Genomic DNA, 44,581 nt, shown 5'->3' with positions numbered 1-44,581 from the left:
GCCATAAAATACTCCATATATTGATGTTTATAACATCATTTGGGGAGCAAAATATCACTTATAAGTGTTGTTCAAATTTCCTGATCCACCTCTTTTTCATCATCAAATGCGGCTTGATCACATTGATCATCTTTAAAATTTTGAAAAGATCGCCACTCTACTTGAGCATCGGTCAATCTACTTTGTTCATATGCTGAGAGCTTAGATGTCAGGTTTTTTACTACCAAGTTTAATCTTTCATTCTGACGTAAATGCTCTGCACTAATGCATAATTGCTTGTTTGCTGTGGTTTTTGCTGTATTTATACAGCTTTGGTAGGTTTTTAAGTATTGTAATGTCGGTGCAGCTGCTAACAAAGTCGTAAAGCCACATACACTACCAATGCTCAAAACATAGATGTATTTTGAGTATATTTTATTCATATTATTAACTACTTTCTAAAAAGGTTTATAGCAGAAGTGTCTATAATTTATTCACACACTAAATATACTTTATAATTTAATTCATGTGAAATTAAAACCATAAAAAGGCAAATACTACACAAAATTTAAGACATTTTATTCAGGGTATATTTAGGTTTATTCTTACAATTCAGTCTAATAATTTTTATCGCATTGCATACTAAGTAAAAACAAAGCACTACTTTGCTTGTAGTATCAGGTGTCGCGTAAGATCAATGTATTGATACTCTTTAACTAACTGCTCAAATCTATATACAAAATAAAGCAGTAAAAAATCTACAGTAAGATAAATTAAGGTTTATGTAATGTTATTTGTAGATAATACTAAGATTCTGGTAAGGCATTTATAATTCAATAGATTCTATAAATTCGCTGTTTAAATAGTCTGTCAAAATGCGCTTTAAACAGATAAAATAAAAATGACCTTAGCAGAGATCTGCTAAGGTCACGCTTACAACAAAAAAATTAGCCTGGGAAAATACCGCGTTCCATACGAGCTTTTAAGATACGCTCACAACCTAAAATAAAGGCAGCCGTTCTTAAACTACATACTTTGTCATTTGAAGTCTGCCATACATCATTAATCGCTTGAACCATCAATTTATCGAGTCTTTGGTTAATTTCTTCTTCCGACCAGAAGTAGCTTGACATATCTTGAACCCATTCAAAATAACTTACAGTTACACCGCCTGCATTACAAATCACATCAGGTACAACGGTAATACCACGTTGGATTAAGATATCATCTGCTTCTGGGTAAGTTGGACCGTTTGCCCCTTCGAGTACCAATTTCGCTGTTAATTTCTGCGCACGTTCAACCGTGATTTGACCTTCCAATGCAGCCGGAATCAAAATATCCATTTCGACATCCCAGAAATCTTCATCACTAATCGCTTGAGCGCCAGCAAATCCCCCCACGCCCTGATTGCTCTCTAAATAAGTCTTTAAAGCAGCTAAATCAATACCTTGAGGATTATAAATCGTCCCTGTATGGTCTTGAATTGTTACAATAATAGATTTCGAATCTGCAAATAGATATGCAGCTTCACTACCAACATTACCAAAACCTTGAACAGCAACTCTTGCGCCATCTAAAGAAAGTTTAATTTTTGCTGCAACTTGTTGGCCTGTAATAAATACTCCACGCCCAGTTGCTTTAATTCGACCTAAAGAGCCGCCCAAATGAATCGGCTTACCCGTTACAACACCTGTTACTGTATGGCCTTGACCCGATGAATATGTATCCATAATCCAACCCATAACATTGGGATTGGTACCAACATCAGGTGCTGGAATATCTTTTTGAGGGCCAATAATATGGCTAATTTCACTGGTATAACGACGTGTTAAACGTTCTAATTCACGTGGGGAAAGTTGACGAGGATCGACACGAACACCACCTTTTGCACCACCAAAAGGTAGATTTAAAACCGCAGTTTTAATAGTCATCCAAGCAGAGAGAGCCATCACTTCATTGAGATCTACATCTGGATGGTAGCGAATACCGCCCTTACCAGGACCACGGGATAAGTTATGTTGAACACGATAGCCTTCAAAATGACGGATCGTACCATCATCCATAACAATCGGTACATCGACAATCAAAGCACGTTTTGGTCGCTTTAAGGTGTCGATATAATCTTTGAGATGTTCTAAATGCGGTGTAACACGCTCGATTTGTTCAAGGTAGGTAGACCATGGACCGTTATTTTGAGAGATATAAGATAAATTAGACATACTTTGCTTATCCTTTTGATGAAGTCACTTGAATCATCAATCAAATATGTAGTTAAAAATGATATAAGCGGCTAATTTGGCAGTTCTGTTGTCCAAATCAAACCGTGGATTACATTCAGCCACATCAAAAACTTTGATCTTGCCAGTTTTTTTAATGGCTTCTAATAATGGGTCAAAAGTAGATAAATCGATTCCTTTCACCGCAGGTGCGCTGACACCCGGCGCAATGCTAGCGTTAAATACATCAAGGTCAACCGTAATATACAAATAGTCTACTTTTTTAATAAAATTATTTATTCTTAAGATTAAATTTTCAACATTTTGCAGTTTTAATTCATAATCGTAAATATAATTACAGTTTAAACGTGCTGCTGTGTCAAACAAAATTTTAGTATTTGAATGCTTAGCAACACCAATACACATGTAATTAAATTCTTGATCAAACTGCTCTGATAGTTTAGCAGCATTTAAAAAAGGTGTGCCTGAAGTGACATATTCAGCTTCGCGCAAATCAAAATGTGCATCGAAGTTAATAATCCCTATTTTCTTATTTAGATGATTATTTTGAATGTATTGAAATAAGCCTGAAAAACTCCCAAAGGCAACTTCATGTCCACCACCTAACACAATGGGCTTCATGTTGGAATTTAAACTACGTTCAACTTGATGCGCTAATTCCGCCTGCGCTATTTCAAGTTCAGCATGATCACAAATCACCGTACCTAAATCGATAATAGTCACAGGTTGATGCACTGGTAAATTTGCCAATTGAGCACGAATCATATCTGGTGCATCTGCTGCACCTAAGCGTCCATGATTGCGTTTAACTCCTTCATCTGAACTAAAGCCAATGAAAGCAAAAGATGCCTGAGGACTGGTATTGATCACTTGATGGAGTCGAAGATATGCATCACCCTCCCCATCTTGTCGTCCTTGCCACATAAATGAATGATTCATTATTAATATCACTCTATCAAAATTAATCTCATGCTGAGATCAAGATTTCATTTCCATGTTGGATGATTCGTTTTGACAAATCACCGCCAAGCCAATACACAATTTCAGAAGGATGTTCTATATCCCAAGCAATAAAGTCCGCCACTTTACCTTGTTCTAATGTGCCATGAGTGTCTTGTAAACCCAGTGCATAAGCAGCATGCGTTGTGACACCTGCGAGTGCTTGCTCTGGTGTTAAACGAAATAATGTACTGCCCATATTCAGCATTAAACGTAATGATAAAGTTGGCGATGTTCCTGGATTTAAATCACTGGATAATGCAATACGGACACCATGTTGATGCAAACTATCTAAAGGTGGATATTTGGTTTCTCTTAAAAAATAGAATGCTCCCGGCAATAACACAGCAACTGTGCCTGAAGCAGCCATGGCTTTGGCATCAGCTTCAGTCATGTATTCCAAATGATCTGCGGATAAAGCATGGTAACGTGCAGCAAGCGTTGAACCACCGAGGGACGAAAGTTGTTCTGCATGTAATTTAACAGGTAGGTTTAATGCCTGAGCTGCTTTAAAAACACGTTCAACTTGTGCAGGTGAAAATGCCAAATGCTCACAGAAAGCATCGACTGCATCGACTAAACCTTCTTGATGCAGTTTGGGTAACATCTCGGTACAGATATGTTCAATATAAGCATCACTTTGATCTTGATACTCAGGTGGCAAAGCATGCGCTGCCAAACACGTACTTTTTACAGTCATCGGTAAAGTTTGAGCGACTTGACGAATCACACGGAGCATTTTACGTTCATTGCTATAGTCCAGACCATATCCCGACTTAATTTCAATGGTGGTTACACCATCTTTAAGCATACAACGAATACGTTTGAGTGCCGAAGCAAGGAGCTGCTCTTCGCTTGCTTCTCGTGTTGCTCTTACAGTGCTTGCAATACCACCGCCACTCGCTGCGATTTCCGCATAACTGGCACCTTGTAAGCGTTTTTCAAACTCAACACTGCGATTTCCGCCAAATACACTATGCGTATGACAATCAATTAAACCGGGAGTCACCCATGCGCCATTGAGGTCAATGATCTCAGTATAGTCATCTACAGGAACATCTTTTTCTGCGCCAATCCAGTGAATATGTTGTGCTAAAGTGACGATTGCAGCAGATTCAATACTGGAATATTGCCCATCTTGCATGGTTGCAATATGACAATTTGTCCAAAGTTTTTTCATTGACATTTCCTCTTGCTGCTCATGCTTTAAGCACGCTTGAGCAGCTTCAGTATCAGCTTTCCATTTCGATGTTTTGTTGGAGATCTGGTTTTTCTTTTACTGAATTTTGCTTGGGCTTCACCCATATCGTGTAAGCAATCCAGAGTAAAACCAACCATGTTATACCGACATAAAGTGCAGGTCTTGAGTCTGGGAAATATCCCATCATGGCTAAAATAAACAGCATAAATACAATGGCAAATGCAGGTGCATAAGGCCAGCCAATCACAGGAAAATCTAATGCTTTAATTTCTGATTTAGACAGTTTACGGCGCATGCCCACTTGAGAAAGTAAAATCATTAACCATACCCAAACCGTTGCAAATGTTGCAATTGAAGCGATGATAATAAATACATTTTCGGGGATCAGATAATTAAGCACGACACCGACAAGTAACACACCAGCCATCACCACTACAGTCATCCAAGGAACACCATTACGTGAGAGTTTCTGGAACACTTGAGGTGCTTGTTTATGCTTAGACATACCATACAGCATACGTCCTGCACCAAATACATCACTATTGATCGCGGAAATTGCAGCTGTAATCACCACAATATTTAAAACAGTTGCTGCAGATTTGATGCCTAAATTTTCAAAAATTTGTACAAATGGACTGCCTTGGCTACCAATTTGATTCCATGGGAAAATAGACATCAATACAAAAATTGTCAGAATATAAAAAAGTAAGATACGTACAGGAACCGCATTAATTGCACGCGGAATCGACGTTTTCGGATCTTGTGACTCACCCGCTGTAATCCCAATGATTTCGATGCCACCGAATGCAAATACCACAACTGATAAGCAGGCAACTAAACCCATAATCCCATTGGGCATAAAACCTTCATGAATCCATAGGTTTTGGATACCGGGTACAAAGCCTGTGTGATCTGCATTAAATCCGTAGAACATCAGACCAAAACCACCCAAAATCATGGCAACAATAGCGCTAACCTTGACGATGGATAGCCAGAACTCGACTTCACCAAAGACTTTAACGTGAATCAGGTTAATTGCCCCTAAGAACATAATAAGCGATAAAATCCAGATCCATCGTGGCACATCGGGGTACCAAAACCCCATATAGATACCGAAAGCAGTCACGTCAGCCAAGGCGACAATGATCATTTCAAAGACGTAGGTCCAACCTGTGGTAAAACCAGCTAAAGGACCAATATAATTTGAGGCATATTCACTAAAAGAACCTGATACGGGGTTATGAACAGCCATTTCCCCTAATGCTCGCATCACAATATAAATTGCAATCCCTGCAACCATATAAGCAATTAAAACAGACGGACCAGCCATTTTAATTGCCGTTGCTGATCCATAGAAAAGCCCCGTGCCAATCGCTGAACCCAATGCCAAAAAGCGGATATGACGGGTGTTTAACCCCCGCTGTAATGTGGAGTGTTGTGACATTATAATCTCCAATCCTTGAGGAAATTTAGTTAGATTCGGTCACTCCATGTGACCGTTTTATTGATCACACTTCGGACAAGCTCGGTAGTAGCTTTGCAATGAGCAATTCGTTCAGACAACCACTTGCGAGCAATTCACTTGCTTGTTCGATATCTGGCGCGAAGAAACGATCTTCACTGTAATACGCCACTTGATCACGCAGAATTTTTCGGGCACGCTCAAGTTTAGGAGAGCTTTTCAATCCTTCACGGAAATCAAGTCCTTGACATGCACCTAACCACTCAACTGCAAGAATGCCGCGAACGTTATCAGCCATATACCACAAGCGTTTTCCTGCATTAGGCGCCATGGAAACATGGTCTTCCTGATTTGCAGAGGTCGGTAAACTATCAACACTGGCAGGATGTGCAAGTGCTTTATTGTCACTCGCTAACGCAGCGGCTGTTACTTGAGCAATCATAAAGCCCGAATTCACCCCACCATTTGCAACCAAAAATGGAGGAAGCTGTGACATATGGCGATCCATCATCATCGAAACACGACGTTCAGACAGTGAACCAATCTCTGCAATCGCTAAGGCTAAATTATCAGCAGCCATTGCCACAGGTTCAGCATGGAAGTTACCCGCTGAGATTACGTCACCTTCTGCCGCAAACACCAATGGGTTATCTGAAACTGCATTCGACTCAATCGCTAATACTTCTGCTGCTTGGCGAATTTGCGTTAAACAAGCCCCCATCACTTGAGGTTGACAACGCAGTGAATACGGGTCTTGAACCTTGCTACAATCTTCATGTGAATGTGCAATTTCACTTGATTCAGTCAATAAGTCACGATATGCAGCGGCAACATCAATTTGACCACGCTGACCACGAACTTCATGGACACGTGCATCAAACGGCGCACGTGAACCGAGCATAGCTTCAACGCTTAACCCACCACAAACGGTCGCAGCAGCAAATAAATCTTCAGCTTCAAATAGACCACGTAATGCGTATGCTGTTGAAACCTGTGTACCATTTAAAAGTGCCAAACCTTCTTTGGCTGCTAAAGTAATGGGTTCTAAACCTGCGATTTTAAGTGCTTCAACTGCTGGGAACCATTCCCCTTTATAGCGTGCTTTACTTTCACCGAGTAAAACCAGAGACATATGTGCAAGGGGTGCCAAGTCACCTGAAGCGCCGACTGAACCTTTTAATGGAATATGTGGATAAACTTCTGCATTGATCAAGGCAAGGATTGCATCAATCACTTTAGGACGGATACCAGAAAAACCACGTGCCAAACTATTGGCCTTTAACAACATAATTAAGCGAACCATCGCATCATCTAAAGGGACTCCCACACCAGCAGCATGAGAAAGTACCAATGAACGTTGTAACTGTTCTAAGTCTTCAGGAGCAATTTTACTTGAAGCGAGTAAGCCAAAACCAGTATTGATACCGTAAGCTGTGCGTCCTTCATTCACAATCTTTTCGACACATGCAACACTGGCATTGATGCCAGCATAAGCACTGTCATCCAGTTTAACTTTGATTGGATTTAAATACGCTTGGCGAAGATCTGCGAGAGTGAGCTTGCCTGGTTGAATTAAGAGTTCCATTTTGACGTCCTGTTTTACGCTATATTGTTCTCTTACGATGCTACTTACACAATTGCAAAAAGCATCGTAATGTCCATGTCTTTTATTTGGTGATCATCGGCAAGTTCAAACCTTGCGCTTTGGCACATTCGACGGCAATATCATAACCAGCATCTGCATGACGCATCACGCCTGTTGCTGGGTCATTGGTCAATACCCGAGCAATACGTGCTGCTGCTTCATCGGTACCATCACAAACAATCACGACACCTGAGTGTTGAGAGAAGCCCATCCCGACACCACCGCCGTGATGTAATGAAACCCAAGTCGCGCCACCTGCTGTATTAAGTAAAGCATTCAATAATGGCCAATCAGATACAGCATCGGAACCATCTTGCATTGCTTCAGTTTCACGATTTGGACTGGAAACCGAACCTGAGTCTAAATGATCGCGACCTATGACGATTGGTGCTGAAAGCTCACCACTACGTACCATTTCATTAAATGCCAGACCTAATTTTGCACGCAAGCCTAAACCAACCCAGCAAATACGTGCTGGTAAGCCTTGGAAGCTAATCCGTTCTCTTGCCATGTCTAACCAACGATGTAAATGTTCATCATCTGGAATCAATTCTTTAACTTTTGCATCTGTTTTATAGATATCTTCAGGGTCACCTGAAAGTGCAACCCAACGGAATGGTCCAATACCACAACAGAATAATGGACGGATATAAGCAGGTACAAAACCAGGGAAATCAAATGCGTTTTCTACGCCTTCTTCCTGCGCCATTTGACGGATATTATTGCCATAGTCAAAGGTTGGAACACCCATTTTTTGGAAATCCAACATCGCTTGTACATGCTTCGCCATAGATTGTTTTGCAGCTTTTACCACTGCTTCTGGCTCAGTTTTGGCACGTTGACGATATTCTTCCCATGTCCAACCAATGGGTAAATAGCCATTGAGTGGATCATGTGCACTGGTTTGATCCGTCACCATGTCCGGATGAACGCCACGGCGAACTAATTCAGGTAAAATTTCAGCTGCATTGCCATGTAGCGCAATCGAAATCACCTTGCCTTCTTTGGTATAACGGTCGATACGCGCCAAAGCATCATCTAAATCTGTTGCTTGTTCATCGACATAACGTGTACGTAAACGGAAATCAATACTGGCTTGCTGGCATTCGATATTAAGCGAGCATGCGCCTGCCAATGTTGCAGCTAAAGGCTGAGCCCCTCCCATTCCACCTAAACCTGCAGTCAACACCCAACGACCTTTTAAGTCCCCGTTGTAGTGCTGGCGACCAGCTTCAACAAAAGTTTCATAGGTGCCTTGTACAATGCCTTGGCTGCCGATATAGATCCAAGAACCTGCAGTCATTTGACCATACATTGCCAAGCCTTTGGCATCTAGCTCGTTGAAATGTTGCCAATTTGCCCAATGTGGAACTAAGTTTGAATTGGCAATAAGAACACGTGGTGCATCTTTATGTGTTTTGAATACGCCGACGGGTTTACCTGATTGAACCAATAAAGTTTCGTCATTTTCTAAAGTTTTAAGTGTTTCAACAATCTTGTCATAACATTCCCAATTACGTGCAGCACGACCAATACCACCGTAAACAACAAGCTCTTTTGGATTCTCTGCGACATCAGGATCAAGATTATTCATCAACATACGCAGTGGAGCTTCAGTCAACCAACTTTTTGCATTGAGCTTAGTACCACGAGGTGCGCGAATTTCTACATCACGAAATTTTGTTGTCATTGTTGTCACAATAGGACTCCTTCCTTTGAGTTTAAACCAGCAAATTAAACTGCATTCACTGTATAGCAATGTACTAACTTGTATATACATCTATATACTACACAAATCTTTAATATTGAAAAGATGCTTTTTAAATTATTTTTAAAAAAATTTATAAACATATAAAATAAATAGATTTATTTTTCATAAAAACAAAAAACGCAGACAACTTAAGGTTGTATGCGTTTAAGTAGAATCAATAAAATTTAGATTTTTGTGAGTTGTATTAGACAAGTTTGCTTTAAAAATTGCTGATTTAAAATGATTGTCTTTAATGATTTTTCATCTTCGAGTTTAAGACTGTCCTGATGTTCCAGATGAAAAATCTGTTGACCAATTTCGATAACTAACACCTCAACACTCTGATTAAAAACAAACATCACGTCAGATAATATGGGTATTTCTAAGGCTTCTGGAGAGAAAATCCACTGATACTGTGCATCAAACTTTTTTGGATTAAAAATCAAATTAAAATCGCGAATGTACCCTGCCAGCAATTCACAACTGACCACGCTGTCTCCACGAAACTCGACGGACTGCAATGTTTTTAAATACTTAAAATCATCATCTATACGCAGTGAAAGACCTTGACCTTCCAATACCGTCAAAAAGCGATTCATCCCATTAAACTTGGAAAAATCACTCGATGTTTTCACATCGGCCATCGAAATCCGCCAATCAAACTCAACTAAGCTTTCACCGACACTACGGGCGATTTCAAGCGTATAGCCTTTCCCATTTTTCCATCGCATTTTTTTGTAATGGCTGGCTTTTAAAAGCTCAATCATTGGGTAAATTTACCTTCCAAATAATAGCGACTGCCAGGATAAATCAGTCTTGCACTGGAGATCAGTTGTTTATTGGACCATGTTCTACGGCGGATCAATAAACAAGGCTCTGTTTTATTGATTTTTAGCCATTTACATTCTTGTGCTGAAGCAAGAATAGCAGTAACCACATGCTCACCTTCAGTAACAGGTGCTTTTGACATTAAATAGGCATTAGGCGTGATAGTTTTAAAATCTTGTGCCAAATAATCTGGAATCAGTACGGGATCAACTAAACGATCTTCGATCTGCACAGGCACATCATTTTCATAATGCACAATGATCGAGTGAAATAGTCGTTGTCCTTCTCGAATTTGCATTAATCGACTTTGTTCTTCATTGGCTTGAATTTGTTCAAGTACCAATACTTCAGCATGATGTTTATGATTTCTCGCAATAATTTCTTCTGCAATATTATTCACATGAAATAATGCTGTACGACCTTGCCCTTCAGCGACAAAAGAGCCAACACCTTGTATACGCACCAATAAACCTTCACTGGTCAGTTCGCGCAATGCCCGATTGACCGTCATACGACTACAACCCAGTAAATTCACCAACTCACTTTCTGAAGGAATTTTTTTATTTACAGTCCATGTTCCTTCATAAATTTTTTGTGAAATCATTTGCTTCACGCGCAAATACAAAGGAACAGGACTATCTTCTTCTAGAGATAAGTCTAGATCATTGTGCTTTGACGCTCTTGACATTGGCTAAAACTCATACAAAATATTCTAACTCATTGTATCTTGAGTCGATGTTATTTGTATATACAAGCCTATACAAATAATCATGATAAAAATATCCATTACTCATCAATGGCATTCCAACTTATATCCATTTAATCATTTTGCTTTTACATCATTTAATTATAGATGGTGTAGCGGTCACCCAACGAATATTAATCGGCTTTGTTTGCAGCGCAAGGTTTGACTTCGTCTACGCAAAAGAATTTAAACTTTAAATGTAAAGTGTGGCTGTGTAAGTTTTATTCTCATCAGCTAGATTTTTAAATCCCTTTTGCTAAGTTTTTACTCAGATTGTTTGAATCTTCCCCCTTGCGAAGTGAATACTTCTCACCTTTTTTGAAGGAGGGAGTTTTTCGTTACTCAAATAAATTGAGTTTAACCATACAGCGTGTTGCTATCGCGTGGCGACATAAATAAGGAGACAAAAGCCTCCTTATTTACTCAATCAAATTAGAAAGTCTTTCTTAAACTCAACCAGTACTGGTGATTATCACGGTCTTGCAACTGCTCTGGCGTATTTCCAATTGGAAAGGCAACTTCTGCATTGGCTTGAATATTCCACGCACTCGTCCAGTTCAAACCTAAACCTGCACTACTGATTTGAACTTGATTATCGCCTGTCACACCTGCCCAACGCTTAGCATTTAACGTGACTTCTGCTGTATCGATAAATACTTTCGCTGTTAGCTGATGCTTTGCATCGGCAAATAAACTTTGTCTCAGTTCTGCCGTGGCCAAATAACCTGTAGAGCCTGCAAATTGACTCGATTCATAACCACGAACATTAAATGGACCACCACCTAGATATTGCTCTGCACTGTCTAGATTATAAGGACTGTATTGTCCATAAATTCCCAAATAGCCTTGCGTGCCCTTATTGCTTAGGTTTTGTAAGCGTGACAGATTCAATGTAGCTGTATAGTAGTCTCCAGCTGTCTTCGCTGTTTGCGCATCTAAAGCAGCGGCATCATCGTTTTTAAATTTAACACGACCATAACTGGTTGAGGCACCATATTGGGTTAAGCCTCCACCCAAGAATTGATCGAACTGCGAGCCATCCAGTCGGGCAGTCACCACGTCAATATTTCGATGTTTGTAATATTGATTGAGCTGAATATCATCTTTCAGTTGTTTATGATCGTATTGTAAGCTGAGAAGGACTTCTGCATTATTGGTCAGTAAGGCAGGTTGGCTAATGAATACGCTACTTTGTGCAGCACTCCCTTCTGCGCCAATGTTTTTTAGCTCTTTTCCAAGTTCATAATCTAGATAAGAATAACTTGCGCCTGCCCGAGTACCCATTCCTGTAAAGGTAAATGCATAACCCACGCGCCCGTAGTTCATGCGTTTGCCTGCAGTCATTACATCTAAACTCAGTTCATCGCCTAAGCCTGCAAGGTTGTTGGCAGAAATTCCAGCGGTTCCACGCACTTGACTGGTATAACGATTACCAAAGTTATCTGCGCCAATATAACCATTCAACATGCCTGCATTTTGTACTTCAACATTGAGTTGGCTACTTCCGACTGTTGCACCAGGGGTCAAAACATTTCGGGTATTGACCCCATTTAAACGATTGAGCAGTTTGAGTTGTTGTTGCATTTGGTCACTGTTGATCCGCTCACCTTGTTTAAGTGGTGCAACGGTTTGTTCAATTAGCCAGTTTTGCGTTCGACTTTGATTATCAATCTGGGTTTGATCATAATACGCTTCGAGTACATTGATACGTACTACACCCTGACTTAGATTCTGCTGAGGCAGATAAGCCCGACTATAGGCATAGCCCTGTTGCTGGTAGTAAGTGGTAATCTTTTGGGCTACTTGCCAAAGTTGCTGAAGACTCAATTGTTTACCTTCGGCATCCGCCACTAAGTGATGCAATTGCGCTGTGCTAAAACGACTATTTCCAGTGATTTCAATTTTGCGTACAGGAATTTGGATATCAGGTGAGTTAGGTACGTTATTGCTTGCTGAACTTTCTATCTGAACAGCAGCCTGTGGTTCAAGGCTTTGTCCTTGTTGCTGTTGTTGTAGCAGTTGACCCGCATTAGGTGCTGGCGCTGCATGGTTACTGCTGGTCAAAAGCATCAGACAAGCAGCCACAGATGTTGCCAAAATATTGTGTTGTTGTTTCATCAATTAGTGCTCCCCTGCCAAAATTTGAATACCTGCAGTGTTAACTCCACCTTGGCGTACATCTAAATCAACTGTATTTAAGACGTTATTGGTTTCAGGCAAATAACGCGGTCGTTTGAATTGTATGGCTTGTAAATACGCTGCAGGGGTTAACAGATAAATATCAGCTGTGGTCACAGCGGTGGTATCCACAAGTTTGTAGTTTTGAGCATCTAAGCCACCTAGACTTAAAGCTGTAATCGATACATTTTTTGCTTGCCCTGTGGTTGCACTGTCAAATTGTCCTATTGCTGTTGCAACGTTTAAATTATCCCCAGCGTAGATCCCGTTGAATTGTGCGTTGCTGAGATTAAGTTCAGCGGCAGTTAATCCATTATAAGTACGATTGTTGGCCGTAATTCCAGCAATGTTTTGAATATTGGCTTGGCGAATATCTGCCGTAGTTTGTGCAGTGTTATTCACCAACTCGTAGTTGTGTGCATCTGCACCACTTAAACTGACACCCTGAATCGAGACTTGTTTTGCTATACCCACATTTTTATCACCGAATTGTCCAGTTGCTGTTGCAACTTTCAATTCATCGCCTGCAACCATACCAGTGAATTGTGCTGATCCAGTATTTAATGTTGCGTTGGTGGTTGCATCATAAATACGATTATTGGCGCTAATGTCTGTCACTTGGTTAATTTTAGCTTTCGCAATATCCAATGCACCATTAACAAAAGTTAGCTCATAGTTTTTGTCTGCACCCGTTGCAGTATTGGCGTATTTGCCAGCATCTTTGCCGGTAACCGTTGCGCTTACACCAGATAATACAGATTCTGTCTCTCCATTGACTAAACCAGAAGCACTAAAACCAGCAGCAGTTTGATCTTTACCGTTATAGGTGGTTGATACACTATTGGCGGTCACAGTGGCTTTAGCTTTAGCAATATCTAATGAGCCATCAATAAAACTAAGATCATAGTTCTTGTCGAGACCTGTTGCAGTATTGGTGTATTTGCCAGCATCTTTAGCAGTCACCGTTGCTGAAACACCTGATAAGACCGATTCAGTTTCACCATTGACCAAACCTGTTGCACTAAAACCAATAGCCGTTTGGTCTTTACCGTTATAGACTGTATTTAAGCTATTGGCGATCACAGTAGCTTTGGCTTTGGCGATATCTAAGGAACCATCAACAAAACTTAACTCGTAGTTCTTGTCTAGACCCGTTGCACTATTGGTGTATTGGCCAGCATCTTTGCCGGTAACCGTTGCAGTTACACCTGACAATACCGATTCTGTTTCACCATTGACCAAACCTGTCGCACTAAAACCAGCAGCTGTTTGATCTTTACCGCTATAAACCGTATTTAAACTATTGGCGGTGACAGTGGCTTTAGCTTTGGTGATATCCAAAGAGCCATCAACAAAGCTTAGTTCATAGTTTTTGTCTAGACCCGTTACACTATTGGTGTATTGGCCAGCATCTTTGCCGGTAACCGTTGCAGTTACACCTGACAATACCGATTCTGTTTCACCATTGACCAAACCTGTCGCACTAAAACCAGCAGCTGTTTGATCTTTACCGCTATAAACCGTATTTAAACTATTGGCGGTGACAGTGGCTTTAGCTTTGGTGATATCCAAAGAGCCATCAACAAAGCTTAGTTCATAGTTTTTGTCTAGACCCGTTGCACTATTGGTATATTGACCTGCATCTTTAGCAGTCACAGTAGCTGAAACACCTGAGAGTACTGATTCAGTTTCACCATTGACCAAGCCTGTTGCAGTAAAGCCAGTAGCTGTTTGATCTTTACCATTATAAGTAGTTGATACACTATTGGCGGTCACAGTGGCTTTAGCCTTAGCAATATCTAATGAGCCATCAATAAAACTAAGATCATAGTTCTTATCTAGACCTGTGGCTGTATTGGCATAACTACCTGCATCTTTACCTGTGACAGTTGCTGAAACACCTGATAATACCGATTCAGTTTCACCGTTGACCAAACCTGTTGCACTAAAGCCAGCAGCTGTTTGATCTTTGCCGTTATAAACCGTATTTAAACTATTGGCGGTGACAGTAGCTTTGGCTTTGGTGATATCCAATGAACCATCAACAAAACTTAACTCGTAGTTCTTGTCTAGACCCGTTGCGCTATTGGTGTATTGACCTGCATCTTTAGCAGTCACCGTTGCTGAAACACCTGAGAGTACCGATGTATCTTCCCCATTGACCAAGCCTGTTGCACTAAAGCCAGCAGCTGTTTGATCTTTGCCGTTATAAACCGTATTTAAACTATTGGCGGTGACAGTGGCTTTAGCTTTGGCAATGTCTAATGAGCCATCAACAAAACTTAACTCGTAGTTTTTATCTAGACCCGTTGCGCTATTGGTGTATTGACCTGCATCTTTGGCAGTCACTGTTGCTGAAACACCTGATAAGACTGATTCAGTTTCACCATTGACCAAACCTGTCGCACTAAAGCCAACAGCTGTTTGATCTTTACCATTATAGGTAGTCGATACGCTATTGGCAGTTACTGTAGCTTTCGCTTTGGCAATATCTAATGAGCCATCAACAAAGCTTAGCTCGTAGTTCTTGTCTAGACCTGTTGCGCTATTAGTGTATTTGCCAGCATCTTTAGCAGTCACCGTGGCTGAAACACCTGATAAAATTGATTCAGTTTCACCATTGACTAAACCAGAAGCGCTAAAGCCAGCAGCCGTTTGATCTTTACCGTTATAGGTAGTCGATACACTATTAGCAGTTACGGTGGCTTTGGCTTTCGCAATATCTAATGAGCCATCAACAAAGCTTAGCTCATAGTTCTTATCTAGACCTGTTGCAGTATTGGTATATTGACCTGCATCTTTAGCAGTCACCGTTGCTGAAACACCTGACAATACCGATTCAGTTTCACCATTGACTAAGCCTGTCGCACTAAAACCAACAGCTGTTTGCTCTTTACCGTTATAAACCGTATTTAAACTATTGGCGGTGACAGTGGCTTTAGCTTTGGCGATATCCAAAGAACCATCAATAAAACTTAACTCATAGTTCTTGTCTAGACCTGTTGCAGTATTGGTATATTTGCCAGCATCTTTAGCAGTCACCGTTGCTGAAACACCTGAGAGTACTGATTCAGTTTCACCGTTGACCAAGCCTGTTGCAGTAAAGCCAGTAGCTGTTTGATCTTTACCGTTATAAACCGTATTTAAACTATTGGCGGTGACAGTAGCTTTAGCTTTGGCGATATCCAAAGAACCATCAATAAAACTTAACTCATAGTTCTTGTCTAGACCCGTTGCGGTATTGATGTATTTGCCTGCATCTTTAGCAATCACCGATGCGCTTACGCCTGATAATACTGATTCTGTTTCATCATTGACCAAACCTGTCGCACTAAAGCCAGTAGCCGTTTGATCTTTACCATTATAGGTGGTTGATACGCTATTAGCAGTAACAGTGGCTTTAGCTTTAGCAATATCTAATGAGCCATCAATAAGCGTCAGATCATAGTTCTTATCTACACCTGTTACTGTGTTGGTGTATTTGCCTACATCTTTGCCTGTGACAGTTGCCGAAACACTTGACAATACACTTGTAGTTTCACCATTGACCAAGCCTGTTGCACTAAAGCCAGCAGCTGTTTGATCTTTACCGTTATAGGTAGTTGATACGCTATTAGCCGTAACAGTGGCTTTAGCCTTAGCGATATCCAATGAGCCATCAACAAAGCTTAGCTCGTAGTTCTTGTCTAGACCTGTTGCGCTATTAGTGTATTTGCCAGCATCTTTAGCAGTCACCGTGGCTGAAACACCTGACAATACCGATTCGGTTTCCCCATTGACCAAGCCTATCGCAGTAAAACCAGCAGCAGTTTGATCTTTACCATTATAGGTGGTAGATACGCTATTGGCTGTTACTGTCGCTTTAGCTTTAGCAATATCTAATAAGCCATCAATAAGCGTCAGATCATAGTTCTTGTCTACACCTATTACTGTGTTGTTGTATTTGCCTGCATCTTTGGCAGTCACCGTTGCTGAAACACCTGACAATACACTTGTAGTTTCACCATTGACCAAGCCTGTTGCAGTAAAACCAGCAGCTGTTTGATCTTTACCGTTATAAACCGTATTTAAACTATTGGCGGTTACGGTGGCTTTGGCCTTAGCAATATCCAAAGAGCCATCAATAAGCGTCAGATCATAGTTCTTGTCTACACCTGTTACTGTGTTGTTGTATTTGCCTGCATCTTTAGCATTCACCGTTGCGTTTACGCCTGATAATACTGATTCTGTTTCACCATTGACTAAGCCTTTCGCACTAAAGCCAGTAGCCGTTTGGTCTTTACCGTTATAAATGGTTGATACGCTATTGGCGGTGACAGTAGCTTTAGCTTTAGCAATATCTAATGAGCCATTAACAAAACTGAGCTCATAGTTTTTATCTATACCTGTTGCGGTATTGGTATATTGACCTGCATCTTTAGCAGTCACCGTGGCTGAAACACCTGACAATACCGATTCAGTTTCACCATTGACTAAGCCTGTCGCACTAAAACCAGCAGCCGTTTGATCTTTACCGTTATAGGTCGTTGTTACACTATTGGCTGTTACTGTCGCCTTAGCTTTGGCGATATCCAAAGAGCCATTAACAAAACTTAGCTCATAGTTCTTATCTGTACCTGTGGCTGTATTGGCATAACTACCGGCATCTTTACCTGTGACAGTTGCCGAAACACCTGACAATACAGTTGTAGTTTCGCCATTGACCAAGCCTGTTGCACTAAAGCCAACAGCCGTTTGATCTTTACCGTTATAGGTGGTTGATACGCTATTGGCGGTTACGGTGGCTTTCGCCTTAGCAATATCTAATGAGCCATCAATAAGTGTCAGATCATAGTTCTTGTCTGCACCTGTTACTGTGTTGGTGTATTTGCCTGCATCTTTAGCAGTCACTGTTGCAGTCACGCCTGACAATACAGTTGTAGTTTCGCCATTGACCAAGCCTGTTGCACTAAAGCCAGCAGCCGTTTGATCTTTACCGTTATAAACCGTATTTAAACTATTGGCCTTTACAATGGCTTGTGCTTTATGAATTGTGGCACTTAAACCTATAGGCTGACTAAAAGTATAATTTCCTGCATCCGCACCTGTTAAGTTATAGCCTGTTACGATCACAGACCGGATTCCTGCATTCTTATCTGTAAATGTACCTATACCACTACCAGTCAATCCAACAAAATCTCCAGCAAATGGATTGATTGAAGCAGTACCATTTAAGGTCGCATTGAACAAGCCATCATACGTTTTATCTGCAACACTTATTCCATTAATGGTTAAAACTGCAGGCGTTATACTGGCTTTAAGATTTGTCGGCTGTAGCAAGTTGTAATTTAAAGCATCTGTTCCAGTCAGCGTATAACCCGACACAATCACATTTTTATTATTGCCCACATTTTTATCAGTAAATGATCCAAATCCAATACCCGAAAGTGTCACTGAATCACCTGACAGCACTGTCACTCCAGCAGTACCCGATAATGTTGCTACTTTTGATGTATCATAGACTTTGTCAGCAACGCTCAAGCCATTAATATTTAAATCTCTTTTCGCGATTGTTAATGAACCTGATCCACCATTTTCTTTATAAATTACATCATCGCCAAACTGTGTTGTATTTGCCGCGATTGGAACACCACTAATCAGGATTGAGCCATCATTTAAACTATAAATCCCTGCATTTTTACTGGTTGTTTTATAATTCAGTCCTGAAGCCAGAGTTCCAGAAGCTATTGATCCATCATAAATTTTGTCAGAAAAATTAGCGACAATTTCTGTAACCAAGGGTTTAAGGAAATGACGTAGTAACGGCGCAGATCTTCCTTCATAAATACGCCAGACTTTTCCTGTACCACCTGCATCATCAATATCCCAACCTGCAAAAGTAGAAATTTGCTGAAGTTCTGTTGTGGTTTTTCCTATACCACCCGCACTGCTTGTTCTTCCAGAAGTACTGGTGTTCCAGAAACTATTTGTGGTTGTACCATTACCACCACCAACGAGACCACCAACAAAAGTATTCCCAGTTACACTTCCAGAAGAATAATTTTTGTCAACACTTCCGCCATTGAAACCCACCAGTCCTCCAACATATTGATTTCCGATGACAGTACCTGTTGCATAAGAGTTATTGATTTGCCCTGATATTCCACCAACTAAACCACCAATATAATTATTTCCTGTCACTGCACCTGTTGCAAAAGAAGAACTTACAACTCCGTCACTATAACCAACCAAACCACCAATATAATTATTATTAGAATATTTTCCTTTTACAGTCACATTGGCATAAGAATTTAAGATATTTCCTGAATTATAGTTCCAACCCACCAATCCGCCATACTGCTCGGTATTACCTGTGACTAAGCCTGCATTGACATAAACATTATTAATCGTGCCAAGATTAAGCCCCACGATCCCACCTGTTTTTCCATAACCTGAATAACTTATATTATTCAGTCCAAGATTTTGTATAAGTGCATTCTGATGCGTAATCGCAAACAGTCCAATGCCCTGATACATAGAGTCAATACTTAATCCACTAATCGCATGACCTAATCCATCAAACCGTCCACGAAAAGCTTGTTGTGATAGATCCATTGGACTTAAAGTTGCATTATAAAAGCCAATTGGGTCGAATCCGGTATAGCCATTCCACTGCCATGTACTACTGGCATCTATGTCTGCACCCAACACATAATTACCACTCAGGTTACCGTTGATCCCTTGTAAATCTTGACTTGTAGTCGAACCCTGTGCGCCCAAAGCCGTAATGACTTGATAGTTAATGGTAGCAGCCGTTCCTTTTTGGGTACTAAAATTCTGCCCAGCCTTTAAGTTTATTTTTGCGCCAGTGTTAATATAGTAATTAGCATTGGTATTGGCTGTATTTTGTCCATATATCAAATTAAGTTTGCCACTGTTATTGGTCGCTGTGATGTTGGCATTAATGTTGATGTCATTTTGTGCATTTAAAGTCAGGCTGGTCGCACTCCCCCAAGTCACATCAGCATTCACATTGATATCACCCTTTTGGTTACCCGTAGAGCTAGTTAGCAATATGACATTACTGGTTGCAAGACTGCTTGCTAAAGTGGTTGCGCCTATGCCGCTACTACTTGCCGATGCATTACCTGAATTAATACTGAAATCGGTAGGGTCGATCAACCAGTTTCCGATTTTCCCGCCCTCAGAATGAGAGGACACTATCGTATTATTATTAATCTTTACTTTGGCTGCTGAAGTTTCAATAAACCCACCATCTTGACCATTTTTCCCTTCAGCTTTAAGCAGGCCACTGACATTTGTTTCACCATTTTGCATATCACCTAACAAAATGATTTCACCTTTGGCATTTTGGCTTAAGCGATTCGCTTCAATAATCCCACTATGATTGACCACGGCTTTACTTAAACTGTCTTTGGCTTTTGCAGTTAAATATACAGCGCCATTGTCGGCAAGAATTGCACCACCATTGTCCACCAAGCCTTTTAATACCCCTTGATCAACTTGGTACTGGGTCAGTGAACCATCCTGTAAAGCAAGAGTGACTTGACTGGCAGCAGTGAGATGAGTAACGCCATTCGGTGTCACAATAGAGCCGGTATTTTTAACATTGGGCGCAATCAGCGCAACAGTTCCACCTGATAAAGTTTGAATACTACCGTTATTTTCTATCGTTGCTGTGCTATTGGCATTGGCTTTTAAAGTATATTTTCCATTTTGAATATCCGCATCGTTCAAACTTAAAGTTGAAGCAACCAAACCACCAACATTCACTTGAGCTGTCTTAGAAAAAACCACACCATTTGGATTGAGTAAAAACACCTGCCCATTGGCATTTAAACGCCCCATAATCTGCGATGCATTGCTATCCAAAACCCGATTAATGGCTATAGATGACTGGTTTTGTTGATTAAAATTAACCGTTGCATCTTTACCAATATTAAAAGTATTCCAGTTGGTCGAAAGGTTTTGACTATTTTGATGAATATTTAAAACGTTGCCATTTTGGGAAATGTTGGCTGAACCTTGAGTGATATTGGCGCCTGTAGGCAGTTCAGTATTAGAAATTGCGGCATAAATCGATAACGGCAATAAAGCCAGCCCCAAAAAAGCCAATCGGATTAAATTTATCCCTGATGCTTTATGAACACCGCCCTTCAGTGCGTTTTTATGGTCTACAGTACTTTGTGAAGTATTATGATTTTTTGCCAATTCTGAAACTGCTTGCCAGCACCTAAGTTGTGAATTCCAAATAACTTTATAAATTTTGTTCATGATAATCCCCAAATCTACATTTTGATCAAATATCAATTATTAGATCAAATGGGGGAATATAGAGATATACCTGAAATTGGGTATTTTATATGTATAAGTTCACGTTTTAGATAAAAATAAAAACGCTGAATGAAATTATTCAGCGTTTATTGGAAAGCACTATGCATCAAATTTAAGCCAAACAAGCGCTATAAAATCCGATTTCACAAACACCTACTAAAAACAATTAAGACATTTTATTGACCAAAGCTTCTAATTGACGATGTAACTTTTCAAGATTTCCTCTTGGATCAAGCCACCACTCTACAGTCCATAATTGTAATATATGCCAACCTAAACCTTTTAAAACTGTTGGGCGCAGTTGATCACGATCTCGTGCGGTTGCAGCCTTGGCATAATCATCACCATCTACAAGGATGCCCGTTAAATACTGCCCTACAATTTTAGGATCTTGAATTGCAAGATCAATCCGACCTTCTCCACTCCCCACAGCTAAGTCTACTTTCCAACCTAACTGCTCTAATTGAGTTTGCAAATACAACATCAGCTCATCTTTAGATTTTTCTTTTCCAACAGACTGTGCGTAATAAGCCATCTGCCCAGTTTGTGCAAAGCTAAGGAAATCTTTTAAATCCCGTACACCTTCACTACTGGTTCGCGAGAGATCAATCTGTTCTGGACGAAGTGTAGAAAAAACATGCAAACCCTGACGTGCACGAGTAATCGCAACATTTAAACGGCGCTGTCCACCTTGACGATTTAAAGCACCAAAATTCATCAACAATTTACCGTTTTGATCTGCAGCATAAGTGATTGAGAATATAATCAGATCTCTTTCATCACCTTGTACATTTTCCAAGTTCTTCACAAATAATGGCTCGAAACCCTCTCGGCTTAATTGCTCTAACTCGGGATAATTCGCCAATTCATTGTCTAACAAATCTTCAATCAGTTTTTGCTGGGTAATATTAAATGTCACCACACCAACTGTTTGTTTAACCTCAGCCGTGAGTTGAGTCGTTAAATGCTGGATAATAAATTGCACAATCGCTTGTGCCTCTGCCTTATTGGTACGGGTATCACCTTTATCATAAACCCCTTGAACTGGGTGGAATTGAATTGCACTATCCCGAGCCACAGGTGCCGGGAACGTCAATAATTCACCCTTATAATATTTTTGATTACTAAACTGGATTAAGCTTTCATAGCGACTACGATAATGCCAATTGAGCACCAATTCTGGCAATTGTGCGGCCAAGCATTCATCCAGAATACTTTCCAAATCTTCGGTAACATCCTCATCGATCGCTTCAGAATCGCCTTTTCCAAAGAAACTGGTTGGTGGTATTTGTTTATTATCACCCACAACAATCGATTGTTTGCCCCGAGCCAAAGCACCTATCGCATCCCAAACAGGAATCTGTGATGCCTCATCGAAGATCACCACATCAAACTTAGACTCAGGATCTAGATATTGAGCGACTGAAAGTGGACTCATTAACATACACGGTTTTAAACCTGTAATCACATCGGGAATTTGCTTAATTAATTCACGTACGGGTATATGCCGACGCTTTTTGCCCAACTCTTTATTGAGTAAAGCCCATTGTTTTTTAAACATTTCAGGGTTTTCAAAGATTTTATACCAACGACGGGTAATTTCCTCACTGGCAAACTGTTGATGTTCCCGATCCTGCTGCGAAAATTTCTGAATTTTTTGCTGCTGCAATTCACCATTAAACTGGTTGAGCTCAGGATGTTGACTAAACTGCTGAATAATCCATTGCCGAGCAAGATTAATATCAATTAACAATATCACATATTCTTGTCTTAACTTTTGAGCAGCATATTGCACGTTTGCTTCGGATGGCTGATGTTGTAAAAACTCGCTGAAACTTGCTAAACCCTGTTGTTTAAGTTCAGTTTTTAAACCTTGCCAATTTAGCCAATGGCGCCACTCACTTATCACAGTTTGTAATTGCCGTTGACGTGCAATAAGTTCAGCAAAAGTGATCATTGAATAGCCTTCTAAGTGTTCAGTTTGAAGCTGTTGATCGCTTAAAAGCTGGCTATATATTTTTTTTAATTCATCTACATATTGGGTGATTTTCCCCAAATCGTGCTGGCTTGCAAAACTCACTGCCTGCTGAATCACTGAAATTTGACTCATACGTTCTGAGAGTTGTTGTTTCAGTTGCGTCCATGCGATCGAAATATTTTCAAACTGTACCCAATCTGTCTTTTCAGCTTGCCAATAAGATTCCAAACGGTCTTTCAGCTGATTTTCAATGCTCTGGAATTGCTGCTGATAATTTTGAATATTGATCAGGATTGGCAAGTCATTTTCAACCACCATCGTTGATGGACGTTGTTTCTCCGTCTGATAACTCCGAATTAAATTTCTCAGCTGGTATTTTCCAAACCAAGACCAAGGCCAAAATTTGGCAACAGCTTCACGCCATTTAAATTCGATTTGTTTTAATTCAGCTTGGTAAATAGACGCATCATAATTAAAAATTAAGCGTGTACGGTTTTGCTGTATTTCTGTGCAAATCGCTTTTGCTTCAGAAATTTGTCGTATATCTATCGCATCAACAATTTTTAATAATTTCAAATCATGCTGCTGAGCGAAATTAAACAATGTCTGATAAATATCGAGATCTTTTTGTAGTTGCTGTAGATTTTCCGCACGGGGAAATTGGCAACACTCTTGCCAAGCTTGTACTGAAAAATGCAACTGTGGAATCAGTTCAGCTAAACGTTGTTGTTGCTGTTGGTACTGATCTTGCCATAACAAATTCCAAATATTCTGCGGGCTTCCCTCTGCAAATCCCTTAAGTATTTCAAAAGAGGATGGGGAAATTTGTTGATATTGTAAAAATGCTTTTGTACTGAGCGCTTTTAACTGGTTGCGAGATTGTTCAGTTAACTGCTGAATGTTAAGTTCAAATCGTAAGTTGTCTAAATCCCGATGTAGCAGCTCATCACTCATGGCATCAAATAAACTCCAACCAATCGGATGCTGTTGATGTAAAATATGCACATGCTGATTTAACTCATCGCGGCTTTCCACCAGTTGCTGAGAAAGCAATTGCCACGCTTGCTGGGTTTGCTTTTGCTGAACAACATAAGGATTATTGTTATTTTCGGCACGTTCACGAAGTTGATCTAAAACTTCTATTTTTTGCGCTTTTGCAGAATGTAATTGTAGACATAAATCGCCTAATCCAATCTGGTTTAAACGACGGTAAACCACATCTAAGGCCGCCATTTTTTCTGAAACAAATAATACTGATTTTCCATCTGCTAAACATTGCGCCACCATATTGGTAATCGTTTGAGATTTACCCGTACCTGGCGGTCCAGAAAGTACAAATGTTCGTCCCAATGCAGCTGACATTACCGCAGCAAGTTGCGAGGAGTCAGACGACAAGGGCGTGAATAATTGCTGAGGTTGATAGTTTTTATCGAGTTCGACTGGATGAGGAAAAGCCTCTTGTTTTTTAAATGGTTCCCGTGGTGTTTCAATCAGATGATTGACCACAGCCTGTTCTTTTAGCTGTTGCATACGTAAAGATAGATCACGCCACATCAGATATTTTGAAAATGAAAACTGACCAATTGCTGCTTCTGCAGTGACTTCCCATCCTCGCATATTGACCACCGCACGGCGTACAATTTGTAATACAGCATTCACATCCACACTAGATTCATCTATTGGCAATGGATCTAAGCCACTCATTTCGAGCTCAAAGTCTTGTCTTAATAACTGCAATAAAGTTGAATTAAAGCGTGGCTCATCATCATACATCCATAACCGATAACCAGACTTAGCAGATTCGCGCGTCATTCTTACAGGAATCAATAATAATGGTGCTTTAAAGCTTCTTTGAGCTTTCTCTGACTCTTTCCATTGCAAAAATCCAATGGCTAAAAATAATGTATTTGCTCCACCTTCCTCTAATGCCGTCCGTGAAGCCCGATAAACTTCAACCAAGCGTTTATTTAAGGTTTCACTATCTAGACCACTAAATAATAGCTGTCGATGCAAATTTTCATCAATATAGTGTTGTACATGATCAGCTTCATTCTCACGTGTCACATTTTTTAAAGAAATATGCTCAATACTATGGAAGAAAAACCCTTTATTTTCTGCTAAAGCATCTTCCAAAGAGGCTAAGGTTTTCTCAGAACATTGCAAGGGAATGCTTAGGCGATTATCTTTAAAGTTTAATAATTTATTTCTTAAACTTAAATCCAATAAACGCCTTAGCCAACGCTGTACGCGGGTTGCAACATTTTCACTTTCATCATAACTAGCATACTCAGGCAATGAGGCTTGTGTCCAAGTAATCTCATTATCATCAAGATTTTTTCTGACATCCAACTGCAAAGAAATCGGACGCACTCCACGTAAACGACTTTGTCGAATATCAATTGCAACATAAAACTGTTCAATTTTTTCAGGTACTTGTAAAAAGCACTGAGCAGATTCTATCGCTTGCTTTAAACTATTTTTTGAGGTCAGCAGTGTGGTTTCAATAAACGTAATTGCACCGAGTTCCATACATTTACGTAATGTTTGCAGATCATCAATCAAAATGTCGACGAGTGGTGTTTCATGTAGCCAAATTCCCAAAAAGCTGTGCCCCTGAATCAACATAACAATCGGATCAAGTCCGATTTGTTCCAGCAATGAACTGAGCAACATCGTACTGTCTAGGCAACATGCCATTTTTTCTTCTAAAATTTGTTTGGCAAAGCGAATCCGTTGCCCTTGTTGAATATAACTTGCAGGATTTACAATATAGCGTAAATCCTGTTCATTTAATGCCTGCCAAATCGCATTGACTTGCTGTAAAACATGTTCAGGATTTTTATCTGAATAACCATTTAAACTGCCAAGATTCTTTTCAAACAGTACTTCACTGGCACGTTTTAAAATAGGTACTAACGAAGCAGCATTAGGTTGTGAAAAACATGCCAATAGTTCAAGCGGTTGTTTTTCTCCACCCCAAGTATCGACAGTTAGAACTTGAATTTCTTGTTGATGCTCTGCCAATAAATTATCTTCTAAATCCAACCATTTAAAGCTTATGTTTACTTTTATATTTTCAGATAAATTTAATAGAAAATGAATATCAAAATTCAGTTTAGGATTATTGATTTGGGTACTTTGTTGTTCATCCAACATCCCGATATGGATTTCTGTTCTTTGAATAAATTCAGGATTCGCTTGAATAATAAGCTTACTTCTAGGAAGTAACTTACTACTAGTTAAAGAAATACTGTGAATTAAAGGGATAGCATTCTGCTGAAAGACAAAATTTAAACTTGCGCTAGCATCGATAAAGATTTGGAATTGATTTTGTTCAACAGCATCTGACATAAAAATTTTAATCCTAGAATTTTTTTTGATTTTGAATACAATCTTTTTACTTTATACCAAATTCATTTCAATAAAAAAGCACCCGTAGGTGCTTATCTGATTATTTTCAATCAAAAGGTTAGTAATTGTGGATCAAACAAATCCTTGATCAGATCAGATTGCAATACAGGTATATCTTGCGCTGATAGATTTTCGGCTTTATTAAAAGCGACCAATTCAGTATTTTTAGCATCATCGACAATGGTTGTAGCACTTTGATCAATTGTTCGAGCAAGCACATCATCAATCTGATTTGTAGTTAAATCATTAACTGAAGTCTTTGCCAACAATTCATCGACTGAAATGGCCGTGCTGTCATAAGAATTGGTATTGTCAACCTTGATATCTTCAACTTTGTTATTCTCAAGCGCATCTTGCAGTACAGTCGCTATGCTTGTACTGAGAATAGCTGAACTGCCAGCTATAGCAGTATGATCTAAATCTGAAACATTTGAATGGAGCTGCGAAAATTGATTTTCTATTGGTGTCGATTGATCGAGTACTTGAGCGCTACTTTCTGGCTCAGAATTTAAAACACCTGACCCAATCGCATCAGCACTTTTAACTGAATCAATATTCGAATCAGCTAAATCAGCATGAAAAGCTGACGTTTCATCAAAAACTGCCATTTTTGTGGCGATTTCTATTACAGTAAATGTTCGTGCATCACTTACTAAACTGGTATTCCCTGCTTTATCCGTTTGTACAGTGGTAATACTGTGACTTCCCAGAGTTAAATCATAAGCAAAACTAAATGACCATTTACTATCTGCACCAACTGTGACCTTACCTACCGCCTGATTATTGTCATAAATAATTAAAGTTGCTCCAACTTCTCCTGTTCCTGAAATCACAGGCCGCTTGTCATCTGTAGTCCCATTTGCAGCAACAGAACCTACAGTTGTCCCAACATCATCAACCACATCTGTGATTTTCGGACTAGCAGGCGCGGTTACATCTTTGGTACCTGTTACAGAGCTAAGCGCTGACTGATTTCCAGCTGCATCTGTTGCATATACACTGCCGACTTTTGCTTCAGTCAACGCTGTTGAAAGTGTGACAGAATAATTTCCGTTTGCATCTGTTGTTGCTGTGCCTAATAATTTATTTGCACTGTCATAAACTGAAATTTTGGAATTTGCTTCAGCGGTACCCGTGATCACAGTTCCTTCAGCATTTAAATTGGCCACGGGTTTATCTGGTGCTAAAACATCTTGTCCAGCTTTAATTTCTACAGCACTCGACTTATTTCCTGCAGCATCTTCAATTATAATTTTGCCAGTCTTGCTTGTATCTAAAGCAGGAGAAATGGTGATATTGAATTTGCCATTGGCGTCTACAACACCTGTTGCAATCACCGTACCTGTTGAATCTTGAATGATCACTTTAGCATTTACTTCTGCGGTTCCATGTATTGAAGTTCCATCTTTAGATACATCAAACTTAGGTTGATCAGGTGCTATAGTATCTTTACCGACTTCAATATTATGTTTTTCTGATTTATTACCAGATGCATCAATCGCTTCGACTGTACCAATCTGGCCTGTGGTTAAAGCAGGAGAAATAGCAACAGAAAATTGTCCCTGTGCATTGGCTTTTGCAGTACCAATCAGTTGACCCGCTGGATCATACACATTAATTATGGCATTCGCTTCTGCTTTACCAGTAACAATATTTCCTTGCTCATTTAACTGCCCCTGAGGCTCATTGGGTGCAATAGTATCTTTAGTACCCACAACAGAGGTATAGGTTGAAGCATTTCCAGCTTTGTCTTTTGGATTGATATAATAAGTATTATTGTTCAGCAAAGCCTCCGGCAGTGTCAATGAATAATTTCCATCTTTATCTACCACTGCTGTAGCAATCACTTTCTGGTTTTTATCAATTACATAAATAGTCGCACCCGCTTCAGCCGTACCCTTAATTTCAGTACCTTCTGGATTTAATGTTGCAGTCGGCGTTTTCGGTGCAATAATATCAGTAACCCCCTTTGATTGATTACTTCCACCATCATCAATCAATGCCAAACCTAAACCAATTGCAGAAGCAAGACCGACACCTGCTTTCACTGCGCTTGAAGAAAATAAATTTGAAAATGAAAACTCAGGTGTTGAATCTTCATAAGCAGAGATTTGTTGAACACCCGCAGTATTGGCACCTTCATAGAGTAAAGTGTCAAGTTTTTGCAAACCGCTATAGTCTGTAAAGTTTCCATTATCATCAAAGTGAGCAAGTGAGAAACTTCCATCCGCTTTAGGGAAAGTTAAAGAATGGGTTGTAGTTGCATTGGTTTGAAAAAATCCCTCTAAAACAATTTGCTCACCATTATTTAAACTAATAATCAGCTTATCACCTAATCGCTCTAGTGTTTTCACATCTTGTTGTGTGACACCAATTTGAATAATAGCAGGTTGATTTAAACTGACTGTTTTTGCTTGAGAATCCTGTAGTAATATTTTGTCTTGTTTTGCAGCGACGACTATTCTTGTCATTTATACCTTCTATTGATTTAAAATGTATTTTTTGAAAATTATACAGAAGGTATTTATATATACAAACGACTTAAACTAATTTCTGAATTATTTATAAAAATATAAAATTCAGATACTTAAAAAAGTAAGATAGCGCACAAAATCTTATTTAAACAATAAATATCCAGCATTCTTACTTTTGAAATATAACTTCACTATTTAGCAAATCGCTTGGACAAATTGTGGTGCAGTATCCAAAATTTCAAACCAAGCAGCTTTGTTATCGGTAAATGCATGTGAAACAATCTTGCCTTGAACAGGCTCATTTACAATACCTACACGTAATCTAACTACTTCTGGTAAGTCTAGACGCGCACTAAATAATGGGGATGCACATCTTTTACAGAAGGTTCGTTTTTTATTTTCAGTGGCATAATATTCTTGAAATAGTGCCTGTCCTTGAACAATCTCTAAATCTTGAGTCTGAATAGGAGCAATCGCCACAAATGCAGTGCCTTGAGCTTTTTGGCATTGCTGACAATGACAAACAAATATTTGAGGGATTTCACTATGAATTTTCAGTTGAATACCACCACAAAGACAAGAAGCTGTATACATTTTTATTCCTTTATATTGTGAGTAAACACATTTTATCGAGCAATTTTAACACTTATAACTTATAAATAATCAAATGGATAATGTGAAAAAAGTTCAGGATGGATACGATTTACAGTATCTTGAAATTGCTCCAATCCAATCGTAGACAATGGTTTTTTATCCAAGTGCTGATCCATTGCTTGCAGAAGTAAAGCAAATTGTAAAAATTGGAAAAAGTTGACTTGCATTGACTGGAACTGATCATGCTTTAAACTCTCATCTAAATCCATGCCTAAATCATGATTATAGAATAAAATATCAAAACTATTGCGATCTAAAAACCATTCATCACCTTGCCCTGTACGACCAATTTTCCATAGTTGTTGGGATAATTTTTCCACATGCTCTGCGAAATACTGGTTTTCCTTTATCGCAGTTTCATAGCCAAATAAATCAATATCAGGGGTAATTTCAGTATCGCCACACTGTTGTAAAAATTCAAGATAATGAGGATCTGAAAGAAAAGTCACAGTACTTTGAATGGGTTGAGTTCGCGGATTTAATAGCTGAAGTATCTGTTTAAAATTGGTTTGCAGTTCAAACATTATTGCGCTCTCAAAGATTGTTTTTTGTTCTAAGTTTTTTGTTCTAGATCATCTGCTCGATAGGACTTTAAGGCCTCAATTTCAGTATAAATACTCGCTTGCAATTGATCACGAAATACAATCATATCATCCATGCTCCCAATCTGTTCAATAGATAACCGTGGCATAAATTTGAAATAGAAAGGAATCCGCTTTGGAATAATATGCTTTGGAATCGAAGGAATAACCTCACCCTGTCTAAGCAATGAACCTATTTTGGGATTTGATAATATTTTATTAAACCATTTTTGTTTGAGCAGAATATTTACATCGAAAGCCAAATCAAAAACTTCATCACCACCTAAAGCCACAAAAGGAGCTATTTCATAACCAAATTCCTGAGCCAACTTTAAGAAACCAAAGCGTTGCTTCCAGATCAATTGATAAGCTTCACCTTTGCGTTTAATAACTTCTCGACCACCTCCTGGAAAAACCAAAATCGAATAGCCTTGTCGCATCGCTTCTTTGGCATATTCTTGTACGCCATCAACCCCACCGACACGTTTAACTACCTCTTTCCAAATCGGAATATGAAAATGGATATGATCAGCTAAACTAACCACAGCGATTTTATGCTCTGTAAATAAATAATCAATCAGAATCGGAGAATCTAAAACACCATAGATGGTGTGATTACCGACATACATGGCTGGTTTATTCGGTACTAAATTTTCAGTACCTAAAAATGTTGGACGAAAGTAAAAGCGCTGTAAGCTGCTTATTAATCGAATTAGTTTAGCGTTGTGGCGTATTTTCAAGGTTTTTTCAGTCATGTTGTATCTCTACAAAATACTTTTCAACATTTTTTGATCTTACCATTAAGTGTATGACTGCTCCTTTTTCAGGGAAGAGCTTTGAACAAATAAAATAAGTTAAATTTTGGATAATCCCCCCTTCTTTTCAAAGTAGCTGAACTATGCTTTTAGCGACGCAAGGGGGGGAGATTTTATAAAATTATGATTTAAGCAACGTGCTTTTGTACAAGAATTGAACCCACAGAATAACCTGCACCAAATGAACATAGCACACCATATTCACCATCATTCACCTGATCCGCACTACGATGTAATGCAATGATCACACCTGCTGAAGACGTATTGGCAAACTCATCTAAAATGATTGGTACCAAATCAGGATCTGCTTCTGCAACTTCTTTGCCGACAATGAGTTTTAAAATTAATTCATTCATATTGGCATTGGCTTGATGTAGCCAAAAACGTTTTACATTTTCAGGTTGAATACTGTTCTTTTCCAATTGTGTGGAAATAATTTTCGCAACCAATGGACACACTTCTTTAAATACTTTGCGACCATCTTGACGAAATTGCTTATCATCACGAGAAGTTAATTCTGAACCATTTAAGAAACCAAAATTATTTCGGATGTTATTGGAGAATTGGGTAAACAAATGGGTATCTACGATTTCAAACCCTGTTTTGCTATCCGTTTCTTCAATAATTGAAGCTGTTGCAACATCGCCAAAAATAAAATGGCAGTCACGTGAACGATAGTCAGTATGGCCTGAGGTAATTTCCACATTGACCAATAACACACGACGTGCACCCGTTTTTACAGCATCGTAGGCTTGTTTCAAACCAAATGTAGCAGCTGAACACGCCACATTCATGTCGTAGGCATAGCCCTGAATCCCCAATGCAGTTTGAATTTCAATTGCAACAGCAGGATAAGCACGTTGTAAATTTGAACAAGCTAAAATCACCACATCAATGTCTTCTGCAGTTACGCCTGCATTTTCCATCGCTTGTTTTGCCGCAATCACGCCCCACTCAGCTTGGATTGAAAGCTCTTCATCTGAACGTTCTTCTAAACGAGGACGTAAACGATTAATGTCTAGGACACCTGATTTTTCAATCACATAACGACGCTTTACACCTGATGCTTTTTCAATAAATTCTGCACTTGAACCACGACGGGCAACAACTTCACCCGCTTCAATTTTTTCAGCATTTTCACTGTTAAATTGTTCCACATAAGCATTTAAACAATCCACCAATTCTTCATTGGTAATCACTTCTTCAGGATGGTACAAACCTGTACCTGTAATACGGATGCCCATGTAAAACTCCTTTTTAAATTCACAAATATTTCAAATTATTTCTATTCTAACCGATTCCAAGCTTTTCCCATACTTTTTGTATTCTGGTTGACGAAATCGGCATCTTGGTTTTCATTGGTTGAGAAAATAATGAAATACGTAGTTCCTCAACCATGAAGTAGACTTCTTTAACACGGACATCCGACTTAAACTTAAACAGTTTATCCATCCAAGGATCTACTTCTTTAATTGCAGCATCATCACGATTTAGATTATTCGGCAATCGATCTAAACGCAATAACAATGCTTTTAAATAACGAGGATATTCCTGCCAAATATCTGAAGATTTTGAATAAACAAAATTGGATAAGTTCATTAAATCGAGTTGATCCTCAATATCATTCATATTTTTAGCAAATACATCTTGATCCAGCATCAACAATTGCTGGCGTATTTCCTGCCATTGAATATAAATTTCACTGATCAACTTTAATGCTTCCTGACCATAACTTAAAAATGACTTTTTCACATCTGCCATGACTATCGCAAATTCTTCAGCATTAATTGGTAAATCTTGAATTGCCATTTGTAATGTTGCGTACACCAACATTTGCTCAAGTTGTGCTTTATCGCCCAAAGGAGAATATGCCAATGCCAGTGGCTTGGAAATTTGCTTTTTCAATTGACGAATCAAATCCCCCAATTGCATATGAATCAAACGAATTACGCCTTCACGATGCTGTTTAATCGCTTCACTTTGATCATTAAAGGTCTGAATCACAATACCAGAATCATCTTTCAACTCTAACTTAGCAAAGTCTTTGCTTGGAACCAGTGCCTGATATTGTTTAACCACAACCCCAGTTACTTTCTGAGATGCTTCAAATACAAAGCTTTCAGGAAAAGTAGTAAACTCACCTTTTAACTGTTTGACAGGACTGTGTGTTTCAGTTCGACAACGTGCTTTAAGTTCTGCAAGATCACGGCCTTTTTCAATCACGCGACCTTTTTCATCAATTACTTTGATAAATGGAATTAAGAATTGATCAATACGTTCAAAAGAAAAATCTTTATTGGTAATTTGTTCACCACGTAATTGAAATGCCAAAAATTCAAAAATATGCTGACGCAAATGTTGCGCATCGACTGCTTTGATCAATTTATTGGCTGTATCTGGAATCGGCACCAAGTTACGACGTTTATCTTTTGGTAAGGCTTTTAATAAAGCTTCGATTAAATCCAAACGCCAACCCGGAATCCCCCAAGACCAAATATTTTCATCAACTTGAGCTAAGGCCTGTACAGGAATTTTTACAGTTGCGCCATCTTCATCATGACTTGGATCAAAACGATAGCTGGCAGCTAAACGCAATTGTCCATTATGTAAATAATCTGGAAATTGCTGTGTAGTTGGACGATCATTCATCCATAAATCATCATCATCAACAAAAAGATAACGAGGATTCTGCGGTTCTACTGTTGCTCGCCAATCTTCAAAGCTACGACGGCTGGCAATTTCCGTAGGCACTTTAGAGGCATAAAACTGATAAATGGTTTCTTCATCGACGACTAAATCACGACGACGCAGTTTGTCTTCTACCCGCTCCACTTCTTCAAGCTTTAATAGGTTGTGTTTTAAGAATGGTGGCGTTGTTCCCAAGTTTCCTGTAGTTAGCGCATCTCTTAAGAAAATTTCATGTGCAGCCAACTGGTCCACTTTTTCATAATTGGTGGCACGTTTCGGTTCAATGATCAGTCCAAATAATGAAATCTGATCATAAGCATTGACCACGCCCGGTTTTTTCGCCCAATGTGGCTCAAAATAATGATGTTTTAATAAGTTCGGTGCAGCCAAAAGAATCCACTCAGGCTCAATTTTTGCCAATGTGCGTAAATACACCTGTGAGGTTTCGACCATTTCAAATGCCATTACCCATGGGGTATTGGTTTTATGTAAGGTTGATGCAGGAAAAATTCGGGCTTTTTGCTGACGAACTGCCATGAAAATATTACGTTCGTCAGTTTTATTGGCAATAAAGGACAATAGTCCTGTCAATAAGGCACGGTGTAAATTTTCATAACTGGCCTGCTTTTCATTGAATGAAAGTTTTAAACCTTGTGCTAAATCCAGTAATTGTTCATGAGTTTTCTTCCACTCACGTAAGCGCAACCAGCTAAGAAAATGCTGTTTGGCAAAATTACGTCTTTTGCTTTCACTCAAAGTTTCACGATTTTCAGTCAGTGTATTCCACAGTTTAATATAAAATAGAAAATCTGAATCTGCTTCTTTAAATAATGCATGTTTTTGATCCGCCTGCATTTGCTTATCAGCAGGACGCTCGCGTGGGTCTTGTACTGCAAGTGCAGCAACAATAATCAAAACTTCATTCAGTACCCCAAAATGAGCACCACCAAGAATCATACGTGCAAGGCGTGGGTCTATTGGCATTTTTGCCATTTGTAGACCGATTTTGGTTAAACTGTTATTTTGAAGTTCGGCTTTTTTAGTAGCAGGTTGTGCAAGGTTTTTTGCTTTAGCATCACCTACAGTTCCCTGCTTGGAAACCGCAATTTCATTTTGTGCCATTGCTTGAGGAAGATTATTTGAATTTTGCGCGTCATGGATAGCACCTAATTCAATCAGCAACTTACGCCCATCGTTGACCAAACGATGGTCTGGTGGCTCAATAAAATCAAAATCTTCTACAGCACCTAAACCGAGACTTTGCATCTGTAAAATAACCGATGCTAAATTGGTCCGTTTAATTTCTGGTTCAGTAAAATCTGGACGACTTTGAAAATCATCTTCACTGTATAAGCGAATGCAAACACCTGGTGCAATACGACCACATCGCCCTTTACGCTGATTTGCAGCAGCTTGAGAAATCGCTTCAATCGGTAAACGCTGTACCCGTGAACGATAGTTATAGCGAGAAATACGTGCAAAACCACTGTCGATCACATAACGAATATTCGGTACAGTCAATGCTGTTTCAGCAACGTTTGTCGCGATGATAATACGTCGACCACCACCAGATGGATTAAAGATTTTCTGCTGTTCTGCCAAAGCTAAACGAGCATATAAAGGTAAAATTTGCGTGTGTTTAGGACCAAATTTTTGTAAGGTCTCTTGTAGTTCTCGAATTTCTTGTTCAGTACTTGAGAAAATAAGAATATCCGCATGTTCAGGATGTCCCTTAGACTCAGCATCCTTAAAACATTCTTCTACAGCTTGTACCACTGCGCGTGGTAAATTTTCTTCAAACTCATCAAAGTCATCATCATCACTACCGCCGATCGTCATCTCTGAAATCGGACGATAACGCAGTTCAACTGGAAAGCTACGTCCTTCCACTTCAAAAATTGGTGCACCATTAAAATATTCGCTAAAGCGATTCACATCTAATGTCGCTGAAGTAATAATGATTTTTAAATCAGGGCGCTTTTTGACCAGTTGCTTCAGGTAACCCATGATGAAATCAATATTTAATGAACGCTCATGTGCTTCATCAATAATAATCGTGTCATATTTATTTAAATAACGATCATTAGAAAGTTCAGCAAGTAGAATACCATCCGTCATTAAGCGAACGATCGAATCATTTGATCCTTGCTCATTAAAACGCACTTTAAAACTGATGCTTTCACCCAGCTTTTCACCAACTTCTTCAGCAATTCGTTGCGATACGCTTCGTGCTGCTAGACGACGAGGCTGAGTATGACCAATCATCCCAGTTAAACCACGACCTGCAAGCATTGCAATCTGTGGTAATTGCGTAGTTTTACCAGAACCCGTTTCCCCTGCAACAATAATAATCTGATGCTTCTGAATCGCTTCAATCAGTTTATCTGCATACTGGGTAACCGGTAGATCCTGATTGAGTTTGATTGTCGGTAGACTGGCTAATCTTTTTTTGACTTGATGATTTGATTTCTCAAACAATTCTTGGAATTTTTCAGGATGAGCATCTTTTCCTTTTTTCAGTCGATTTAAACGATGGCGATCTCGTACCATAACCCATTGATCGACATTTAACTGATTTGGCACAGATGCATTATCCTAATACTTAAAATTGAACGGAATATTTTACGCTGTAAAGCACAGGAGAGATAGTCCAATCAAAGTGAATTCACCATTGTGTTATACATGTATTATAAAAATAATATTTAAAAGGTGCTAAAGTTTACTCAACTACGCAACTGGCTGTGGTTGCAAATATTCTTATAGACGTAGATCTGTTGCTATATGATCTACAAAACTAGCTAGCTTGAAGTGATGCCCAAGCACAAAACAGCAGTCCCTGTATCATTTGCTCGATGCACAACATTGAAATGTGATGTAGTTAAAATTCAATTTATCTTATATGAACAAATTCTATACATTGAAATAAATTTTATATCTTTTTTAGAAATCACCCTTGAAATATAGCCCCAGAAGCATCATGTTTGTAACAGATTAAAAAAGGATGCTTTGTCATTCAAACATCATCTTGATTTGCTTTAGTTGATGAAACTCTGACAAAACAACGGTTTTTGGTGAAATGTATCTGGAGCACGTTAATTTGATTTTCCGATCTTAGCGATAAAAAAATACTATTTCCCCAATAATCTAAAATTCATTATTCTAGTTAAATATTAGATAAACACCTCAATCATGGAGATAATGATGAGCTTAATTAATACTGAAGTTAAACCATTTAAAGCACAAGCTTTCCAAAACGGCCAATTCATTGAAGTTACAGAAGCCGATCTTAAAGGTAAATGGTCTGTAGTTTTCTTCTATCCAGCAGACTTCACTTTTGTTTGCCCAACAGAACTTGGTGATCTTGCAGACAACTATGCTGAATTCAAAAAATTAGGCGTTGAAATCTACTCTGTTTCTACAGATACACACTTCACGCACAAAGCTTGGCACGATTCTTCTGAAGAAATCAAAAAAATTGAATATGTAATGGTTGGTGACCCAACTTGGGTTCTTGCTAAAAACTTCGAAGTTTTAATTGAATCTGCTGGTCTTGCTGATCGTGGTACTTTCGTTATCGATCCTGAAGGTAAAATCCAAATCATCGAAATCAATGCTGGTGGTATTGGTCGTGATGCTTCTGAACTTCTTCGTAAAGTTAAAGCAGCTCAATACGTTCACGGTCATCCTGGCGAAGTTTGCCCAGCTAAATGGAAAGAAGGTGATGCAACTCTTGCACCTTCAATCGACTTAGTCGGTAAAATCTAATTCTTGAATTAGATTTTACCCATAAAAAAACCACGCTTTTTAGCGTGGTTTTTTACATTGGATTTTATGTGCAGGTTTTTGCGTTTGTAGGTTTTTATTTAATGAGACCAAATTACAATTTCATATCCGTCTAAATCTTTAAAATGAAAACGACGCCCACCAGGAAAACTAAAGATCTCTTGTACGATAGTTGCTCCTGCCTCTTTCACACACATTAAGCTTTGTTCTAACTGGATACTATATAAGACAATTAATGCCCCACCAGAACTTTGCACATTGTCAGATTGGGTAAAGCCACCTTTTATCTCCCCTGAATCAAACTCACAATATGCAGGACCAAAGTCAGTAAAAGTCCAGCCTAAGTTTTGATAAAACTTTTTGCTTTGGAGGATGTCTTTCACCTTAAATTCAATATAGTTTATTGAAATTTTTTGACGAGACGCTGACTGATCCATATATGTTTCACCATAAATTTATAAAATATTTTTTTAATAAAAAAACAAAGCATTAGCATATAAAAAATGCATTTAAACCACTGGATTTAGAATAGCATAATTATTTTTGCGTTGTTTTGCTCAAACGATCAACTTGCTTAAGTAGCTCAGGAATACGGTATTTCCCATACATGGACTGCACGTTGTGTTTCGCTTTCGCTAATTCTATTCCGATGGCAGAGACATATAAGGGCTTAACACTTTGTCCACGTAGAATTTCAAATTCCTTTGGCGTTCCCCTAAATTCATTTTTAGCCACTCCAATTACAGGAGTTTTATCAGCTAAGGCAGTATATAAATGCTGTCCTAAACCAACTGTTTGTTCAACACCTAAATAAACATAGCCATCAATCACAATCATATCAATGGTTTCTTTCACCAAATCCAATAATTTTAAAATACACGGCAATTCACGTTTATAAAATTGACCTGACTCATAGTCAGCAATTGGCTTGATGGTGATAAGGTAATGGTTCGATATACTAGAACTCGTCCAAGACTCAAATACAATGCCAGCAACTTGTGCAGCGTTTTCTGTATAGGCAACATCTATTGCAAGAATCATAATCTATCCCTAAATTATTAAAAAACTCGTTATCTCGTTTAATTATGATTTTTAAGCGTTTATCTTGCAAAAATACGCAATGTCAAAATATGAATAACCTTATCAAAACAATCATTAGGATTTTTACAAAACCACTATACATTTCTTTAAGTGAATAGACTAATTTCAAAAGATACAGAATATTTTTTCTGTAAAACAATCAAAAGTTTAAGGGGTTGCTTATGGGATCTATGATTACCGTGACTTCTTGGAAGTATAATGCTTCTTCACGGTATTTAAAAATTTTTTATAACAATGGTTCTGGTGAACTTTACCATCCCGTACCAGAATTTATATACAATAATTTACTACGATGTAGTGATAAAACAGCATTCGTGCATAAATACCTAGAATATGATTTACATTTTAAAAGGCTTTCAATTTTATAATTTTAGAGCGGCGCTTTTAAAGTAAAGTCAGGGAGATTTCTCCCTGATATAAAAACTGTGTTAGTTTTTTAATGTCACCATAAACAGACCTGACCCGATCGACAAGGTTGTTGTCATAAACCTTTCATCTTGTTTAACTTCTTTGATAAAGCTTTTAACTTCAGCCGCATGTGATATTACGTTATCAACAATCAAAACTCCGCCATGCTCTACAAGCATCTTCTGTAGATATACCCAGTAATTTAAATAAGCATTGCGTTCAGCATCAAGTAGAATAAAGTCATATTGTTCCTGACACTGTTCTAAGTATTTTTGCGCATCCCCCACCCAAAAATCGATCACGTCATCAACTTTTAACTCTTGAGCATGCAGTTGCGCTTGCTGAGTTCTTTTTTCATCGATCTCAAGCGTTGTCACCTTCGCACCTGTCACTTTGGCTGCATCCGCAAGCCACAATGTAGAATAACCTGTTGATGTTCCGATCTCTAAAATTTTCTTAGACTGCTGAATTCTTACTTGCATCGCTAAAAACAATGCTGATTCAGGTTCGATATTTCGATAGCGTTTAATACGATCACACTGTGTGGCATCAAACTTAATAAAGGATTGATATAGTTCATTCAATCGTTGCAAAAATGGGTTACTTAAACTCATGTTTAGATCTTCCTTTTCACTATCATTGTTATTATTTCAATCATTTACGTCATTGCTATGACAATACATAGCTTTTGACAAGTTACATCGTTACGGTTTATTACATGACTTAATCAACCTATAAAGTCTAACGCATATGGATTAAACAGCATGTAAAAAATCAAATCTTGGTTGAATTTGGCCATTTTCTAATGTGACCTGCTCACAAAACATCTCATAAGGTCTCACCCACACTGAGTAGTCGCCATATAAGCATTGGTAAACCACAACTTTTTCTCGGGTTTCACTATGTGTTGCGACATGAAAGACTTGGTATAAATTACCTTTATAATGTTTATAAATTCCAGCTTTTAACATGAATGCTCAACACAATAAATACGATACTTATGTTATACAGGATAGTAAAAGAAAAAACTCGTCCGAGGACGAGTTTTTTAAGCTTTTCAGTTTTTAAATTAAGAAAAATCTAAGCCTTTTTCAAATGCTTTTAACTCGTGACGAGCCATTGCTAAGTTTGATTTAGAACGATCTAAAACCAGATAAAGAAATAAATTTTCATTTGAATCAAGTGGACGAATCAAGTGATACTGCTTACCTAATGTAATTAAAATATCTTCAATTACATCATCTAATTTTAGTGCTTTTGCAACTTTACGCTTAGCACGAACAACTTCAGTATTACCTGCTGCTGCTAATTCTAAGTCTAAACCTGCACCCGCAGTCGCTAAAGATAAACCACTTTCGCTATCTACTAATGCAGCACAAACGAAACCATCGATATCAGTTAATTGATCTAGTGTGATACGAGCCATGAGCATCCCCGTTGCTTTCAACATTGTTGTTCGTTTTAGCAATTCAATTTTTATTTTGCTTTACTAAAACACTTTACTATATAGCTAAAAATTTTCATTTCTAACTAACATGTATAAATTAGTATTCTTTTTGAATACCCATTTAATTTTATTTGATAATCAATTTTAATTAATTATTTCCACACTCATTTAAATAGCATAAAAAATATTAATTATTCAATAGAAATTTAAAAAATAAATAACTAATTTGACTATTTAAAGCTTTCAAAAAATTCCAAAAAATACCAGATTCGAAAAAAAATCAGTATAGATCTCATTTTTTAAAAAAATGTAAACCTCATCACATATTTTAAAATAACTTCCCTATATGTTTCTCGTGAGTAATTCAGAAGTAGATTTGAGCTCATATAGGATCTGCCCCAATAAAATATCTTTGTTGGTCATCGCCACTAAAACCAACGGATGCTTTGGATGAGGAATTGCGGTTAATAGCGCTTTTCCATTCTCTGCATCTAAGGTAATTGTTTGACATCCAACAAGATTGATTTCTGAAACAAATGCTGTCACTAAGGCCAAAATCGAACTACTCACTGCAGCAATTTTTCCAGAATTGTTAATATTTTTCTTGTTGGCTAAAGCAATTTCAAAACCATCAGAAGTACACAACATGATGAACTCTACACCACTGACCGAGTTCAAAAGTTGTCTGATTTGTTTTTCAGCATATATGACAAAATCATCGGGTACTTTTCGAGATGTGTTTAGATCAAGCATATTCAAGAAAACCCCATAAATTAATTTGTAAATTAAGCATTTTGAAAAGCCGAAAAACATGTTTTCTAGACTTTTTCTAGTGACAGAATTATTTGATATACTTCACATTTTAGCTCAATTCTATCTGTTTTTATTGGCTTGTAAATATTTTTTTTCAATTTTAATTTATTTTTACAGCACTGATTTTGTCTCCAAAGTTCAAAATTGTCAGATCTAGTACTACTCGTCACTTTTAATCGATTAATATCATAAATTGTATAGATCTTAAACTATGTCTTGATTTAATTTTAACGATAAAACATAGAAACAACTTTTTTATTTTTTCATTAAGTATTTTATTGATACTTGAGTTTTAGATATAAAGCGAGTGTATTCATATTATATTAAACTTTTATTAAAATTATGTTGATCAGTTATTATTCAATATAAGATAAATTGATCTTATAAAAAATTTACATTTTATTTTTTGATTTGGTTATTTTTTGTGTTTATATTTGGATTTGTTGATCATTCCTCTATGTTTGCGACAGTGTGTGTTTTAGATGATACTAGGCACGAAATATGAAATTTAGTCTTTCTAAATGAGTAGTTCGTAACAAGGTAACAGTAAAAAATACACTAGTCCCTGAGCTTCGCCTTGTGCTGCCAATAAAGCAGTGCTTTGTTCTTACTCTGGTTGCAACTAAAATTAGCTCTGTTGGCGTTATGAAACTTAAAAGAGATCCGTTATTCTTTTTTTTTCATCCTTAGTGACTTATACAAGCTTTGCTCAATTTTAGCCTACAACGCAAGCTACTTATGAAATATTAACGAGCCCTTATTTTATCCAACTGCTGGATGCCAAAAATTAATTTAAAAAAGGTACAAGACAATGAATAAACTTCTACTTTCTCTTGGTCTGATTGCAACGATTGCACTTGTTGGTTGTAATAAAGACAAAGCACCTGAAACGGGTGCGACTACAGGTGAACATGCTGCAAATGCCGTAGAACAAGCAAAACATGATGCAGAACACGCGGCTCAAAATGCAGCGGATGCGACTGCTAAAGCTGCGGATAATGCAGCAAATGCAACTGCGACTGCTGTAGATCATGCAGCTGATGCAACTGCCCATGCTGCAGATGCAACTGTTGATGCTGCTAAAGATGCCACTGCAACTGCTGCGGGTGCTGTTGAAAAAGGTGCTGCTGACGTTAAAGAAAAAGCGAGCCAATAGTTTTAATATGAAAAAAAGCTCCTAAATATAGGAGCTTTTTTTCATTTGTCATATATTTACATTATAAATTAACCGACTTTCAGTCACATGGAGTTTTGTTTATGTCTCATTCTCACCACCTAGAACAGCATTTTATACAACGTACAGGCTGGTTAAGAGCAGCCGTCTTAGGTGCAAATGATGGCATTATTTCTGTGACTAGTTTAGTGATGGGAATGGCAGCAAGCGGTGCCTCAAGCCACACCCTGCTGATTACCTGTATTGCAGGATTAATTTCTGGTGCAACCTCAATGGCTGCCGGTGAATATATTTCCGTTAAATCACAGTCAGATATTGAAGCAGCAGATCTAAAAGTAGAAGCTCTAGAATTAGAAAAGAATCCGCACTTAGAGCTTAAAGAACTTACCCACATTTATATTCAACGTGGTTTAGATCCTGAATTGGCGCATCAAGTTGCTGTTCAACTCACAGAAAAAAATGCTTTGGAAGCACATGCACGTGATGAAATTGGGATCAATGAAGCAACTGCTGCAAGACCATTACAGGCTGCTGGTTCTTCTGCATTATCTTTTTCTATTGGTGCATTATTTCCGACATTATCAATTGTGTTTAGCCCGGAAGCATATTTAGAGAAAATTGTTTTAGTTGTCGGTATCTTATCTCTAGTCATACTGGGTGCGTTATCCAGCTATTTTGCTGGTACATCAATACTCAAAGGTAGTTTCCGTGTGGCTGTGTGGGGAATTATCGCAATGGCGTTCTCAAGCTGGATTGGTTCACTGTTCCAAGTCACTCCAATTTAATTTATGTCTTGATAAAATAAGTCGCAACTTAAAGATGTATTTAAATTATATTTTTATAATAAATACCGAACATAATTTGCTAATTTGCAGTCGCTTCGGCAAAGTAACTTAAAACACAAGGAGCTTAAGTATGTCTTTATTAGAACAATTAGGGATAAAACATCCCATATTACTTGCACCAATGGCTGGAGTTTCTACCCCACTATTGGCTGCAGAAGTATCAAATCAAGGGGCTTTGGGTGCTTTAGGACTCGGTGCAAATACACTAGATTCTGCATTAAAACAAATTCATGAAACTCAAGCACTAACACCACATCCTTTTCAATTAAACTTTTTCTGTCATGAATCAGCAGCATTAAACACTGAATCTAATCTGTTATGGAGTCAACATTTAGCAACTGAATTTGAAAAATTTGGTGCAAGCCCACCTACAGAATTAAAATGTATTTACCCTAGCTTTAAAGACAATGATGATTTTTTAAACCTTTGTTTAGACACTCAACCCAAAGCAGTAAGTTTCCACTTTGGCATCCCGCATGAATATCAAATTCAAAAATTAAAACAAGCCGGTATCATCACAATTGTTTCTGCAACCAATCTAACTGAAGCGCTCACTATCGAAGAAGCAGGGATTGATATTATTGTAGCTCAAGGTATCGAAGCAGGTGGACATCGCGGTATTTTTAATGCTCAAATTGATGGCGCAATTAAAACCGCTGATTTAGTCCAACTCATCAAAAAATATAGTTCACTTCCTGTCATTGCAGCAGGTGGTATTATGAATGGGCAACAAGCTAAAACCATGTTAAACCTTGGTGCTGATGCCGTTCAATTGGGAACTGCTTTTGTACAATGTAAATCTTCAAATGCCAATGCAGCATACCGCAAGGCTTTATTTGATCACCCACTCACTCAAATTACTTCAAGCATTTCAGGTCGCCCAGCACGCGGCATCATCAATCATTGGCAAGCGAGGATTGATCAGCCCGACCGTCCACATGTAGCCGCCTACCCTAGAGGTGGATCAGGAAATTTGAACAACACTTATAAGTGATATTTTGCTCCCCAAATGATGTTATAAACATCAATATATGGAGTATTTTATGGCACG

General features: G+C 38.5%; 28 protein-coding genes and 1 pseudogene. 5 read left to right on the top strand and 24 right to left on the bottom strand.

The genetic code is table 11. The features are described from left to right. Positions 1-71: 71 nt before the first annotated feature. The 18 genes from ACG916_RS18930 to ACG916_RS18845 all read right to left on the bottom strand — a co-directional run bounded on the left by ACG916_RS18930 (position 72) and on the right by ACG916_RS18845 (position 36,542). Positions 72-422, bottom strand: coding sequence for a lysozyme inhibitor LprI family protein (locus ACG916_RS18930; RefSeq protein WP_419330740.1), 351 nt, complete (start codon positions 420-422; stop codon positions 72-74). A gap of 504 nt (positions 423-926) precedes the next feature. Beyond that, positions 927-2,198 carry a Glu/Leu/Phe/Val family dehydrogenase gene (locus ACG916_RS18925; RefSeq protein ID WP_336954749.1) on the bottom strand — a complete coding sequence of 424 codons (1,272 nt, stop codon included), beginning with the start codon at positions 2,196-2,198 and terminating at the stop codon, positions 927-929. Between the two features lie 36 nt (positions 2,199-2,234). Beyond that, positions 2,235-3,155: a formimidoylglutamase gene (gene hutG, locus ACG916_RS18920; RefSeq protein WP_336954748.1), complete on the bottom strand. Its 921-nt coding sequence runs from the start codon at positions 3,153-3,155 to the stop codon at positions 2,235-2,237. 28 nt (positions 3,156-3,183) lie between these two features. Continuing rightward, on the bottom strand, positions 3,184-4,395 hold the full coding sequence (gene hutI / locus ACG916_RS18915) for an imidazolonepropionase (RefSeq protein WP_419328850.1): 1,212 nt from the start codon (positions 4,393-4,395) through the stop codon (positions 3,184-3,186). A gap of 52 nt (positions 4,396-4,447) precedes the next feature. Beyond that, on the bottom strand, positions 4,448-5,860 hold the full coding sequence (locus ACG916_RS18910) for an amino acid permease (protein WP_004721798.1): 1,413 nt from the start codon (positions 5,858-5,860) through the stop codon (positions 4,448-4,450). 64 nt (positions 5,861-5,924) lie between these two features. Further along, positions 5,925-7,463 (bottom strand): histidine ammonia-lyase, encoded by a 1,539-nt coding sequence (gene hutH / locus ACG916_RS18905; RefSeq protein ID WP_336954745.1) that lies wholly within the window; start codon positions 7,461-7,463, stop codon positions 5,925-5,927. Between the two features lie 82 nt (positions 7,464-7,545). Then, positions 7,546-9,213 carry a urocanate hydratase gene (hutU, locus tag ACG916_RS18900; protein ID WP_419330738.1) on the bottom strand — a complete coding sequence of 556 codons (1,668 nt, stop codon included), beginning with the start codon at positions 9,211-9,213 and terminating at the stop codon, positions 7,546-7,548. A 245-nt stretch (positions 9,214-9,458) separates the two neighbouring features. Then, positions 9,459-10,040 (bottom strand): HutD/Ves family protein, encoded by a 582-nt coding sequence (locus ACG916_RS18895; RefSeq protein WP_419328846.1) that lies wholly within the window; start codon positions 10,038-10,040, stop codon positions 9,459-9,461. Next, on the bottom strand, positions 10,037-10,789 hold the full coding sequence (gene hutC, locus ACG916_RS18890; protein WP_004721807.1) for a histidine utilization transcriptional repressor HutC: 753 nt from the start codon (positions 10,787-10,789) through the stop codon (positions 10,037-10,039). Before hutC ends, ACG916_RS18895 begins: the two co-directional genes overlap by 4 nt. A gap of 489 nt (positions 10,790-11,278) precedes the next feature. Further along, complete coding sequence (locus tag ACG916_RS18885; protein ID WP_419328844.1) at positions 11,279-12,964, bottom strand: ShlB/FhaC/HecB family hemolysin secretion/activation protein; 1,686 nt, start codon at positions 12,962-12,964, stop codon at positions 11,279-11,281. Positions 12,965-12,967: 3 nt separating this feature from the next. After that, positions 12,968-21,298 carry an MBG domain-containing protein gene (locus ACG916_RS18880; protein WP_419373125.1) on the bottom strand — a complete coding sequence of 2,777 codons (8,331 nt, stop codon included), beginning with the start codon at positions 21,296-21,298 and terminating at the stop codon, positions 12,968-12,970. A 226-nt stretch (positions 21,299-21,524) separates the two neighbouring features. Next, the gene (gene proA, locus ACG916_RS18875; RefSeq protein ID WP_419328842.1) at positions 21,525-26,687 is read right to left on the bottom strand and encodes an anti-phage protein ProA; all 5,163 of its coding nucleotides are present in this window, start codon (positions 26,685-26,687) and stop codon (positions 21,525-21,527) included. A gap of 110 nt (positions 26,688-26,797) precedes the next feature. Continuing rightward, complete coding sequence (gene blp2, locus ACG916_RS18870) at positions 26,798-29,218, bottom strand: Ig-like repeat protein Blp2 (protein ID WP_419330715.1); 2,421 nt, start codon at positions 29,216-29,218, stop codon at positions 26,798-26,800. Positions 29,219-29,416: 198 nt separating this feature from the next. Then, the gene (locus ACG916_RS18865) at positions 29,417-29,815 is read right to left on the bottom strand and encodes a GFA family protein (protein WP_419328840.1); all 399 of its coding nucleotides are present in this window, start codon (positions 29,813-29,815) and stop codon (positions 29,417-29,419) included. Between the two features lie 59 nt (positions 29,816-29,874). Beyond that, a complete protein-coding gene (locus ACG916_RS18860) occupies positions 29,875-30,399 on the bottom strand; it encodes a hypothetical protein (RefSeq protein WP_419328839.1) in 525 nt (174 codons plus the stop codon). 29 nt (positions 30,400-30,428) lie between these two features. Beyond that, positions 30,429-31,211 (bottom strand): lysophospholipid acyltransferase family protein, encoded by a 783-nt coding sequence (locus ACG916_RS18855; protein ID WP_336954532.1) that lies wholly within the window; start codon positions 31,209-31,211, stop codon positions 30,429-30,431. A gap of 188 nt (positions 31,212-31,399) precedes the next feature. Next, entirely contained in the window at positions 31,400-32,515 is a 1,116-nt protein-coding gene (locus tag ACG916_RS18850; RefSeq protein ID WP_004721819.1) for a beta-ketoacyl-ACP synthase III, read from the bottom strand. Positions 32,516-32,561: 46 nt separating this feature from the next. Next, on the bottom strand, positions 32,562-36,542 hold the full coding sequence (locus tag ACG916_RS18845) for a DUF3418 domain-containing protein (protein ID WP_336954531.1): 3,981 nt from the start codon (positions 36,540-36,542) through the stop codon (positions 32,562-32,564). Positions 36,543-37,160: 618 nt separating this feature from the next. Here ACG916_RS18845 and ahpC point away from each other — a divergent pair. Further along, a complete protein-coding gene (gene ahpC, locus ACG916_RS18840) occupies positions 37,161-37,724 on the top strand; it encodes an alkyl hydroperoxide reductase subunit C (RefSeq protein ID WP_004721823.1) in 564 nt (187 codons plus the stop codon). 98 nt (positions 37,725-37,822) lie between these two features. On the opposite strand, the gene ACG916_RS18835 is transcribed toward ahpC, so the two are convergent. Continuing rightward, complete coding sequence (locus ACG916_RS18835) at positions 37,823-38,179, bottom strand: VOC family protein (RefSeq protein WP_419328837.1); 357 nt, start codon at positions 38,177-38,179, stop codon at positions 37,823-37,825. Positions 38,180-38,279: 100 nt separating this feature from the next. Next, positions 38,280-38,783, bottom strand: coding sequence for an endonuclease V (locus ACG916_RS18830; protein ID WP_336954529.1), 504 nt, complete (start codon positions 38,781-38,783; stop codon positions 38,280-38,282). Between the two features lie 221 nt (positions 38,784-39,004). Between ACG916_RS18830 and ACG916_RS18825 the strand changes: the two genes are divergently transcribed. Further along, entirely contained in the window at positions 39,005-39,211 is a 207-nt protein-coding gene (locus ACG916_RS18825) for a KTSC domain-containing protein (RefSeq protein WP_004721830.1), read from the top strand. Between the two features lie 60 nt (positions 39,212-39,271). On the opposite strand, the gene ACG916_RS18820 is transcribed toward ACG916_RS18825, so the two are convergent. The 4 genes from ACG916_RS18820 to ACG916_RS18805 form a co-directional block, all read right to left on the bottom strand. Next, positions 39,272-39,865 carry an O-methyltransferase gene (locus ACG916_RS18820; protein ID WP_336954528.1) on the bottom strand — a complete coding sequence of 198 codons (594 nt, stop codon included), beginning with the start codon at positions 39,863-39,865 and terminating at the stop codon, positions 39,272-39,274. A gap of 141 nt (positions 39,866-40,006) precedes the next feature. Next, a complete protein-coding gene (locus ACG916_RS18815) occupies positions 40,007-40,222 on the bottom strand; it encodes a DUF1653 domain-containing protein (protein WP_419328835.1) in 216 nt (71 codons plus the stop codon). A gap of 98 nt (positions 40,223-40,320) precedes the next feature. Continuing rightward, positions 40,321-40,677 (bottom strand): hypothetical protein, encoded by a 357-nt coding sequence (locus tag ACG916_RS18810; RefSeq protein WP_004721834.1) that lies wholly within the window; start codon positions 40,675-40,677, stop codon positions 40,321-40,323. Between the two features lie 363 nt (positions 40,678-41,040). Further along, entirely contained in the window at positions 41,041-41,451 is a 411-nt protein-coding gene (locus tag ACG916_RS18805; RefSeq protein ID WP_336954524.1) for a roadblock/LC7 domain-containing protein, read from the bottom strand. An 871-nt stretch (positions 41,452-42,322) separates the two neighbouring features. Here ACG916_RS18805 and ACG916_RS18800 point away from each other — a divergent pair. From ACG916_RS18800 to ACG916_RS18790, 3 genes and pseudogenes are all read left to right on the top strand, one after another. Beyond that, the gene (locus ACG916_RS18800; protein WP_151803479.1) at positions 42,323-42,667 is read left to right on the top strand and encodes a hypothetical protein; all 345 of its coding nucleotides are present in this window, start codon (positions 42,323-42,325) and stop codon (positions 42,665-42,667) included. 101 nt (positions 42,668-42,768) lie between these two features. Further along, positions 42,769-43,470 carry a VIT1/CCC1 transporter family protein gene (locus ACG916_RS18795; protein WP_419328834.1) on the top strand — a complete coding sequence of 234 codons (702 nt, stop codon included), beginning with the start codon at positions 42,769-42,771 and terminating at the stop codon, positions 43,468-43,470. Between the two features lie 130 nt (positions 43,471-43,600). Further along, positions 43,601-44,485: pseudogene (locus ACG916_RS18790) on the top strand (NAD(P)H-dependent flavin oxidoreductase); the annotation flags it as partial. Between the last annotated feature and the right edge of the window lie 96 nt (positions 44,486-44,581).

The sequence above is a fragment of the Acinetobacter legionensis genome, assembly GCF_048552295.1.
Taxonomy (GTDB): Bacteria; Pseudomonadota; Gammaproteobacteria; order Pseudomonadales; family Moraxellaceae; genus Acinetobacter.
Note: the sequence above shows the minus strand (reverse complement) of the source record. Positions and strands in the feature narration are given on the sequence as shown.

What these genes read in the sequence shown, in the direction of transcription:
- ACG916_RS18930 (WP_419330740.1), bottom strand. Translation starts at nt 422, where the DNA reads ATGAATAAAATATACTCAAAATACATCTATGTTTTGAGCATTGGTAGT.
- ACG916_RS18925 (WP_336954749.1), bottom strand. Translation starts at nt 2,198, where the DNA reads ATGTCTAATTTATCTTATATCTCTCAAAATAACGGTCCATGGTCTACC.
- hutG (WP_336954748.1), bottom strand. Translation starts at nt 3,155, where the DNA reads ATGAATCATTCATTTATGTGGCAAGGACGACAAGATGGGGAGGGTGAT.
- hutI (WP_419328850.1), bottom strand. Translation starts at nt 4,395, where the DNA reads ATGAAAAAACTTTGGACAAATTGTCATATTGCAACCATGCAAGATGGG.
- ACG916_RS18910 (WP_004721798.1), bottom strand. Translation starts at nt 5,860, where the DNA reads ATGTCACAACACTCCACATTACAGCGGGGGTTAAACACCCGTCATATC.
- hutH (WP_336954745.1), bottom strand. Translation starts at nt 7,463, where the DNA reads ATGGAACTCTTAATTCAACCAGGCAAGCTCACTCTCGCAGATCTTCGC.
- hutU (WP_419330738.1), bottom strand. Translation starts at nt 9,213, where the DNA reads ATGACAACAAAATTTCGTGATGTAGAAATTCGCGCACCTCGTGGTACT.
- ACG916_RS18895 (WP_419328846.1), bottom strand. Translation starts at nt 10,040, where the DNA reads ATGATTGAGCTTTTAAAAGCCAGCCATTACAAAAAAATGCGATGGAAA.
- hutC (WP_004721807.1), bottom strand. Translation starts at nt 10,789, where the DNA reads ATGTCAAGAGCGTCAAAGCACAATGATCTAGACTTATCTCTAGAAGAA.
- ACG916_RS18885 (WP_419328844.1), bottom strand. Translation starts at nt 12,964, where the DNA reads ATGAAACAACAACACAATATTTTGGCAACATCTGTGGCTGCTTGTCTG.
- ACG916_RS18880 (WP_419373125.1), bottom strand. Translation starts at nt 21,298, where the DNA reads ATGAACAAAATTTATAAAGTTATTTGGAATTCACAACTTAGGTGCTGG.
- proA (WP_419328842.1), bottom strand. Translation starts at nt 26,687, where the DNA reads ATGTCAGATGCTGTTGAACAAAATCAATTCCAAATCTTTATCGATGCT.
- blp2 (WP_419330715.1), bottom strand. Translation starts at nt 29,218, where the DNA reads ATGACAAGAATAGTCGTCGCTGCAAAACAAGACAAAATATTACTACAG.
- ACG916_RS18865 (WP_419328840.1), bottom strand. Translation starts at nt 29,815, where the DNA reads ATGTATACAGCTTCTTGTCTTTGTGGTGGTATTCAACTGAAAATTCAT.
- ACG916_RS18860 (WP_419328839.1), bottom strand. Translation starts at nt 30,399, where the DNA reads ATGTTTGAACTGCAAACCAATTTTAAACAGATACTTCAGCTATTAAAT.
- ACG916_RS18855 (WP_336954532.1), bottom strand. Translation starts at nt 31,211, where the DNA reads ATGACTGAAAAAACCTTGAAAATACGCCACAACGCTAAACTAATTCGA.
- ACG916_RS18850 (WP_004721819.1), bottom strand. Translation starts at nt 32,515, where the DNA reads ATGGGCATCCGTATTACAGGTACAGGTTTGTACCATCCTGAAGAAGTG.
- ahpC (WP_004721823.1), top strand. Translation starts at nt 37,161, where the DNA reads ATGAGCTTAATTAATACTGAAGTTAAACCATTTAAAGCACAAGCTTTC.
- ACG916_RS18835 (WP_419328837.1), bottom strand. Translation starts at nt 38,179, where the DNA reads ATGGATCAGTCAGCGTCTCGTCAAAAAATTTCAATAAACTATATTGAA.
- ACG916_RS18830 (WP_336954529.1), bottom strand. Translation starts at nt 38,783, where the DNA reads ATGATTCTTGCAATAGATGTTGCCTATACAGAAAACGCTGCACAAGTT.
- ACG916_RS18825 (WP_004721830.1), top strand. Translation starts at nt 39,005, where the DNA reads ATGGGATCTATGATTACCGTGACTTCTTGGAAGTATAATGCTTCTTCA.
- ACG916_RS18820 (WP_336954528.1), bottom strand. Translation starts at nt 39,865, where the DNA reads ATGAGTTTAAGTAACCCATTTTTGCAACGATTGAATGAACTATATCAA.
- ACG916_RS18815 (WP_419328835.1), bottom strand. Translation starts at nt 40,222, where the DNA reads ATGTTAAAAGCTGGAATTTATAAACATTATAAAGGTAATTTATACCAA.
- ACG916_RS18810 (WP_004721834.1), bottom strand. Translation starts at nt 40,677, where the DNA reads ATGGCTCGTATCACACTAGATCAATTAACTGATATCGATGGTTTCGTT.
- ACG916_RS18805 (WP_336954524.1), bottom strand. Translation starts at nt 41,451, where the DNA reads ATGCTTGATCTAAACACATCTCGAAAAGTACCCGATGATTTTGTCATA.
- ACG916_RS18800 (WP_151803479.1), top strand. Translation starts at nt 42,323, where the DNA reads ATGAATAAACTTCTACTTTCTCTTGGTCTGATTGCAACGATTGCACTT.
- ACG916_RS18795 (WP_419328834.1), top strand. Translation starts at nt 42,769, where the DNA reads ATGTCTCATTCTCACCACCTAGAACAGCATTTTATACAACGTACAGGC.